The 57,671-nt window shown below is 52.8% G+C and carries 50 protein-coding genes, 1 tRNA gene, 3 pseudogenes and 1 riboswitch (2 of these 55 cut by a window edge); of the genes and pseudogenes, 28 read left to right on the forward strand and 26 right to left on the reverse strand.

Going from position 1 to position 57,671, the window contains the following annotated elements; genetic code table 11:
* Positions 1-1,561: the 5' portion of an NADPH-dependent 2,4-dienoyl-CoA reductase gene (locus ACLJR2_RS05840; RefSeq protein ID WP_000121517.1), read on the reverse strand. Its footprint begins 458 nt before the window's first position; only the first 1,561 of its 2,019 coding nucleotides appear in the window; the start codon lies at positions 1,559-1,561; the stop codon falls past the left edge of the window.
* A 170-nt stretch (positions 1,562-1,731) separates the two neighbouring features.
* A complete protein-coding gene (ygjG, locus tag ACLJR2_RS05845) occupies positions 1,732-3,111 on the reverse strand; it encodes a putrescine aminotransferase (protein WP_001520281.1) in 1,380 nt (459 codons plus the stop codon).
* 429 nt (positions 3,112-3,540) lie between these two features.
* Between ygjG and ACLJR2_RS05850 the strand changes: the two genes are divergently transcribed.
* Positions 3,541-5,061 carry a PAS domain-containing methyl-accepting chemotaxis protein gene (locus ACLJR2_RS05850; RefSeq protein ID WP_000094639.1) on the forward strand — a complete coding sequence of 507 codons (1,521 nt, stop codon included), beginning with the start codon at positions 3,541-3,543 and terminating at the stop codon, positions 5,059-5,061.
* 387 nt (positions 5,062-5,448) lie between these two features.
* Positions 5,449-7,014 carry a methyl-accepting chemotaxis protein gene (locus tag ACLJR2_RS05855; RefSeq protein ID WP_000478471.1) on the forward strand — a complete coding sequence of 522 codons (1,566 nt, stop codon included), beginning with the start codon at positions 5,449-5,451 and terminating at the stop codon, positions 7,012-7,014.
* Here the strand turns inward: ACLJR2_RS05855 and ACLJR2_RS05860 are convergent.
* Positions 7,011-7,658, reverse strand: a complete 648-nt coding sequence (locus ACLJR2_RS05860; protein WP_000983434.1) for a PadR family transcriptional regulator — start codon at positions 7,656-7,658, stop codon at positions 7,011-7,013. The two genes, ACLJR2_RS05855 and ACLJR2_RS05860, sit on opposite strands and share 4 nt — an antisense overlap.
* A 231-nt stretch (positions 7,659-7,889) precedes the next feature.
* Between ACLJR2_RS05860 and ACLJR2_RS05865 the strand changes: the two genes are divergently transcribed.
* Positions 7,890-8,657, forward strand: coding sequence for a siderophore-interacting protein (locus tag ACLJR2_RS05865; protein WP_000213761.1), 768 nt, complete (start codon positions 7,890-7,892; stop codon positions 8,655-8,657).
* 79 nt (positions 8,658-8,736) lie between these two features.
* Here ACLJR2_RS05865 and ACLJR2_RS05870 read toward each other — a convergent pair.
* A tRNA-Ile gene (locus tag ACLJR2_RS05870) sits at positions 8,737-8,812 on the reverse strand.
* Between the two features lie 125 nt (positions 8,813-8,937).
* Between ACLJR2_RS05870 and mug the strand changes: the two genes are divergently transcribed.
* Positions 8,938-9,444, forward strand: coding sequence for a G/U mismatch-specific DNA glycosylase (mug, locus tag ACLJR2_RS05875; protein WP_000237776.1), 507 nt, complete (start codon positions 8,938-8,940; stop codon positions 9,442-9,444).
* 123 nt (positions 9,445-9,567) lie between these two features.
* On the opposite strand, the gene rpoD is transcribed toward mug, so the two are convergent.
* The 3 genes from rpoD to rpsU form a co-directional block, all read right to left on the reverse strand.
* Positions 9,568-11,550, reverse strand: coding sequence for an RNA polymerase sigma factor RpoD (gene rpoD, locus ACLJR2_RS05880; RefSeq protein ID WP_001120159.1), 1,983 nt, complete (start codon positions 11,548-11,550; stop codon positions 9,568-9,570).
* 14 nt (positions 11,551-11,564) lie between these two features.
* Positions 11,565-13,310 (reverse strand): DNA primase, encoded by a 1,746-nt coding sequence (gene dnaG, locus ACLJR2_RS05885; protein ID WP_000918869.1) that lies wholly within the window; start codon positions 13,308-13,310, stop codon positions 11,565-11,567.
* Positions 13,311-13,545: 235 nt separating this feature from the next.
* A complete protein-coding gene (gene rpsU / locus ACLJR2_RS05890) occupies positions 13,546-13,761 on the reverse strand; it encodes a 30S ribosomal protein S21 (protein WP_001144069.1) in 216 nt (71 codons plus the stop codon).
* Between the two features lie 227 nt (positions 13,762-13,988).
* Between rpsU and tsaD the strand changes: the two genes are divergently transcribed.
* Positions 13,989-15,002: a tRNA (adenosine(37)-N6)-threonylcarbamoyltransferase complex transferase subunit TsaD gene (gene tsaD / locus ACLJR2_RS05895; RefSeq protein ID WP_001264389.1), complete on the forward strand. Its 1,014-nt coding sequence runs from the start codon at positions 13,989-13,991 to the stop codon at positions 15,000-15,002.
* A gap of 122 nt (positions 15,003-15,124) precedes the next feature.
* Here tsaD and ACLJR2_RS05900 read toward each other — a convergent pair.
* Both ACLJR2_RS05900 and plsY read right to left on the reverse strand, forming a co-directional pair.
* Positions 15,125-15,268: pseudogene (locus ACLJR2_RS05900) on the reverse strand (fumarate hydratase); the annotation flags it as partial.
* Complete coding sequence (plsY, locus tag ACLJR2_RS05905) at positions 15,252-15,863, reverse strand: glycerol-3-phosphate 1-O-acyltransferase PlsY (protein ID WP_001272784.1); 612 nt, start codon at positions 15,861-15,863, stop codon at positions 15,252-15,254. The pseudogene ACLJR2_RS05900 and the gene plsY, both read right to left, overlap by 17 nt.
* Before the next feature lie 106 nt (positions 15,864-15,969).
* Between plsY and folB the strand changes: the two genes are divergently transcribed.
* Positions 15,970-16,329 (forward strand): bifunctional dihydroneopterin aldolase/7,8-dihydroneopterin epimerase, encoded by a 360-nt coding sequence (folB, locus tag ACLJR2_RS05910; RefSeq protein WP_000355776.1) that lies wholly within the window; start codon positions 15,970-15,972, stop codon positions 16,327-16,329.
* Positions 16,330-16,426: 97 nt separating this feature from the next.
* Positions 16,427-17,248 carry an undecaprenyl-diphosphate phosphatase gene (bacA, locus tag ACLJR2_RS05915; RefSeq protein WP_001281933.1) on the forward strand — a complete coding sequence of 274 codons (822 nt, stop codon included), beginning with the start codon at positions 16,427-16,429 and terminating at the stop codon, positions 17,246-17,248.
* A gap of 104 nt (positions 17,249-17,352) precedes the next feature.
* Here the strand turns inward: bacA and ACLJR2_RS05920 are convergent, their stop codons facing one another.
* A complete protein-coding gene (locus tag ACLJR2_RS05920) occupies positions 17,353-18,594 on the reverse strand; it encodes a multifunctional CCA addition/repair protein (RefSeq protein WP_000708449.1) in 1,242 nt (413 codons plus the stop codon).
* Between the two features lie 62 nt (positions 18,595-18,656).
* Complete coding sequence (locus tag ACLJR2_RS05925) at positions 18,657-19,271, reverse strand: TIGR04211 family SH3 domain-containing protein (protein WP_001125344.1); 615 nt, start codon at positions 19,269-19,271, stop codon at positions 18,657-18,659.
* 241 nt (positions 19,272-19,512) lie between these two features.
* Between ACLJR2_RS05925 and ACLJR2_RS05930 the strand changes: the two genes are divergently transcribed.
* The 3 genes from ACLJR2_RS05930 (at position 19,513) to hldE (ending at position 25,256) form a co-directional block, all read left to right on the forward strand.
* Positions 19,513-20,814 (forward strand): inorganic triphosphatase, encoded by a 1,302-nt coding sequence (locus ACLJR2_RS05930; protein ID WP_000046220.1) that lies wholly within the window; start codon positions 19,513-19,515, stop codon positions 20,812-20,814.
* Between the two features lie 117 nt (positions 20,815-20,931).
* Positions 20,932-23,775, forward strand: a complete 2,844-nt coding sequence (glnE, locus tag ACLJR2_RS05935) for a bifunctional [glutamate--ammonia ligase]-adenylyl-L-tyrosine phosphorylase/[glutamate--ammonia-ligase] adenylyltransferase (protein WP_000188304.1) — start codon at positions 20,932-20,934, stop codon at positions 23,773-23,775.
* A 47-nt stretch (positions 23,776-23,822) separates the two neighbouring features.
* Positions 23,823-25,256, forward strand: coding sequence for a bifunctional D-glycero-beta-D-manno-heptose-7-phosphate kinase/D-glycero-beta-D-manno-heptose 1-phosphate adenylyltransferase HldE (gene hldE / locus ACLJR2_RS05940; RefSeq protein WP_000867682.1), 1,434 nt, complete (start codon positions 23,823-23,825; stop codon positions 25,254-25,256).
* A gap of 159 nt (positions 25,257-25,415) precedes the next feature.
* Here the strand turns inward: hldE and ACLJR2_RS05945 are convergent, their stop codons facing one another.
* The 3 genes from ACLJR2_RS05945 to ACLJR2_RS05955 all read right to left on the reverse strand — a co-directional run bounded on the left by ACLJR2_RS05945 (position 25,416) and on the right by ACLJR2_RS05955 (position 28,033).
* Complete coding sequence (locus tag ACLJR2_RS05945) at positions 25,416-25,475, reverse strand: type I toxin-antitoxin system Ibs family toxin (RefSeq protein ID WP_192936148.1); 60 nt, start codon at positions 25,473-25,475, stop codon at positions 25,416-25,418.
* A 239-nt stretch (positions 25,476-25,714) separates the two neighbouring features.
* Positions 25,715-27,394: a flotillin family protein gene (locus ACLJR2_RS05950; RefSeq protein ID WP_000342878.1), complete on the reverse strand. Its 1,680-nt coding sequence runs from the start codon at positions 27,392-27,394 to the stop codon at positions 25,715-25,717.
* Between the two features lie 18 nt (positions 27,395-27,412).
* Positions 27,413-28,033 (reverse strand): OB-fold-containig protein, encoded by a 621-nt coding sequence (locus ACLJR2_RS05955; RefSeq protein WP_000171739.1) that lies wholly within the window; start codon positions 28,031-28,033, stop codon positions 27,413-27,415.
* A gap of 257 nt (positions 28,034-28,290) precedes the next feature.
* Here ACLJR2_RS05955 and glgS point away from each other — a divergent pair, with 257 nt between their 5' ends.
* Positions 28,291-28,500 (forward strand): cell surface composition regulator GlgS, encoded by a 210-nt coding sequence (gene glgS, locus ACLJR2_RS05960; protein ID WP_000928927.1) that lies wholly within the window; start codon positions 28,291-28,293, stop codon positions 28,498-28,500.
* Between the two features lie 73 nt (positions 28,501-28,573).
* Here the strand turns inward: glgS and ubiK are convergent, their stop codons facing one another.
* Positions 28,574-28,870, reverse strand: coding sequence for a ubiquinone biosynthesis accessory factor UbiK (gene ubiK, locus ACLJR2_RS05965; protein WP_000566824.1), 297 nt, complete (start codon positions 28,868-28,870; stop codon positions 28,574-28,576).
* A 132-nt stretch (positions 28,871-29,002) separates the two neighbouring features.
* Positions 29,003-29,201: riboswitch (FMN riboswitch) on the forward strand.
* A 105-nt stretch (positions 29,202-29,306) separates the two neighbouring features.
* Here ubiK and ribB point away from each other — a divergent pair.
* Positions 29,307-29,960: a 3,4-dihydroxy-2-butanone-4-phosphate synthase gene (gene ribB / locus ACLJR2_RS05970; RefSeq protein ID WP_001076978.1), complete on the forward strand. Its 654-nt coding sequence runs from the start codon at positions 29,307-29,309 to the stop codon at positions 29,958-29,960.
* A 170-nt stretch (positions 29,961-30,130) separates the two neighbouring features.
* Here ribB and dsbI read toward each other — a convergent pair whose 3' ends face one another.
* The 3 genes and pseudogenes from dsbI to ACLJR2_RS05985 all read right to left on the reverse strand — a co-directional run bounded on the left by dsbI (position 30,131) and on the right by ACLJR2_RS05985 (position 33,297).
* Positions 30,131-30,808: a protein-disulfide oxidoreductase DsbI gene (dsbI, locus tag ACLJR2_RS05975; RefSeq protein ID WP_000345576.1), complete on the reverse strand. Its 678-nt coding sequence runs from the start codon at positions 30,806-30,808 to the stop codon at positions 30,131-30,133.
* Between the two features lie 14 nt (positions 30,809-30,822).
* Positions 30,823-31,494 carry a thiol:disulfide interchange protein DsbA/DsbL gene (locus tag ACLJR2_RS05980; RefSeq protein ID WP_000096232.1) on the reverse strand — a complete coding sequence of 224 codons (672 nt, stop codon included), beginning with the start codon at positions 31,492-31,494 and terminating at the stop codon, positions 30,823-30,825.
* Between the two features lie 19 nt (positions 31,495-31,513).
* Positions 31,514-33,297: pseudogene (locus tag ACLJR2_RS05985) on the reverse strand (aryl-sulfate sulfotransferase).
* Between the two features lie 399 nt (positions 33,298-33,696).
* Between ACLJR2_RS05985 and ACLJR2_RS05990 the strand changes: the two are divergent.
* Positions 33,697-33,873 carry a hypothetical protein gene (locus ACLJR2_RS05990; protein ID WP_000469259.1) on the forward strand — a complete coding sequence of 59 codons (177 nt, stop codon included), beginning with the start codon at positions 33,697-33,699 and terminating at the stop codon, positions 33,871-33,873.
* Between the two features lie 66 nt (positions 33,874-33,939).
* Here ACLJR2_RS05990 and zupT read toward each other — a convergent pair whose 3' ends face one another.
* Positions 33,940-34,713 carry a zinc transporter ZupT gene (zupT, locus tag ACLJR2_RS05995; RefSeq protein WP_000115874.1) on the reverse strand — a complete coding sequence of 258 codons (774 nt, stop codon included), beginning with the start codon at positions 34,711-34,713 and terminating at the stop codon, positions 33,940-33,942.
* 140 nt (positions 34,714-34,853) lie between these two features.
* Between zupT and ygiD the strand changes: the two are divergent.
* A pseudogene (gene ygiD / locus ACLJR2_RS06000) lies at positions 34,854-35,641 on the forward strand (4,5-DOPA dioxygenase extradiol).
* A 60-nt stretch (positions 35,642-35,701) separates the two neighbouring features.
* Here the strand turns inward: ygiD and ACLJR2_RS06005 are convergent.
* From ACLJR2_RS06005 to tolC, 3 genes are all read right to left on the reverse strand, one after another.
* Positions 35,702-36,865 carry a glutathionylspermidine synthase family protein gene (locus tag ACLJR2_RS06005; RefSeq protein WP_000442838.1) on the reverse strand — a complete coding sequence of 388 codons (1,164 nt, stop codon included), beginning with the start codon at positions 36,863-36,865 and terminating at the stop codon, positions 35,702-35,704.
* A 5-nt stretch (positions 36,866-36,870) separates the two neighbouring features.
* Positions 36,871-37,542 (reverse strand): DUF1190 family protein, encoded by a 672-nt coding sequence (locus ACLJR2_RS06010; RefSeq protein ID WP_000831528.1) that lies wholly within the window; start codon positions 37,540-37,542, stop codon positions 36,871-36,873.
* A gap of 212 nt (positions 37,543-37,754) precedes the next feature.
* Positions 37,755-39,230 carry an outer membrane channel protein TolC gene (gene tolC, locus ACLJR2_RS06015; RefSeq protein ID WP_015899378.1) on the reverse strand — a complete coding sequence of 492 codons (1,476 nt, stop codon included), beginning with the start codon at positions 39,228-39,230 and terminating at the stop codon, positions 37,755-37,757.
* A gap of 200 nt (positions 39,231-39,430) precedes the next feature.
* On the opposite strand from tolC, the gene nudF reads away from it, so the two are divergent.
* From nudF to parE, 5 genes are read left to right on the forward strand one after another with little or no spacing between them, the layout of a single operon-like run.
* Complete coding sequence (gene nudF / locus ACLJR2_RS06020) at positions 39,431-40,063, forward strand: ADP-ribose diphosphatase (RefSeq protein ID WP_001231950.1); 633 nt, start codon at positions 39,431-39,433, stop codon at positions 40,061-40,063.
* Positions 40,060-40,482 carry a DUF1249 family protein gene (locus ACLJR2_RS06025; RefSeq protein WP_000833408.1) on the forward strand — a complete coding sequence of 141 codons (423 nt, stop codon included), beginning with the start codon at positions 40,060-40,062 and terminating at the stop codon, positions 40,480-40,482. The genes nudF and ACLJR2_RS06025 overlap by 4 nt, the downstream gene beginning before the upstream one ends.
* Before the next feature lie 24 nt (positions 40,483-40,506).
* Entirely contained in the window at positions 40,507-41,334 is an 828-nt protein-coding gene (cpdA, locus tag ACLJR2_RS06030) for a 3',5'-cyclic-AMP phosphodiesterase (RefSeq protein WP_000444735.1), read from the forward strand.
* Complete coding sequence (gene yqiA / locus ACLJR2_RS06035; RefSeq protein WP_000105725.1) at positions 41,334-41,915, forward strand: esterase YqiA; 582 nt, start codon at positions 41,334-41,336, stop codon at positions 41,913-41,915. The genes cpdA and yqiA overlap by 1 nt, the downstream gene beginning before the upstream one ends.
* Before the next feature lie 27 nt (positions 41,916-41,942).
* The gene (gene parE, locus ACLJR2_RS06040; protein ID WP_000195318.1) at positions 41,943-43,835 is read left to right on the forward strand and encodes a DNA topoisomerase IV subunit B; all 1,893 of its coding nucleotides are present in this window, start codon (positions 41,943-41,945) and stop codon (positions 43,833-43,835) included.
* Between the two features lie 124 nt (positions 43,836-43,959).
* On the opposite strand, the gene ACLJR2_RS06045 is transcribed toward parE, so the two are convergent.
* From ACLJR2_RS06045 to qseB, 4 genes are all read right to left on the reverse strand, one after another.
* Positions 43,960-44,274, reverse strand: coding sequence for a putative quinol monooxygenase (locus ACLJR2_RS06045; protein WP_000958587.1), 315 nt, complete (start codon positions 44,272-44,274; stop codon positions 43,960-43,962).
* 31 nt (positions 44,275-44,305) lie between these two features.
* The gene (locus ACLJR2_RS06050; protein WP_000065416.1) at positions 44,306-44,887 is read right to left on the reverse strand and encodes an NAD(P)H-dependent oxidoreductase; all 582 of its coding nucleotides are present in this window, start codon (positions 44,885-44,887) and stop codon (positions 44,306-44,308) included.
* 106 nt (positions 44,888-44,993) lie between these two features.
* Positions 44,994-46,343 (reverse strand): quorum sensing histidine kinase QseC, encoded by a 1,350-nt coding sequence (gene qseC, locus ACLJR2_RS06055; protein WP_000779328.1) that lies wholly within the window; start codon positions 46,341-46,343, stop codon positions 44,994-44,996.
* Entirely contained in the window at positions 46,340-46,999 is a 660-nt protein-coding gene (qseB, locus tag ACLJR2_RS06060) for a quorum sensing response regulator transcription factor QseB (protein ID WP_001221574.1), read from the reverse strand. Before qseB ends, qseC begins: the two co-directional genes overlap by 4 nt.
* 151 nt (positions 47,000-47,150) lie before the next feature.
* Here qseB and ACLJR2_RS06065 point away from each other — a divergent pair, with 151 nt between their 5' ends.
* The 9 genes from ACLJR2_RS06065 to ACLJR2_RS06105 all read left to right on the forward strand — a co-directional run.
* Entirely contained in the window at positions 47,151-47,543 is a 393-nt protein-coding gene (locus tag ACLJR2_RS06065; RefSeq protein ID WP_000731552.1) for a YgiW/YdeI family stress tolerance OB fold protein, read from the forward strand.
* A gap of 71 nt (positions 47,544-47,614) precedes the next feature.
* Positions 47,615-48,481 carry a GyrI-like domain-containing protein gene (locus tag ACLJR2_RS06070; RefSeq protein ID WP_000998805.1) on the forward strand — a complete coding sequence of 289 codons (867 nt, stop codon included), beginning with the start codon at positions 47,615-47,617 and terminating at the stop codon, positions 48,479-48,481.
* A 110-nt stretch (positions 48,482-48,591) separates the two neighbouring features.
* A complete protein-coding gene (gene parC, locus ACLJR2_RS06075) occupies positions 48,592-50,850 on the forward strand; it encodes a DNA topoisomerase IV subunit A (protein WP_001281861.1) in 2,259 nt (752 codons plus the stop codon).
* A gap of 256 nt (positions 50,851-51,106) precedes the next feature.
* Positions 51,107-51,844, forward strand: a complete 738-nt coding sequence (gene plsC / locus ACLJR2_RS06080) for a 1-acylglycerol-3-phosphate O-acyltransferase (RefSeq protein ID WP_000965730.1) — start codon at positions 51,107-51,109, stop codon at positions 51,842-51,844.
* Between the two features lie 73 nt (positions 51,845-51,917).
* Entirely contained in the window at positions 51,918-53,330 is a 1,413-nt protein-coding gene (ftsP, locus tag ACLJR2_RS06085; protein WP_000010663.1) for a cell division protein FtsP, read from the forward strand.
* A 20-nt stretch (positions 53,331-53,350) separates the two neighbouring features.
* A complete protein-coding gene (locus tag ACLJR2_RS06090) occupies positions 53,351-54,271 on the forward strand; it encodes a hypothetical protein (RefSeq protein WP_001222782.1) in 921 nt (306 codons plus the stop codon).
* Between the two features lie 689 nt (positions 54,272-54,960).
* On the forward strand, positions 54,961-55,869 hold the full coding sequence (locus ACLJR2_RS06095) for a hypothetical protein (protein WP_306292697.1): 909 nt from the start codon (positions 54,961-54,963) through the stop codon (positions 55,867-55,869).
* Positions 55,870-55,880: 11 nt separating this feature from the next.
* Entirely contained in the window at positions 55,881-57,305 is a 1,425-nt protein-coding gene (locus ACLJR2_RS06100; RefSeq protein ID WP_000384558.1) for a hypothetical protein, read from the forward strand.
* A gap of 92 nt (positions 57,306-57,397) precedes the next feature.
* A protein-coding gene (locus ACLJR2_RS06105) for a DUF4459 domain-containing protein (RefSeq protein ID WP_001534178.1) crosses the window boundary here: on the forward strand, positions 57,398-57,671 show its 5' end (the start). The gene runs 1,148 nt beyond the window's last position; the window shows 274 of its 1,422 coding nt (coding positions 1-274); it begins with the start codon at positions 57,398-57,400; its stop codon lies beyond the right edge, outside the window.

The raw sequence follows: 57,671 nt of genomic DNA on the forward strand, positions 1-57,671 counted from the left end.
TGGATTCGCCGTGCTGGCTCAGATACATGGCCGTGTCAAAACCGATCCCGCCGCAGCCGATGATCGCCACTCGTTTACCAACCGGCGCCTTATCGCGCAATACCTCCAGGTAGGTCAATGCCTTTGGATGATCGATACCGTCTATCGGCGGGCGTCGCGGTACTATTCCGCAGGCGAGGATCGCTTCGTCAAACGGCTGAAGATCCTCTGCGTTCACCCGTTGGTTCAGTTTCAGCGTAACGCCAGTAACATCGATCATTCGACGGTAGTAGCGCAGCGTTTCGTAAAACTCCTCTTTACCCGGGATCTGCCTGGCGATAGTAAACTGACCGCCAATTTCACTCTGGGCGTCAAACAGCGTGACATGATGGCCGCGCGACGCGGCGTTAATCGCGAAAGCCAGCCCCGCCGGGCCTGCGCCGACAACGGCCAGATTCTTTTTGCGTATGGCCGGCGTTATCGGCATGTGGGTTTCGTGACAGGCGCGTGGGTTCACCAGACAGGAGGTCACTTTGCCGATGAAGATCCGATCCAGACAGGCCTGATTACAGCCGATACAGGTGTTGATCTCATCTGCGCGTCCGGATTGCGCTTTAGTCAGGAATTCGGCATCGGCAAGGAAGGGACGCGCCATCGACACCATATCGGCATCGCCGCGCGTCAGGATCGTCTCGGCGACCTGCGGATCGTTAATGCGATTGGTCGCGATCAGCGGAACCGACACATGACCTTTGAGTTTCCGCGTCACCCAGCTAAAGGCGCCACGCGGTACTGGCGTGGCGATGGTCGGGATTCGCGCCTCATGCCAGCCAATGCCGGTATTAATTAGGCTTGCGCCTGCGGCTTCAATGGCTTGCGCCAGTTGTACCGTTTCGTCGAACGTGCCGCCATTTTCCACCAGATCGAGCATCGACAGGCGATAGATAATAATAAAGTCGTTCCCTACCCGCTGGCGTACCGCGCGTACTACCTCAACCGCGAAGCGCATACGATTGGCATAGTCGCCGCCCCATTCGTCATCGCGATGGTTAGTTCGCCGGGTGAGAAATTCATTAATCAGATAGCCCTCTGATCCCATCACCTCTACGCCGTCGTAGCCTGCTTCCCGCGCCAGCTGCGCGCAATGCGCGAAGTCGTCGATTAACTGCAAGATTTCATCATGCGTCAGTTCATGTGGCATAAAGCGGTTGATTGGCGCCTGAATTGCCGACGGCGCGACCAGGTGCGGCTGATAGCTGTAACGTCCGGTGTGCAGAATTTGCAGCGCGATTTTACCGCCTTGCGCATGTACGGCATCGGTCACCACGCGGTGAGGCGTTAACTGGCTGGCATCGTTCAGCATCGCGCCGCCGGTCATCACGACCCCGGAGGGAACGGGCGCAATACCGCCGGTGACGATTAACGCTACGCCGTGTCGCGCGCGCTCGGCATAAAATGCCGCCAGGCGCTCGGCGCCATCAGGATGTTCTTCCAGACCCGTGTGCATCGATCCCATCAGCACGCGGTTTCTGAGAGTAGTAAAGCCCAGATCGAGCGGGGCGAACAGCGACGGGTAGCTCATAAGCGTATCCAGTATGTAAAATTATTGTTATGTGGTCGGATGAGTTACTACTGTAGCCGTCGCGAGGTAAAAGGGAAAAGGGGAATGTGGTGATTGTGATGGGATTCAAAAAAGAGGCTGCGACCCGGGGAAAACAGGCCGGATAAGCATAGCGCCATCCGGCATCGTTTTTAAACCTCTTCAACGCTCACCTGCATCGCCGCCAGCGCATTACGCGCTGATTTCAATACCTGTTCGCACAGTTCAATGGTTAGCGTGAGCGGTGGCTCAATACGAATTGTTTTCGCATTATTCAGCGTACCAGCGACCAGCACGCGTTGACGGAACATCTCACTGGCAAAACGGTAGCCCGTTTCGTTATCGACAAATTCAATGGCCATCAACATACCTTTGCCGCGCGCATCGTGTACCAGATTGGGATATTCACGCGCAAGTTGTCGAAAACCATCCAGGAGCGTATCGCCTTTTTGTTCCGCTTGGGCCGGGAGATTTTGCTCCAGCAGGACGTTAATGGTCGCCAGCGCGGCAGCACAAGCCAGCGGATTACCGCCAAAAGTGGTGGTATGCAGGAAGGGGTTGTCGAACAGAACCGAAAACACCTCTTCAGTCGCGATGGTGGCGCCAATCGGCATCACGCCGCCGCCCAGGGCTTTCGCCAGACACAGAATATCAGGCTGCACATTTTCGTGCTCACAGGCAAACATCTTGCCGGTACGCCCCATGCCGGTTTGTACTTCATCCAGAATCATCAGCGCGCCGAATTCGTCACAGAGCTTACGTACCTCTGTCAGGTATCCCTGCGGCGGCAGGATCACGCCGCCTTCACCCTGAATAGGCTCCAGAATCACGGCTGCTATCTCGTCGCCCGTTTTTTTGCCTTCGCTAAATGCCATGCTCATCGCGTCGATATTGCCAAACGGCACATGGCGGAAGCCCGGCAGTAAAGGCATAAAGGGTCTGCGGAAGGTGGATTTGGCCGTGGCGGAGAGCGCGCCCAATGATTTGCCATGAAATGCGCCGCTGGTGGCGATAAAGGTAAACTTGCCGCGCGGCGACTGATACGCTTTTGCCAGTTTTAGCGCCGCTTCGACGGATTCGGTGCCGCTGTTACAGAAAAAGCTGTACTTGAGTTTCCCCGGTGTCAGCGCCGCCAGCGTTTTTGCCAGCATCGCCCGCAAGGGGTCAAGTAACTCCTGGCTGTGGAGAGGTTGTTTTGCGAGTTGATTCTGGACGGCGGATACCACAACAGGATTACGGTGCCCCACGTTAAAGATGCCAAACCCCCCAAGACAGTCGATAAACTCCTGCCCCTGGGTGTCGACAAGCGTATTCAAACTGCCCGCTTGCCACTCTACGGCTCCGTAATCCCCGCCGGCGGTAACAGATTTCCGGTATTCCAGAAATCCTGGATTTACATGCTCTTTAAAGTAGTCAATGACCTCTCGGTTTAGTGCTTTCATTTCCTCATGGTTTAGCGTTCGCTTCTCGATGAGATTCAGTGCGTGCGCGCTACAGGCCAAAGCCGATGCGCTGGAAGGTAACCTGTTCAAAATGAGCTCCAGAGGGCCGTGTATCACATGATACTGAATTAAGTATTGCAGGGATTAGCGGGGGTCTAAGCCCATAGTGAAAATCGGGATAAACACCAGGAATAATCACATTTACACAACATTTAATGTCATGCGTTAACAATTGGATGCATTTTGAGCAGATCTTGTTTTACGGTTTACGGTGTGTTGCGTTAGCGGCGGCGTGAGAAAAAGGTGAGCCAGGGCAGATTTTAAAGAAAAAGGTTGTCCATGCTAAACAATTTCATAATGAAAATAAGGCGCAGGATGAGGTGAAAATCGTACAAATATTAAGGATTAATCGCAAATTGCGATCCAGAGCAATTTTAACAACTAAAGATAAATAGATTAGCGCCGAAATAACATCTGAGCGAAAAATTAACATCCAGATAACCTGCACAGGACGCTATCATGTCTTCTCATCCCTACGTCAGCCAGCTAAATACCCCGCTGGATGATGATACCACTCTGATGTCTACGACCGACCTGGAAAGCTATATCACTCACGCCAATGACACTTTTGTCCAGGTGAGCGGCTATCAGTTAAACGAGTTACTGGCGCAGCCACATAATCTGGTGCGTCATCCGGATATGCCGAAAGCTGCCTTCGCAGATATGTGGTACACCCTAAAACAGGGCGAACCGTGGAGCGGCATTGTGAAAAACCGGCGTAAAAACGGCGACCATTATTGGGTGAGGGCCAACGCGGTACCGATGATACGTGAAGGGCGTGTGACGGGATATATGTCGATCCGTACCCGCGCCACGGATGATGAGATTGCCGCCGTCGAGCCTTTATATCAGGCGCTAAATGAAGGGCGGTGTAGTAAACGTATTCATAAAGGCCTGGTGGTTCGTCAGGGCTTGCTGGGCAAACTGCCCGCTATGCCTGTTCGCTGGCGAGTGCGTAGCATTATGGGGCTAATGGCCGTAATGCTGGCGTTGGCGCTGTTCGGTACGGATGCCTCATGGCAGGCGTTGTTTTTGGGCGCGTTGGCGATGCTGGCAGGTACGGCGCTATTGGAATGGCAAATTGTGCGTCCCATTGAAAATGTGGCGACGCAGGCGCTGAAAGTGGCGACCGGCGAACGCAACAGCGTACAACATCTTAATCGTAGCGATGAGTTGGGGCTGACGCTGAGGGCCGTGGGGCAGCTTGGCTTGATGTGCCGCTGGCTGATCAATGACGTATCAAGTCAGGTTTCCAGCGTCAGAAACGGCAGTGAAAGGCTGGCGAAGGGTAACAATGATCTGAACGAACACACCCGTCAGACCGTGGAGAATGTTCAGGAAACGGTAACGACCATGAACCAGATGGCGGAGTCCGTGAAGCTCAATTCCGAGACGGCTTCCGCTGCGGATAAGCTTTCCATGGCGGCCAGTAGCGCGGCGACTCAGGGAGGTGAGGCGATGGATACGGTGATTAAAACGATGGATGATATCGCTCACAGTACGCAACGTATCGGGACGATCACCACGCTAATTAACGATATCGCTTTTCAGACGAATATCCTGGCGCTGAATGCGGCGGTAGAAGCGGCGAGAGCGGGTGAGCAGGGGAAAGGGTTTGCCGTGGTTGCTGGCGAGGTACGTCATCTTGCCAGCCGTAGCGCTAATGCGGCGAACGATATTCGTAAATTAATTGACGCCAGCGCAACAAAGGTGCAGTCAGGCTCCGAGCAGGTTCACGCCGCAGGCCGTACCATGGATGACATTGTAGCCCAGGTGCAAAATGTCACCCTGCTTATCGCACGGATCAGCCAGTCGACGCAGGAACAGACAGATGGGCTTTCCAGCCTGACTCGCGCCGTGGACGAGTTGAACCGCATAACCCAGAAGAATGCGGCGCTGGTGGAAGAGAGCGCACAAGTCTCCGCGATGGTAAAACACCGTGCCAGCCGGCTGGAGGATGCGGTCACGGTACTGCATTAAATTTATTTGTAGGTCGCAACGGTAATAACGTCCGCCCGGTAGCAACAAGCTTACCGGGCGGATGCGCTCTGATAGAAGGCGGTGCCTGCCATCATAGAGAGTATCAGTGGCCTGTGATGTTAAAAATAATGTGATATTTATTCCTTCTCCCTTGTCTACCTATTAATAGGTATAAACTCAGTTAATAAATAAGAAATGGTTAACCTTTTAGCGTATTTCTTTCATTATTAGTGCCAATTTATGTCACTTTTGGTTCATCTTTCTGTGAACAATAAATATTACTTACTAATAATGCTCCGAAATAAAAAGCGATCAATATCATAAAGTTAGTAACATTATTGCCGATAAATCTTCCTGTATGAGGATATGCAATCCCAGGGAGAAAATATGTTTTTGCATAACATTAAAATACGTTCAAAATTATTTATGGCCTTTGGCTTATTCATTGTTCTCATGGTGGTGAGTTCCGCTCTGTCTTTGTTTAGCCTTGATCGGGCTAATACGGGTATGCAGAACATTATTACCAATGATTATCCCACCACGGTAAAAGCCAATCTGTTAATCGATAATTTTAATGATTTCATCATCGCGCAGCAGCTCATGTTACTGGATGAAGAGGGGCGCTGGAGCCAGAGTTCGCAGAAAGAGCTGGATGAAATAAGCCAGCGTATTACGGCGTTACTGGATGAGCTTTCCAGCAATCGTCACGATGCGGCTTCGCAGAAAATCATTACCGAGATCCGTGAAGCGCGCCAGCAATACCTGGAGTCCAGATTCCGTATTTTGCAAGATATTCAAAGCCATAATCGTCAGGCGGCCATTCAGGAGATGATGACCAGAACGGTGCAAGTGCAAAAGGTCTATAAGGACAAAGTTCAGGAACTTATCGCCGTTCAGGATGCGCAGATGCACAACGCGGGCGTGCAGGTCGAAGGAGATTTTAAAACTAACCGGACGCTGTTAATTACCCTGGCGCTGATAAGCATCGCTGCCGGATGCGTAATGGGATGGTATATCGTACGTTCCATTACCCGACCGCTTGATGACGCAGTACGCTTTGCCGAGGCGATTGCCGATGGCGATCTGACTCGCCATATCACCACCGACTATAAAGATGAAACAGGCGTACTACTGCAAGCATTAATGGCGATGAAAACGCGTCTGCTGGATATCGTACAGGAAGTGCAAAACGGTTCGGAGAGTATCTCCACGGCGGCGGCGCAAATTGTCGCCGGTAACCAGGATTTGGCCGCGCGTACGGAAGAACAGGCCAGCTCGGTTGAAGAAACGGCGGCGTCGATGGAACAGATTACCGCCACGGTTAAAAACACAGCTGACCATACCAGTGAAGCGACCAAACTCTCTGCCGGCGCCGCCAGCGTGGTGAAAAACAATGGGGAGATGATGAATCAAGTGACGCAGAAAATGCGCGTCATTAACGATACGGCAAATCGTATGTCGGATATCATCAATATCATTGATTCCATTGCCTTTCAGACCAATATTCTGGCGCTGAACGCGGCGGTTGAAGCGGCGCGTGCGGGCGAACATGGACGTGGTTTTGCCGTTGTCGCCGGAGAGGTTCGCCAGTTGGCGCAAAAGAGCGCCTCGTCAGCCAGTGAAATCCGTAATTTGATTGAAGATTCAACCAGTCAGACTCAGGAAGGGATGCACCTGGTGGAGAAAGCCAGCGCCCTGATTAATGGCATGGTGGATAACGTCGAAGAGATGGATGTGATATTACGCGAGATTGGGCAGGCCAGCCGTGAGCAAACTGACGGTATTTCGCAGATTAACAGCGCGATTGGCCTGATTGACGCCGCCACGCAACAAAACTCCTGCCTTGTGGAAGAGTCTGTTGCCGCCGCAGCGTCGCTGAACGAACAGGCGTTACATTTAAAAGAGCTGGTTAACGTGTTCCGCGTCCGCGAAGAGGACACGCAGCCCGCTTAATCCAGTTCGGCGATTTCCAGCGCCGCGCGATCAATCACGCCGATAATGCGTTTGATTTGCGCGTCGTTGATATCGCTGTGGTTTATCCGCAGATCCAGCACGGCCTTGAAGTTATCCAGCGCCCGCTTCATCTGCGGATTTTTACGTAACTCCATGCCCACACAACGGGCTTTTAGCCGCGCCTGAATATGCGTCAGGTGTTCGCGATTTTCATCAAGCCATTGCGCGCCGTTCGCGGTAATCGCGATTTTTTTCCGCCCGCCTTCTTCGTCGCTAATCGTGATAAATTGCTGATCCTGTAAAAAATCCAGCGTAGGGTAGATCACGCCAGCGCTTGGCGTATAGCCGCCCCCCGTCAGGTTTTCTATCGCTTTAATCAGTTCATAGCCGTGGCTGGCGTCCCGGGTCAGGATATCAAGAATGACCAGCCGAAGTTCCCCGTGGCCAAAAAATCGCTGACGTCGACCACCGCCCTGTCCATGACGACCACAGCCGTGTCCATGACGGTGTTCGCCGCCGCAACTGGCGTTCTCATGCTGATGCGCGCTATGGCAGCCTTCATGCTGATGTTCTCGATCTTTACAGCAGCCGTCGTGCTTATGATCCCTGTTTTTGCAACACCCTTCATGTTGATTTTGCATCATTGCCTCCTGCTTATTTAGATATATCTAATTTATATCTAAATGATGCTTTTTAGCAAGGGTAAAAGCGATTGTTTATATAAGCTATTAATTTATAATGTTTTATTTTAAGGTTATAGTTAGCGACGTGTTGCCAGGACACTATCAAAAAACAGTTGCATTTTTACTGATTAACAATCATTATCATTTAAAGCTTTGATTTAGATATATCGTATTACTTCACGAAGGCAAAAAATGACGACATCATCCGTACGCTACCCACAGCGTGTTCGTAATGAACTGCGTTTTCGCGAGCTGACCGTTCTGCGGGTAGAACGTATTAGCGCAGGATTTCAGCGGATCGTACTTGGCGGCGAGGCGCTGGACGGTTTCACCTCCCTGGGCTTTGACGATCACACGAAAGTTTTTTTCCCTGAGCCAGGCTGTCGCTTTACGCCTCCGACAGTCACTGAGGAAGGCATTATCTGGGGGGAGGGCGTTCGTCCGGTCTCCAGGGATTACACGCCGCTGTATGACGAGGCGCGTCGCGAGCTGGCGCTGGATTTCTTTATCCACGATGGCGGCGTAGCCAGCCGTTGGGCAATGGAAGCCCGTGAAGGCGATATACTGACGATCGGCGGGCCGCGCGGTTCGCTGGTGGTGCCGGAAGATTATGCCTGTCAGGTTTATGTCTGCGATGAGTCCGGTATGCCTGCGCTACGTCGTCGTCTGGAATCGCTTAGCCGTCTGCCTGTGCGCCCTGCGGTAACCGCGCTGGTGAGCATTCAGGATGCGGCATACCGCGATTATCTCGCCCATTTGACGGATATTACTGTGGAATATGTTGTTGGCGGCGATGAACAGGCAATGCAAACGCGCCTGTCGCAGCTGACAATACCAGAATCAGACTATTTCATCTGGATTACTGGCGAAGGCAAAACGGTAAAACGTTTAAGTCAGTGCTTTGAAAAGGGGTTTGATCCACACCTGGTACGTGCGGCAGCCTATTGGCATCGTAAATAGCGGTATGGGGCGAGCCCTGTCAGAAACAAAAAAGCCACTCTTTAGAGTGGCTTAATTATATGATTTTAAAGCTAAAATTTGGTGGCCCCTGCTGGACTTGAACCAGCGACCAAGCGATTATGAGTCGCCTGCTCTAACCACTGAGCTAAGGGGCCGTGGCGGTGGATTATAATGTAACTTTACGCTGTAATCCAGCCGTAACCGTGCGGGTGCTGTTTTTATAAACAATGTGTTTTCAACCCGTTATACTTAAAGAACGTTGTATTGCTCAGGAGTAATAATGGTTAAGGACATACTGGCGCCAGGGCTACGGGTGGTTTTTTGCGGCATCAATCCGGGACTCTCCTCGGCGAATACCGGCTTTCCGTTTGCACATCCCGCGAATCGTTTTTGGAAAGTTATTCATTTGGCCGGTTTCACCGATCGACAGTTGAAACCGGAAGAGGCGGAAAAATTACTGGATTTTCGCTGCGGGGTAACGAAACTCGTCGACCGACCGACGGTACAAGCGACTGAGGTGAAGTTGCATGAATTACGTAGCGGCGGACGCAACCTGATTGAAAAAATAGAGGACTACCAGCCCGCGGCGCTGGCGGTGCTTGGTAAACAGGCTTTTGAACAGGGATTCAGCCAGCGCGGTATCGCCTGGGGTAAACAAAAGATCGCCATTGGCGCGACGATGGTGTGGGTGTTGCCGAATCCCAGCGGCTTAAACCGAATTAAAACGGAAAAACTGGTCGAGGCCTATCGCGAACTGGATCAAGCGCTCATTATGCGTGGGCTATAGCAATGGGGAATGAGGGCGCGAATACTCGCGCTGTGTAGAAATTCTGCAGGCCAAATAGGGCGCTTGCGCATGGCCTGATAAAAAAACGCCGCCTTGCGGCGGCGTTTATACCTGTGCGGCGAATTAATCGTCGAGGAAGCTGCGCAGCACTTCAGAACGGCTCGGGTGGCGCAGTTTACGCAGCGCCTTCGCTTCGATCTGACGGATACGTTCGCGGGTAACATCGAACTGTTTACCCACTTCTTCCAGCGTGTGGTCGGTGTTCATATCGATACCGAAACGCATACGCAGCACTTTCGCTTCACGAGCGGTCAGGCCAGCCAAAACGTCGTGCGTTGCGGCACGCAGGCTCTCGGTAGTGGCAGAGTCCAGCGGCAGCTCGAGGGTGGTATCCTCGATGAAATCACCCAGATGCGAATCTTCATCGTCGCCGATCGGCGTTTCCATGGAGATTGGCTCTTTGGCAATCTTCAGCACCTTACGAATTTTATCTTCCGGCATCAGCATCCGTTCAGCCAGCTCTTCCGGCGTTGGCTCGCGGCCCATCTCTTGCAGCATCTGGCGAGAAATACGGTTGAGCTTGTTGATGGTCTCAATCATATGCACCGGAATACGGATGGTGCGCGCCTGATCCGCGATAGAGCGGGTGATCGCCTGACGAATCCACCAGGTAGCGTAGGTGGAGAACTTGTAGCCGCGACGGTATTCGAACTTATCTACCGCTTTCATCAGACCGATGTTGCCTTCCTGAATCAGATCAAGGAATTGCAAGCCACGGTTGGTGTATTTCTTAGCGATAGAAATAACCAGACGCAAGTTCGCTTCAACCATCTCTTTCTTCGCACGGCGGGCTTTCGCTTCCCCGATAGACATGCGACGGTTGATGTCTTTCACCTGTTCGATGGTCAGACCGGTTTCTTCTTCAATCTGCCGCAGTTTTTGCAGGCAGCGTTGCACTTCTTCCGCGACATCGTGCAGTTTTTCCGACCACGGTTTGTTCATCGCGATAGCGGCGTTGAACCAGGTTTCGCTGGTTTCGTTACCGGTAAACAGCGTGATAAAGTTCTTCTTCGGCATTTTGCACTGCTCGACGCAGAGCTTCATGATCAGACGTTCCTGGGTACGCACGCGATCCATCATCACGCGCATACTGTTGACCAGATAGTCGAATTGCTTCGGTACCAGACGGAACTGTTTGAACACTTCAGACAGCTTCAGAATCTCTTCCTGCGCGGCAGCATGGCTGCGGCCTTTCGCTTTGATGGTGTCGCGCGTAACGACGTATTGCGCGCGCAGCTCAGCGAATTTTTCGCGTGCCAGTTCAGGGTCAATGCTGTTGTCGTCATCGGCGGCGTCATCGTCGCCGTCTTCTTCATCTTCGTCTTCGTCATCATCCAGGTCTTCCTGGGAGAGTTCAGAACCGACGTGAGTTGCGGTCGGCGCCATCTCTTCTTCCGCGTTCGGATCGACAAAGCCGGTGATAAGATCGGACAAACGAGCCTCTTCAGCCTCAACGCGATCGTACTGTTCCAGCAGATAGGTAATGGCTTCCGGGTATTCGGCAACGGAGCATTGAACCTGGTTGATCCCGTCTTCGATACGTTTAGCGATGTCGATTTCGCCTTCCCGGGTCAACAGTTCAACAGTGCCCATTTCACGCATATACATGCGTACCGGGTCAGTCGTACGACCGATTTCAGACTCAACACTGGACAGAACTTGTGCAGCAGCTTCTTCCGCATCTTCATCGGTGCTGGTGGTATTTTCAGCCAGCAGCAGATCATCGGCATCAGGCGCTTCTTCCATTACCTGAATACCCATGTCGTTGATCATTTGGATGATATCTTCAATTTGATCTGAATCGACGATATCTTCCGGCAGATGGTCATTGACCTCAGCATAGGTCAGATAGCCTTGCTCCTTACCACGGGTGACAAGAAGTTTCAGCTGTGACTGCGGGTTTTGCTCCATAAGACGGTATCCACACTTATTCGTTTGATTGGTGTCGACGGTATAGCTGTCGACATTTAAAGCGAGGGCATACTTATATTTTGGCCGCTGCCTCTCACTGCGGCTGTCGGGGGCTTCCCGATCGATATGCGGCATTTAAGCCGTTAAATTCATTTTCTGGCCAGCTCCTGGTTTAACGTCCAGAGCTCTCGGCGTTCTTCGCTGCTTAAACCGTGAGTGCGATCGCGAGCGATCAGCTCTTCTTGTCGCAGTTGCAGCAGCGAATCAAACATATGGTTGAGTGAGTCGGTAAAGGTTTTTTCGGCAATCGCCTTATCTGCTATATCGTCCCACATCGATAATTTTTCAAGGGTCGCAGCATCATTTGTGCCACGGTAGAGTTCCAGAAGTTGTCCGGTAGTAAGACCTGGCTGAGCCAAACAAGTTTTGACCAATTCTTTAAATAAGCCAAGTCCAGGCAGCTTATTCTGATCCAGCGCGTCTAAGGGCGGCACTAACGGCGCGAGATCCGGATTTTGCACCAGTAATCCTATCAGTATACGCATGGTCGTGCGTTTTAGCTGTGGAGCCGGGCGGGAAACGCCGCTTTCCGCCTGTTTTGGCACTAAACGATCAAGCTGACTATCATCGAAAATGCCTAACTTCAGCCCCAACGTCTGGCGCAGCTGAATACGGTGCGCGTCGCCAGGCACCTGATTAATGAGCGGCAGCGCCAGTGCGGCTAACTGCGTGCTGCCATCCGGCGAGCTTAAATCCACCTGCGGCAGGAGGCTATTAAACAGAAACGTAGAGAGCGGCTGCGCCTGCTCCATCCGCGCTTCGAAAGCCGCCTTGCCTTCTTTACGCACCAGCGTATCCGGGTCTTCGCCGTCAGGTAAAAACATAAAGCGTACCTGCCGACCATCGGTCATATAAGGCATTGCTGTTTCCAGCGCTCTCCAGGCGGCATCACGGCCAGCCCGGTCGCCGTCGTAACAGCAAATCACGTTGTTCGTCGCCCGGAATAACATATGCATATGGTCTGCCGTGGTTGAGGTACCCAGCGAAGCGACCACATAGTTAATGTCGTATTGCGCTAGTGCGACGACATCCATATAACCTTCGACCACAAGCAAGCGTTGCGGTTCAGCACTATATTGCTGAGCCTCATAAAGACCATATAGCTGGCGGCCTTTATGGAAAATGTCCGTTTCCGGAGAGTTAAGGTATTTCGGCGTGTCGTTCCCCAGAACTCGGCCGCCAAAACCAATCACCCTGCCGCGTTTGTCCCGAATAGGGAACATGACCCGATTACGGAAACGATCGTAAGTGCTGCCCTGCTCGTTATTGACCAGCATTCCGGCATCCAGCAACAATGCCTTGTTATCGCTGTTATTACCGAAGCGCTTTAACGCGTTATCCCAACCTGGCGGCGCGAAGCCAATGGCGAAACGCTGAATAATTTCAGCGCTCAGACCGCGCTTTTGCAGATAGTCACGCGCAGGTTTTGCCGCAGGATGGGTAAGCGACTGCTGATAAAAGTCATTCAGACCATTCATCAACTGATAGAGGTTTTGCCGTTGATGGCGCTCTATCTGGCTAAGCCCGGTGCCTGCTTCATAGGGAATTTCCAGGTTATGCATGGCCGCTAATTCTTCGACGGTTTCGACAAATTCGAGCTTGTCGTAATTCATCAAAAAGTCGATCGCATTGCCATGCGCGCCGCATCCAAAGCAGTGATAAAACTGTTTTTCACCGTTTACGGTGAAAGAAGGGGTTTTCTCATTATGGAATGGACAACACGCGTGATAGTTCTTGCCCTGTTTCTTGAGTTTTACGCGCACGTCGATCAGATCGACGATATCGGTTCTCGCCAGCAGGTCATTAATGAATACGCGTGGGATTCGTCCAGCCATATGCCCCTTTTATACACGTCATTCTTCAGGCTGCCGTAGTGTTGGCTACGTTCGCTCACCCCTGTCGCTGACTTGCGTAAGCGCCGGGGACTTGCTCTCTTGCCGCCTGGACGCAGCATGAATGATTTTGTGTATATGCTAATGCATAAACGAAAACAAGCCGCGCATTCCTTTCGGAAGCACGGCCTTACAACTACAACTCGATCTGAATTGAGAGCAGCCCGCTCTCAAAAGATTAGTACAGACGAGTACGGCGTGCGTTTTCGCGAGCCAGTTTCTTCGCGTGACGTTTCACTGCAGAAGCTTTAGCGCGCTTACGTTCGGTCGTCGGTTTTTCATAGAACTCACGACGACGAACTTCCGCCAGAACACCTGCTTTTTCGCAGGAACGCTTGAAGCGACGCAGAGCTACGTCGAACGGCTCGTTTTCACGTACTTTAATTACCGGCATGTGCCTCTCACCTTTGATTAATTCGGTTTGCCGCTGGCATCAACGCCAGCTTATTTCAAAATGGTGCGGAATTTTACTGCAATTGCTGCTGCTTTGTAAAGCACCGCGGCCTTTTTTGAAAGGGACTTTTATAAGGGGAGGGAGTATACACGAAGTCGGGACTGAGGGTATACATCCACCCGCATTCGACCTACACTGCGCGGTATTAGAGCGAGGTAAAACAAGTCATGCGTGTACTGGGTATTGAAACATCCTGCGATGAAACCGGCATCGCTATTTACGACGACAAAAAGGGTCTGTTAGCCAACCAATTGTATAGTCAGGTGAAATTACATGCTGACTACGGCGGCGTAGTGCCTGAACTGGCTTCCCGCGATCATGTGCGTAAAACCGTGCCGCTGATTCAGGCGGCATTAAAAGAAGCCGGTTTGACGGCGAGCGATATCGACGCGGTGGCCTATACCGCAGGCCCGGGCCTGGTCGGCGCGCTGCTGGTCGGCGCAACCGTCGGGCGTTCGCTGGCATTTGCCTGGAATGTGCCGGCCATTCCTGTACACCATATGGAAGGGCATCTGCTGGCGCCGATGCTGGAAGATAATCCCCCGGATTTCCCGTTTGTGGCGCTGCTGGTCTCCGGCGGACATACGCAGCTCATTAGCGTGACCGGAATTGGTCAGTACGAACTGCTGGGCGAGTCGATTGACGATGCCGCCGGCGAAGCGTTTGATAAAACTGCCAAATTGTTGGGGCTGGATTATCCTGGTGGCCCGATGCTGTCGAAAATGGCGTCGCAGGGGACGGCGGGACGTTTTGTCTTTCCGCGCCCGATGACCGATCGTCCGGGGCTGGATTTTAGTTTTTCCGGTCTGAAAACCTTTGCCGCTAACACCATTCGTAGTAATGGCGACGACGAACAAACTCGCGCTGATATCGCGCGCGCTTTTGAAGATGCGGTCGTGGATACGCTGATGATCAAGTGCAAGCGCGCGCTGGAAAGCACCGGTTTTAAGCGTCTGGTCATGGCGGGCGGCGTCAGCGCTAACCGCACGCTGCGCGCGAAGCTTGCCGAAATGATGCAAAAACGCCGCGGCGAAGTGTTCTATGCGCGCCCGGAATTTTGTACCGACAACGGGGCGATGATCGCCTATGCCGGAATGGTGCGGTTTAAGGCGGGCGTTACGGCGGATCTTGGCGTAACGGTACGTCCGCGCTGGCCGCTGGCCGAGCTGCCGGCGGCGTAAAAGCGGAAAAAGGGGGCGACATCATGCCGCCCCAACGGATTTACAGCAAAACGATGGGCATCCACAACAGCCTGGAGACGATCAGCAGCACCAGGAAGATCAGGCCGAAAATCGCGCCTAACCACGCCAATGGTGGAAGGGTGACGCGCGGCGGATTCGATATGTACGCCTATCACCGAGCTATTGCCGGTCAATCCTTGTGGGCCGAGCCCCAGACGGTTGAGGCCCTCTTCCAGACGCAGCTCCAGCTCAATCTTTCTGGCGTTTCTTTTTCAGCTTCGTCCAGATTTTCGTCTCCTGGCGACGCCACAGACGCTGGATGTTGTCATGATGGCGCAGCAAAATGAGACATGACAGCATCGACACCGGGAAGGTGAACTGCGGTTTAAACCACCAGACGTAAAACGGCGCAATCAAGGCGCTGACAATCGCCCCTAACGATGAATAACCGCTTAACAGGACCGTCAGCAGCCAGGTGCCAGCCATAACGCCGGTTAAATCCCAGCCGATGGGCGCAATGGCGCCAAATGCGGTTGCTACGCCTTTCCCACCTTTAAAGCCAAAAAAGACCGGCCAGATATGCCCCAGACAGGCGGCGATAGCGATAAGCCCCAGCCAGAAAGGGGTAACGCCTAACGCATACGCGCCCCAGACGGGCAACATGCCTTTAAGGATGTCAAAAATAAGTACCGCGACAGCCGCTCCCTTGCCACCGATTCGTAATACGTTCGTCGCGCCCGGGTTGCCGGAGCCGCTTTCACGCGGATCGGGCAGCCCGGCGATGCGGCAAACCAGAATGGCACTGGAAATTGAGCCGCAGAGGTACGCGAAGAGGATCATTCCAGGCGCGATTGCACTCATAAGCTGTTCCGTATTGAAAGTGTCGTTTTATTTACTATTTCTGTGGATAATACGCACATTTCGCCGGAAGTGGTATCCGGGTTAGCCAAAAAGCAGGCAGGTCGTGATGGATATTGTATTTATAGAGCAACTTTCGGTAATCACCACTATCGGTGTTTACGACTGGGAACAGACTATCGAGCAAAAACTGGTGTTCGATATCGAAATGGCATGGGATAACCGCAAGTCGGCGAAAAGCGATGATGTCGCAGATTGTCTAAGTTACGCGGATATCGCCGACACGGTGATAAATCATGTTGAAGGCGGGCGTTTTGCTCTGGTCGAACGCGTGGCGGAAGAGGTGGCGGATCTGCTGCTTAGCCGATTCAATTCTCCGTGGGTTCGCATCAAACTGAGCAAGCCTGGCGCCGTCGCGCGCGCGGCGAACGTAGGGGTAATTATTGAGCGTGGCAATAATCTGAAATAAAAATAAATAATTTTATATTTTTTAAACCAAACGGTTATATATGGGGTCTTAACGCGAGATCCATTTTTGCAGTGTTTTTCATTTTAGGGGTTTATTGATGAGCGATATGCACTCGCTGCTGATAGCGGCAATTTTGGGTGTGGTCGAAGGATTGACGGAGTTTTTGCCGGTATCCAGCACGGGCCATATGATTATTGTGGGTCATCTGCTGGGGTTTGAAGGCGATACGGCCAAGACATTCGAAGTGGTGATTCAACTTGGATCTATTCTGGCGGTCGTGGTGATGTTCTGGCGGCGGTTGTTTGGTCTCATCGGTATTCACTTTGGCCGCCCGCTACAGCGTGAAGGTGAAAGTAAAGGTCGATTAACGTTGATTCACATCCTGCTGGGCATGATTCCGGCGGTGGTGCTGGGGTTAGTCTTTCATGACACGATCAAGTCGCTATTTAACCCAATTAACGTGATGTACGCGCTGGTGGTAGGCGGTCTGTTGCTGATTGCCGCCGAGTGCCTGAAGCCGAAAGAACCGCGCGCGCCGGGGCTGGATGATATGACGTATCGTCAGGCTTTTATGATTGGCTGTTTCCAGTGTCTGGCGCTGTGGCCGGGCTTCTCGCGTTCCGGAGCGACCATTTCCGGTGGGATGCTGATGGGCGTCAGCCGTTACGCCGCCTCTGAGTTCTCGTTCTTACTGGCTGTGCCGATGATGATGGGCGCAACGGTTCTGGATCTCTACAAAAGTTGGTCATTCCTGACCGCAGCGGATATTCCGATGTTCGCAGTGGGCTTTGTGACGGCGTTTGTGGTGGCGCTGATCGCCATCAAGACCTTCCTGCAACTGATTAAGCGTATCTCGTTTATTCCGTTTGCGATTTACCGCTTTGTGGTGGCGGCTGCCGTTTACGTTGTCTTCTTCTGATGATTGACCGTGCCGGATGGCGGAGTACCGCCTTGTCCGGCCTAACTGTTTTGTCGGTCTGATAAGCGCAGCGCCATCAGGCAATTTATCGTGCCGGATGGCGTTTAGCTGGCGGGGTTCGGGCAGCGCTTCTCTTTCCAGCTGGCGACCGCTGCAATTCGTCGCTTGGTCAGCTCCTCGCGAATCTCAATGCCCTTAAATCCGGCCTCCACCACCTCTTTCGTCGGTACCGCTTGGGCCACCTGCCAGGCTTCGCGCAGCCAGCGCCCCTGCGGGTAATCCGACGCTTCAAATCCGGTACGTCCACGGACATCGGCCTCGCTGGTCAGCGCAATCTGCTCGACGCGCTGCGGTTTACGCCATGCATCAATGGCGTCAAACAGCTTAACGATCGTTTTCGGCTGGAGTATCGGAAAGGTGTGGATCAGATCGTGGTATTCGGCGACCAGTTTAGCTAAATCACGCAGGTCATTGGGGACGCGCAAACGCTGGCATAACTGTTCGACCAGTTTCACGCCCGCCGGGCCGTGGCCATGATGGCGCGGCCAGAGGTTTTTCGGCGTTAAGCCTTTGCCCAGATCATGACAAAGCGTGGCGAAACGGACATCAAGCTGCGGACTGAGCATGGCGGCCATCGACAGCGTCATCAACGTATGAACTCCGGTATCAATTTCCGGATGCCACTTTGCCGGCGCGGGTACGCCAAACAGGGCGTCGATTTCCGGAAACAGGACGCGCAGGGCGCCGCAGTCGCGCAATACCTGGAAGTAAACCTGCGGATTGCGGGTGGTAAGCGCATTTTCCGTCTCTTTCCATACCCGTTCCGGCGTCAGATGTTCCAGCTCGCCTGCCGCGGTCATTTCGCGCATTAGCGCCAGTGTTTCATCGGCGATACGGAAACTAAGATGAGCGTAACGGGCGGCAAAACGCGCCACGCGCAATACGCGCAAGGGATCTTCGCCAAACGCGGGAGAGACATGGCGCAGTAGACGTGCCTCCAGATCCCGGCGCCCGTGGTAAGGGTCGATAATCTGGCCGTCATCGTCGCGCGCCAGAGCATTAATGGTCAGATCGCGACGCTGGAGATCGGCTTCCAGGGTAACGTCCGGCGCGGCATAACAGGTGAAGCCCGTGTAGCCGGAACCGGATTTACGCTCAGTACGCGCCAGCGCGTATTCTTCGTGAGTTTGCGGATGGAGAAACACAGGAAAATCACGGCCTACCTGCTGGTAGCCCGCATCAAGCATCTCCTGCGGCGTGGCGCCGACAACGACCCAATCTTTATCTTTAACCGGTAGCCCTAACAACGCATCCCGAACCGCACCACCGACCAGATAAATCTTCACGCCACTTTCCTTTTAAAAACGATCATCCTCTAATGATAAGACAGTGCCGCAGAGAAGGCGATTTAGTTCATCCAGCGGTCTTTGCGTTTACGGCTTGGGATCATATGCGGCAGCACCAGCCCTAACAGCAAGCCAATACCCAATACGCCGCCGCCATACATAAACCACTGCATAATAATGGTGCGCTGTTTGTCATCCAGTTGCAGATTCGCGGCGCTCACTTTTTTCTGCGCGACAATCAGTTCGTTTTTCAGCTTCTGGTTCTCTTCTTTTAGCCCGTTGATGACGCTGTCGCTTTGCGCCACTTTCTGCTGCATATCGGCGGTGCGCTGATTCCACGTGGTATCAATATTGTTGAGTTTATCGGTCAACGTTTTGACCTGATTTTCCAGATCCGGCACGCGGGTACGCAGGCTTGGCGTAGTATTCAGTTCTTTTAACGGTATCCAGGCAGTACGACCAGAACTGTCTTTAATTTGACCATAGTTGGCATCGCTCTGTAAGAGCGTGACTTCCTCGCCGGCGTTGACGGTACCCACAAGGCGATAATTATCTCCCGGACCGCTGCGGACCCAGGTATTCAGTTCATCAGAAACGTAACGCGTCTCTTCAGCATGAGAGACGGCGGTGGCGCTAAGCGCAAGTAAAGTTAGTCCAATCAGGCGTAATTTTGGCATCAGGCTGTCGTTATTGTCAGAGAAAGTGGAACGATAGTAACGGCATCAGTGTCGCTACGCAAAGTAGTCGACATCAATCGGAATCATCTGTGTCGCCTTTGCCGCTACGTCAAACTTTTACGCCCGTCAAATTGCTCGTTGCATGGCAATTTGGCGCAAAATACTATCTACTGACAAAAATAATGCGGGTAAGTTCGCCAAGAATCTTCCCAGATGTGACATAACCCATAAGTACAAGGCCATGGCTCAGGAAATCGAATTAAAGTTTATCGTCAATCACGACGCCGTAGATGCGCTGCGAAATCATCTTCATACGCTCGGCGGCGAGCATCATGCGCCCAGCCAGTTGCTGAATATCTACTTCGAAACGCCTGATAACTGGCTACGCCGCCATGATATGGGGCTGCGTATTCGTGGTGAAAATGGGCGCTATGAAATGACCATGAAAATTGCCGGCCGGGTAACGGGCGGGCTGCACCAGCGACCCGAATACAATGTCGCGCTAAGCGAACCCGTGCTGGATCTGACGCAACTTCCGGCGGAGGTCTGGCCTGATGGCAACCTGCCCGCTGGCCTGGCATCAAACGTACAGCCGCTGTTCAGTACCGATTTTTACCGGGAAAAATGGTGTCTGGACGTTGACGGCAGCAGGATTGAAATTGCGCTCGATCTCGGCGACGTAAAAGCGGGCGAGTTTGCCGAACCGATTTGTGAGCTGGAGCTTGAGTTGCTTCGCGGCGATACGCGCGCCGTGTTAAAACTGGCGAAGCAACTGCTGTCGCAAACCGGTTTGCGTCAGGGCAGTCTGAGTAAGGCGGCGCGAGGTTATCACCTGGCGCAGGGGAATGCGCCGCGAGAGAATACACCAACGGCAATTCTGCGGACTGCCGCGAAAGCCACGGTAGAGCAAGGGCTGGAGGCCTCGCTGGATCTGGCGTTGTCACAGTGGCAGTACCATGAAGAGCTCTGGCTGCGCGGCGGCGAGTCGGCGAAAGAACACGTGCTGGATGCTATGGGATTAGTGCGCCATGCCTTAATGCTTTTTGGTGGCATTGTTCCGCGTAAAGCGAGCACTCACTTACGTGATCTACTTACCCAGGCGGAAGCGACGATGACATCCGCGGTGTCCGCCGTCACAGCCGTTTATAGTACGCAAACGGCGATGGCGAAACTGGCATTGACGGAATGGCTGGTGACGAAAGCCTGGCAGCCATTTCTGGACGCGAAGGCGCAGGCCAAAATGGCCGATTCTTTTAAGCGTTTCGCCGACATTCATCTTTCTCGTCATGCTGCTGAATTAAAAAAAGTTTTTGGACAACCGCTGGGTGATAAGTATCGCGACCAGTTGCCGCGTTTGACTCGCGATATCGACAGCGTTTTACTGCTGGCCGGGTATTATGATGCGATGATCGCGCAGGCATGGCTGGAGAACTGGCAGGGATTGCGTCACGCCATTATTATCGGGCAACGTATTGAAATTGAACATTTCCGTAATGAGGCCATTAACCAGCAGCCGTTCTGGTTGCACAGCGGAAAACGATAATCAGAACCGTAGAAAGCGCCTGATGACGCTGCGCTTATCAGGCTTACGGTATGCGGACTTGTAGGCCGGGTCAGGCGAAATGCCGCCATCCGGCATTATTTAAAGGATATCCCCTAAATGACGCCGCTCTCTTCACCCTTATCGCAGTACTGGCAGACCGTTGTTGAGCGCCTACCAGAAGGATTTACTGAGACATCGCTTAGCGTGCAGGCGAAGTCAGTACTTACATTTAGCGATTTTGCGCTGGATAGCGTGATAGCGCATCCGGAGTGGCTTGCCGAACTGGAATCCGCATCGCCGCAGGCTGATGAATGGCGACATTATGCTGGCTGGTTACAGGAGGCGTTGGCAGGTGTCTGTGACGACGCCTCGCTGATGCGTGAACTGAGGTTTTTTCGTCGTCGCATCATGGTACGCATCGCCTGGGCGCAGACGCTGTCGCTGGTGGACGATGAGACTATTTTACAACAGTTGAGCCATCTGGCGGAGACGCTCATTGTGGGGGCGCGCGACTGGCTGTATGCCGCCTGTTGCCGCGAATGGGGAACCCCCTGTAACCCGCAGGGCGTTCCGCAGCCGCTGTTGATTTTAGGCATGGGCAAGCTGGGCGGCGGCGAACTGAATTTTTCGTCTGATATCGATCTGATTTTCGCCTGGCCGGAACATGGCGAGACCCGGGGCGGGCGTCGTGAACTCGATAACGCCCAGTTTTTTACGCGTCTCGGGCAGCGGCTGATCAAAGCGCTGGATCAGCCCACAATGGATGGTTTTGTCTATCGGGTGGACATGCGCCTGCGACCGTTTGGCGACAGCGGCCCGCTGGTACTGAGTTTTGCCGCGCTGGAGGATTACTATCAGGAGCAAGGACGCGACTGGGAACGCTACGCCATGGTGAAAGCGCGGCTAATGGGCGATAACGACGACGCCTGGTCTCGTGAATTACGCGCCATGCTGCGGCCTTTCGTTTTCCGCCGCTATATCGATTTCAGCGTCATCCAGTCGCTACGTAATATGAAAGGGATGATCGCCCGCGAAGTGCGACGCCGCGGTTTGAAAGACAACATTAAACTTGGCGCGGGCGGTATTCGTGAAATTGAGTTTATCGTGCAGGTATTCCAGCTCATCCGCGGCGGACGCGAGCCGTCGCTACAGTCGCGTTCGTTACTGCCAACGCTGGATGCTATCGCTGCGCTGCATTTGCTGCCTGAGAATGACGTGGCGCAACTGCGCGTGGCCTATCTTTTTCTACGTCGTCTGGAGAATCTGCTGCAAAGCATCAATGACGAACAGACGCAAACGTTGCCTGCCGACGATCTGAATCGGGCGCGGCTGGCCTGGGGAATGAAGGCGGAGAACTGGCCGCAGCTTGTTGGCGAACTGACGGATCATATGGCTAATGTACGCCGCGTATTCAACGAATTAATTGGCGATGATGAAGCCGATATCCCGCAGGAGGAAGAACGTTCAGAGCCGTGGCGTGAAGTATGGCAGGATGCGCTACAGGAGGATGATTCGACGCCAGTGCTGGCGCATTTAGCCGATGAGGATCGGCGACAAGTTCTGACCCTCATCGCTGACTTCCGTAAGGAACTGGATAAACGCCCTATCGGTCCGCGCGGGCGGCAAGTGCTGGACCAACTGATGCCGCACCTGCTTGCTGATGTCTGCTCTCGCGAAGACGCCGCTGTTACGCTATCGCGGATAACGCCGTTGCTGGCGGGGATTGTCACTCGCACCACCTATCTGGAGCTGCTGAGCGAATTTCCCGGCGCGCTGAAACACCTGATTATGCTCTGCGCCGCTTCGCCAATGATAGCGAGCCAACTGGCGCGTTATCCGTTGTTGCTTGATGAACTGCTCGACCCCGGCACGCTTTATCAGCCGACGGCTACCGACGCTTACCGCGACGAATTACGCCAGTATTTGCTGCGCGTGCCGGAAGAGGACGAAGAACAACAACTGGAGGCATTACGCCAGTTTAAACAGGCACAGCTTTTGCGGATTGCGGCGGCGGATATTGCCGGTACGCTGCCGGTGATGAAAGTAAGCGATCACCTCACATGGCTGGCGGAGGCGATGATTGATGCTGTGGTGCAGCAGGCGTGGACGCAAATGGTTGCGCGTTATGGTCAGCCAGCGCATCTGGACGAGCGCCAGGGGCGGGGGTTTGCGGTTGTCGGTTATGGCAAGTTGGGCGGATGGGAGCTGGGCTACAGTTCCGATTTGGATCTCATCTTCCTGCATGACTGTCCGATGGACGTCATGACCAACGGCGAACGCGAAATCGACGGGCGGCAGTTTTATCTGCGCCTGGCGCAGCGCATTATGCATCTGTTCAGTACGCGCACCTCCTCCGGCATTTTGTATGAGGTGGATGCGCGTCTACGCCCCTCTGGCGCGGCGGGAATGCTGGTGACTTCAGCGGACGCGTTTGCCGATTATCAGCAGCATGAAGCCTGGACCTGGGAACATCAGGCGTTGGTACGCGCTCGCGTGGTATATGGCGACCCGCAGCTTACCTCACAGTTTGATGAGGTGCGCCGCACTATCATGACGACGGCGCGTGACGGCAAGACATTGCAGACTGAAGTGCGTGAAATGCGCGAGAAAATGCGGGCGCATCTCGGCAATAAGCATCGCGATCGTTTTGATATTAAAGCTGATGAAGGCGGTATTACGGATATTGAGTTTATCGCGCAATATCTGGTACTGCGCTACGCTCATGAAAAACCTAAATTAACGCGCTGGTCTGATAACGTGCGCATCCTGGAGCTTCTGGCGCAAAACGGCATTATGGATGAACACGAAGCGCAGGCGCTGACGGTAGCCTACACCACACTGCGTGATGAACTGCACCACCTGGCGTTGCAGGAGCTTCCCGGTCATGTGGCGCAGACATGTTTTAGCAAAGAGCGCGCGCTGGTGCAGGCAAGCTGGCGGAAGTGGCTGGTAGCCGTTTGAATTATGCTATTATCGCGCGCAAATTTTGAATCTCTCAGGAGACAGGAATGAAAGTAAATCTGCCAGCGTTTGAACGTGCAGGCGTCATGGTTGTGGGTGATGTAATGCTGGATCGCTATTGGTATGGCCCCACTTGCCGTATTTCACCGGAAGCGCCGGTGCCCGTGGTTAAGGTAAATACCGTTGAGGAACGTCCGGGCGGCGCGGCGAACGTGGCGATGAACATTGCGTCTCTGGGAGCGAACGCCCGTCTGGTCGGCCTGACGGGTATTGATGACGCCGCGCGCGCGCTGAGCAAAACGCTGGCGGAGGTCAATGTGAAGTGCGACTTCGTTTCTGTGCCGACGCATCCGACGATTACCAAACTGCGCGTACTATCACGTAATCAGCAGCTCATTCGTCTTGATTTTGAAGAAGGCTTTGAGGGCGTGGACCCGCAGCCGTTGCATGAGCGTATCAACCAGGCGCTGGGATCGATCGGCGCGCTGGTATTGTCCGATTATGCCAAAGGCGCTCTGACCAGCGTGCAGACTATGATTTCCCTGGCGCGCCAGGCGGGCGTGCCGGTGCTCATCGATCCGAAAGGAACGGATTTTGAACGTTACCGCGGCGCCACGCTGCTGACGCCAAACCTTTCTGAATTTGAGGCGGTCGCGGGGAAATGTAAAAGCGAAGACGAACTGGTTGAACGTGGCATGAAACTCATTGCCGATTACGACCTTTCCGCGCTGTTGGTCACGCGTTCCGAACAGGGAATGACGCTGCTGCAACCGAATAAAGCGCCGCTACATATGCCGACGCAGGCGCAGGAAGTTTATGATGTTACCGGTGCGGGCGATACGGTGATCGGCGTGCTGGCGGCGACGCTGGCGGCGGGAAATACTCTGGAAGAGGCGTGTTATTTCGCCAATGCGGCGGCGGGCGTAGTGGTAGGTAAACTCGGGACGTCAACGGTTTCCCCTATTGAGCTGGAAAACGCAGTGCGCGGACGCGCGGATACCGGCTTCGGCGTCATGACCGAAGAGGAGTTGAGACAGGCCGTCGCCAGCGCGCGTAAGCGTGGCGAGAAAGTGGTCATGACCAACGGCGTTTTCGATATTCTGCACGCGGGCCATGTCTCTTATCTGGCGAACGCGCGCAAACTGGGCGACCGCCTGATTGTTGCGGTCAATAGTGACGCCTCGACTAAACGCCTGAAAGGCGAAAGCCGTCCGGTTAATCCGCTCGAACAGCGTATGATCGTGCTGGGCGCGCTGGAGTCAGTCGACTGGGTTGTCTCTTTTGAAGAGGATACGCCGCAACGACTGATTGCCGGTATTCTGCCGGATCTGCTGGTAAAAGGCGGCGACTATAAGCCGGAAGAGATCGCGGGCAGCGAAGAGGTCTGGGCCAACGGCGGCGAAGTCATGGTGCTGAACTTCGAAGATGGTTGTTCCACGACCAATATCATCAAAAAGATCCAGACCGAGAGCGAGAAGTAAAACCGCGTCATCAGGCGTTACAGACGCTGCGGGCGCTGATTTTGAAGGCGCGTCGGACATTTTGTTTCGACGCGTATCTCGCGGTTGACGCTGCTTTTTTTTCGACCTAAAGTAAAGGAATAAGGGTGAGAGGGGATCTCTCCCCCCTCTGATTGGCTGTTAGTAAGCTGGGAAACTTATCAGTAACAGAACAATCAGTATGATGACCTGGTGCATCATAACCCTTTCCTTATTAAAGCCCCTTCCTCGGGAGGGGCTTTCCCGTTTCAGCCCCTTGCTGACATCGCGATTGTTGGTGAGTGGCCTGTCTGGCGCAAGGGCTTTCTCCCGCCGATTTTGCGTTACTGGATCGCCCACGCAAAATGGCCTGCTGGTCATAACGCTTTGTACAGACAAGGTGGAAAAAAGATAAAAAAATCCCCGGTCTTATGACCAGGGACAGGAGATATGGCGGGGGGTTATTGCTCTTTTATCGTTGCTTCGCGATTAATCTCATCCGTTGCCGATGAAACCAACGGCGTGGTCAGCGCCTTTAGCGAGCCGCCAGCGATGCCAATCTCGTTTAACAGCGAATCGATCAGCGGTGCCTGGGTACGATAGGTGAGCGCGGCAGATAACGCTTGTTCCGCCAGGTTTCCCCCGTTAGCGCCGCCAGCGGCGACGTCGCCCGCCGTCGCGCCGCGATTGAGGCCATCGACCTGAATAATCTTAATGCCGTCGATGGATTTCATCGGTTCAACAGACTTCTCAATAACAGCAGGCAACGATTGTAAGAGCGCTAGTTTAAATTTGAGGCTGGTTTGTTCGTCAGAAAGCACGTTGATAGCGTCATTCAGCGCCCGTTGCGCTTCGGCTTCCGCCAGACCTTTTTTACGCGTTGCTTCCGCCAGTTCGATGATGGCGGCGGCTTGCAATTCTGCCGCTTCTTTCTCTGCTTTTGCCCGAACGGTCAGTTCGACCGCTTTGGTTTCCGCATCCTGCGCCGCGGCGATCAGAGCGACCTGCTTGGCGCGATCCGCTTCGGCGGTCTGGCGGGTGGTTTCTACGTTTTGCTGGGCGCGAACCGCATCGGCCAGCGCGTCGTTGGCGCGCGCTTCTGCTTGTGATTGCTGCTCGGATTTGGCGGCAATGGCGATAGATTTCGTCTGGTTGGCGATTTCTGTCACCTGTTGCTGTTCGATCTCTTTAATACGTACTTCACGCTCGGCCTCAACTTTCCTGGACCGTACTGCTTGCTCACGTTCGATCTCCGTCTCCTGGATCTGCCGCTCAGCAAGAATGCGCGTCTGTTCTGCTTCACGATGGCGCTCGGCCTCAAAAGCGGCAATTTTAGCGTTTTGTTCGGCGGTGCGGGTTTTAACTTGTTGCTCCTGCTCCAGAGTCATAAAGGCTTCTTGTTGCTCGATTTCCAGCTTGCGCTCAAGCGCGTCGCGGTTCTTTTCGCGCACCGCCACTTCCACATCCTGTTCCACTTCATTACGTTCACGACGGCGGCGTTCGGTTTCCTGCGTCAGTTTCGTCAGACCTTCGGCATCAAAGGCATTGTTTGGATTGAAATGCTCTTTGGACGTTTGGTTAAAGTTGGTTAATGAGACGCTTTCCAGCTCCAGGCCGTTTTTCGACAAATCTTCCGCAACGGTGTTTTGTACGCCCTGAACGAAGTTTTCACGCGTATCCTGTAGCTCATGCATCGTCATCTGGGCTGCGGTAGCGCGTAAGGCGTCAACGAATTTATCCTCAACCAGCATACGCAGATCTTCCGGTGACAGCGTTCGCTGGCCAAGCGTTTGTGCGGCGGTGGCAATACCTTCAACAGAGGGTTTTACACGCACGAAGAAAGCGACGACCACGTCAACGCGCATACGATCTTTGGTGATCAGGCTGTCGACGGTAGCACGGCTGACTTCAAGTTTTAGGGTATTCATATTGATCGGAATAATTTCGTGAAAGATTGGCATCACAATAGCGCCGCCGCTCATCACCACTTTTTGCCCGCCAAGCCCGGTACGGACAAACGCCTGTTCCGCAGATGCGCGGCGATAGAGGCGAGCAAAAATGATCCCGATAATTAGTAAGACGATAACCGCAACGATGGCGGTAAACATCCATGATGGCAATATGCCAAAAACATCATCCATTATGTAAGTTCCTCTCAATTAGACATAGAAGGTACGCTCAGCCAAATAACGCGTTGCGGAAAGTCGGCAGACAATCAGCACCTTGTCTCCTTTTTTAAATTCTTTTCCCTTTTCGGGTTCCAGCAGTAAATAGTGAATCTGGCCGAACTTATCGGTAAATTTTCCTTCGCAAGGTGTACCGGCGACGGCGGCGTGGCCGGTAATAATCGCCATGCCGCCGATAAATTCCTCTTCCCGGAGGGCGGAGCTTTCATCTCTGGGTAGCCAGGGCGCGAGGATTTTTCCGCTGTAATGCACGGCAAAGACCGACAGGACAATGCTCAACGGGACCAGCAGCAGATTGCTGAGCGGCGCTTGCCAGAGCATGATCCCGCCATGCTGGATGAGAATGCCGAAGAGGCCGAAATAACCGGCCAATAGACAGAGGACGACCAGGGCGGGAACGCGTCCAATATTCAGATAATGAAGCGCCTGGCCCGCAGGGCCGGATGACAGGGCGTCATAATGATCGAGATGGGCGTCGAGCGCGCCTGAAAGAAAGTGGCCAAAAATCAGCGAAATCATCTCCAGCACGCCGATAAAGAAAACGAACGCGATGGCAAACAGATAGGGGCTGTTATACTCCGCAAATAAGGTCATATTTTCTATCCTTGTCGCCGCCTTCAGAAGGGTGTTCGCGTGATAATTTTCATGCTTGTTATTTCATTGCGTTACAATATCATGTGACCCATATCTCCTTAAGTCCGAAAAGCGATTTATCCGTCGTTATCTTTGGTGAATATTGTGATTTTGCGCATTAAATTTGCGCACGTTATGTATAAAACCGCCGTACATATAGGGAAATACTGAAATTAGAAAAAGCATATAGCCTTAACAGAATTCAATAACTGGAGGGTATGCTGATGAACAACAATAACGTCTATTCATTAAATAATTTCGATTTTCTGGCGCGCAGTTTTGCCAGAATGCAGGCGGAGGGGCGTCCTGTTGATATCCAGGCGGTAACCGGCAATATGGACGAGGAGCACCGCGACTGGTTTTGCAAGCGTTACGCGCTTTACTGCCAGCAGGCGACTCAGGCGAAAAGGTTAGAATTAGAACACTAATGCAGGCTCCCTTTACAGGTGCAGGGCATTATTCAGATCTTATATGAGCGGGCCGTCAGGCCCGTTCACGTTTTTACTCTTGTGGATCGACTGGCGGGATGGCGGGCGCAGGTTTTACTTCTTCAGGCTTGTCGCGAGCTTCCAGTTCGCTGAGGCGTTGCTCCAGCAGCGCCAGTTTTTCCCGGGTGCGCAGCAAGACCTGAGTCTGGACATCAAACTCTTCGCGGCTCACCAGATCGAGACGCGTCAGCTGAGATTGCAGCGTTTGACGGATTTTTTTCTCGATATCTTCCCCGAACTCGCGAATACCTTTCGGCATTGACTCATGAACCTGGCGTGCGATTTGCTCAATTTTTTTCGGGTCAATCATTGTGGTTTCCCTGAACTGGTAAGTGTTAGCTCTTATTGTAGTGCGATATGTGGACGCCATAAACCAGAATTGTGTGACGTCATACGGAGTAAAGGCGTTGATGAAGGTAATCAATAGCGTTATAGTTAACCCGCTTATTCTCAGGGCGGGGCGAAATTCCCCACCGGCGGTAAATCAGCGATGTTTAACGCATTTCTCATCACGGCGCGCCGTGAAGGAACGCGGAGAGCAGGTTGAAAGCCCGCGAGCGCTTTTTGCCATAGCGAAAAGGTCAGCAGATCCGGTGTAATTCCGGGGCCGACGGTTAAAGTCCGGATGGGAGAGGGTAACGATCCAGTCGGGCATGGACCCGCTCACGTTATTTTTTTGCCGCTTGTCGGCACTCCTAAGACTGCCCTGATTCTGGTAACCATAATGTTAATGAGGTTTTTTTACCATGAATCAGACGCTACTTTCCTCTTTTGGTACGCCTTTTGAACGTGTTGAACTTGCACTGGATGCGCTGCGTGAAGGACGCGGTGTGATGGTGCTTGATGATGAAGATCGTGAAAACGAAGGCGATATGATTTTCCCCGCAGAGACGATGACCGTAGAACAGATGGCGTTAACCATTCGTCACGGTAGCGGTATTGTTTGCCTGTGTATTACTGAAGACCGTCGTAAGCAGCTCGACTTACCAATGATGGTGGAAAACAACACCAGCGCCTACGGCACCGGTTTTACCGTGACCATTGAAGCCGCAGAAGGCGTGACCACCGGCGTTTCCGCCGCTGACCGTGTCACTACGGTGCGCGCGGCAATTAAGGATGGCGCAAAACCGTCCGATCTTAACCGTCCGGGGCACGTTTTCCCACTGCGCGCTCAGGCGGGCGGCGTGCTGACGCGCGGCGGTCATACGGAGGCGACCATCGATCTGATGACGCTGGCCGGTTTTAAACCTGCAGGTGTACTGTGCGAGTTGACTAACGACGATGGGACGATGGCGCGCGCGCCGGAGTGTATCGCGTTTGCAGGCCAGCATAATATGGCGGTAGTCACGATTGAAGATCTGGTGGCTTACCGCCAGGCGCATGAGCGCAAAGCCAGCTGATCGAACGGATCATGGTTGAAAAAAGCCGATGAGATGTCATCGGCTTTTTTGTATTCCTTCGGTGCCATATTGTTCAGTTTCAAAGAACGACGAATAAGCTGAATGGTAAAATTATTGTGAGAAAAGCAGAGGCCTGAATGCAGACCTCTGCTTTGGTTTATCTATTCAGGTTATTTGCCTCTGGCCAGTTTCAATGCCCAGGCGCCGCTCATCACCAGCAGCAGAATCAGGCACAACCCAAAGGCCAACATACATGCCTGCGCCATGTTCATAAAGTGCCAGGGCGGAAGCAGATACCAGCCTTCGGACTGCTGGTAGAGATCGACAAACCACTGCTGTACGCTACTGAGCGTTACGCCATCAGGGACGATAGGCGCGTCATAACCGCAGTCTCCGGTAGGTTTAAACCACTCCGGTGCCCATTCCGCCAACGGTAAGTTGAAAGGAAAGGTCGGGTCAGTCGAACATCCTTGCACGCCAAAAAGTGAATCGGGGTCCGCATTATGTACCGCATGATGGATACCATTAAGCTTAATAGAAAACTTAATGCCCATAATGCTGCCATAAAACGCCGCGATGCAGCCAATCAGCTTCAGCACGATATTTTTGGGATTTATCGCCGCAATCACCCCGCCAATTACCATCACAAACATCGCGTAACGAATGTAAACACACTGTTCGCACGGCGCCATGTAGAGATAGATTTGGAAGAACGAGTGCGCCAGGATAATTAACCCTCCCATCGCGATGGCCATTAACAGCCACAGAAAGCGCTGTTCCTGCCATCTCACCAGCGTATCTACTGGTCTTGCGCGTAGGTCTCGCCATAATCCCTTAATAAAATCCATAATCGTTTCCCTGCTTATTTTTTAGTGGCCAGTTCCCGAACGAGTTCAGCCATAGAATCGATGGATTTGATGTTTTTGGTATAGATAAGGTACTTGCCGTTGACGACGTAAGCCGGAACACCCTGAATTTTGGCAACGTCATAGGCGGCTTTCCATTTTTCCAGCGTCTCCTGAACGGCAGGATCTTTCAGCGCCGCTTCAAAATCAGCCTGGCTCATGCCTGCGGCGTCCAGCCCGGTTTTAATAAATGCCGCCGGATCTTTCCCATCTGACCAGCGCTCTTTCTTATCATGGTAAGCCGTATACCAGGCGAACTTCGCTTTTTTGAATTGTGATTTAGCATCAAATAACGAAATCCCGGCAGCTTTATCTTTGGCGATCAGGACTGCAAATACTTCGCTGGCCTGTTTGCCATATTCGCCTTTTGTTTCCAGGTGGAACGGGGTGAACGTAACGAGATCGGCTACTTTGTCAGAAACCGGACCTGTTACGGCTTTGTCATATTTGTAGCAGAAAGGGCAGGCGTAGCTAAATACCTTAATCAGCGTTTTATCTGCATTAGGAATCGGTTTCTCCAGAACCATATAATCTGTGCCCTCGGTAAAAGCCGATGCCGCAAAAGGAGTGACCAATGCCGCGGTTAATACTACGCTTTTAAATAAAGAGGTAATCCATTTAGATGACATATTAATTCCTTCCCGTGATTTATTTAAACATTTGCGTTGGATGAACCAGTAACGCACGATAGTGAGTCTGGTTGGGCTTATCCGACAGCACATCAATTTCAACTTTCACTTCTTTCGTTTTATAGTCAATCTCATTCAGTTTGCCGACTGTTGGTTTACCAACGTCGAACAGGTTAATAGAACCGCCAAAGCCGAACATGGTATCGCGGTCTTTTTGATATTCAACAACCGAGGTAATAGGACTATAGAAATCATATCCACGTTCTTTACCGTATTCCCAAACTTGTTGTACGGTGCCTTTCTTCTCATCGATCTTATATTCGACAAAACGGGAATATTTCATGGTCGGTAGAGCCGGTTGCTCCAGGCCGCGACCATCGCCGTTATCAAAGACCGTTAACGTGCCTTTGCTGGAAAGCCATGCCGTATGTTGGGTATAGGTGAAATCGAAATCGGTGTCCTTACACTTGCCGTTTTCGTCACAGGTCAACGGCTTACCATGATCGTCTACCGGTTTCAGCAATTTACTGGCTAGCTGCTTATTCCAGCCTTTAGACGGTGCCAGTATCCATTTCACCTGCTTATCGCGACCAATTTTTACAATACCCTGATGGCGGGAAGAAAGGATGATGGAGTCGTCTTTCGCGTCATAAGCGATAGAGTTGACGTGCGCCCAGTTACGACCGGCACCAACGCCAAGCGCATCGCCATACGGCGTATCCGGTTCGAGTTTCGCCTGCTGTCCGGCATGGGCCAGATCGACGTTCACGCATCCAGCGCGCCGAGCAGCGCATCACGCATAGGGTCGAGGATTTTGGTTAAATCCCAAACGTCTACTACGCGGCCAGACTTATCGACCTCAATGATTTGGTCACGAATAGTATGAACATGTATGCCGTCTTCTTTGCGGTAATCGCGTTTGCCGACGCGCAGCAGTACGGTGCCGTTCACGGTTTCGATGGATTCATGAGACGCATCCAGGAACCCGCGCGGCAGTTTATGATCGGCAAGAATTTGCCCCATCATGTCAAACTCGTACCAGTGTTGGCCCTGCACCGCGGTAAAGGTGCCGCGAGGCGTTTCACGAATACCCATCAGATAGCCGCGTTTGTTGATATTCATATCGTGGCCGTCATAGAAGGTATCTTGATCCAGCCACCAGCGGTATTCACCCTGGGTGTCGACCACAAACGTATAAGGGGCGATATCGAAAGGCAAAGCACCGCCCGCCGGACCGGCATCAAGAATGCCCGCATTTTTATCTTTTTCGCCGTGCCAGTGAAATTCAGCGCCCTGCGGCGTAAAGGTATGGGTATTTACCAGATAAAGGCGATCTTCAAATCCTGGCGCGACTTTAATAACTTTCGTTTGCTGGAGATCTGAAATAGAACGGTTATCCATATAATGGTTGACGATGGCGGACGTCTGCACCACATAGTCATCCTTCATGGCTTTGCCGTTTTCTTTATATTCTACCGTGACGTTGTTGGCAAATTTCTGATAAAGGCCAAAAATAGGAATACCGTCATAGGTTTCTAAAGACTCTTTCCCAACGGTATAAGTAACAGGAACGCCTTTTTCCCCTTTGCCATGTACAGTAACTTTAACGTCTGAAATAACATGGCTATCTAATTCCACCAGTGCGGTGAGAGGGGCATTACCGTAAGGATCGACAACGACTGCGCCTAATTTCCCTGCGGGCTGCGCCGGTTGAAAACCTGCGGCAAACGTACTGGCTGCGGTGAGTCCGCATGTCAGTGCGACGGCACCGGCAAGTATTGTTTTCCGGTATTGGTCAAACATGGATATATCTCCTTATATACAACTTCTAAATATAATACTTCTGAATATACTATGTTTTTATGAATGATAAATGAGGTAAATGATTGGTCTTTAAATATAAGTTATAATGCTATTACTTATTTTAAAGTATATTCTGTATCAATATTTTTTAATTGCCTGAGTGAGTCGATAGTAGGAGTGTGATATTTTAAGAACAATATAAATTAGTACGAAGTGTGATCTTATCGACATTGTTTTCTGCTTAATACCTCTTTCATTATTGTGTTTCACCACTGATTTATATGATCAAAATCATTTATTTGTTCCACAAATATGCCAGTATATGAATACGTCAAAATAAGGGTATGTAAAATTTTAACGTTAAATGTTTAGTGATGTTAAATTTTAAGGGTAAAAAGGATGTTTATTGCCTGGTATTGGATAATATTAATCGTTCTGGTGGTAGTAGGGTATATTTGCCATATGAAGCGTTATTGCAGAGCGTTTCGGCAGGACAGAGATGCATTACTTGAAGCGCGAACGAAACGTTTTCGCCAGACGAGCGAAGGCGACAGCGTGATGAATGAGCAGAAATAGCGCATATCCTTGACGGGCAGCCGGATGTTGCCTGGCTAAAGGCCTGCATCCGGCGCGACGTTTCTCTTAACCGATACCTATAGTCTGCAAAATGACGAGACTGAGCCCCATGATGGACATACCGCAAAGCACGCCATAGCTGGGGTTATTGTTAGGATCGATCTCTTTTGCCAGCGGCATCAGTTCATCGACGGAGAGCGCCACCATAATACCGGCGACTGCCGCCATGATAGCCGCCATAACGATTGGCGAAACCAGACTGCCCAAAATCAGCCACGCCAGCACGCCGCCAAGAATTTCCGCCATGCCGGAGATACCGGCCCAAAAAATCGCGGTACGTTTTGAGCCCGTCGCGGCATAAACCGGACCGGCAACCGCCAGACCTTCAGGAATATTGTGCAACGCCACCGCCAGTGCGATGCCGAAACCCAGTTCAAGATTGCTGCTGGCAGTGACAAAGGTGGCGATCCCTTCCGGAAAGTTGTGCAGGCTAATGCCGAGCGTCAATAAAATCGCAGTGCGTTTTATCGAGCCGGGAAGCGGCTGCTGCCTTTTTTGCACCAGATCCTGCGGATGAGCGTGAGGAAGCAGGCGGTCCAGCCCGAAGTAGCCCAACAGGCCGATAATAAACATCCCGTAGCCCAGTACGGGCGACATTCCCTCGGTATCAAGCGCGGCGGGCAGCATCTCCATCAGCGAGATGAGCAGCATGATCCCTGCGGCGAAGCCCAGCGAAAAAGCCAGCACGCGGTTAGACGGTTTTTGGCCGAGAACGCCAAGAAACGCGCCAATAAAGGTGGCGGCGCCCGCCAGTAAGGTCAGAATAAGTGGTACTGACATCCATTACTCCTTATCAATTTGCCGTCCGAACCTGACCTTCAAAATAACTGATGATCTTCATCATAGTTATCTGAGTTCTTCCTCTGTGAAGAAAGCGTATGGTGATGTTAACAAAATGTCTTTCCTGTAAGGATAACATCATGTCTTTAACGTGTATGCCAGCATTGTTTTTGGGGCATGGCAGCCCGATGAACGTGCTGGACGATAACGATTATACCCGCGCCTGGCGGCGATTGGGGGAAGCCCTACCGCGACCACAGGCGATAGTGGTGGTGTCGGCGCACTGGTATACCCGCGGGACTGGCGTCACAGCGATGGAAAGGCCGCAAACTCTCCATGATTTTGGCGGTTTTCCGCAGGCGCTGTATGACACGCATTATCCGGCCCCTGGATCGCCTGCGCTGGCGCAGCGTCTGGTTGAACTGTTGGCTCCCGTTCCCGTCGCGCTCGATAAAGAGGCGTGGGGATTTGATCACGGCTCCTGGGGCGTATTGATCAAGATGTACCCGAATGCGGATATCCCGATGGTGCAGCTTAGTGTTGATAGTACCAAACCGGCGGCATGGCATTTTGAGGTGGGCCGTAAGCTGGCGACGCTGCGTGACGAAGGCGTGATGCTGGTGGCCAGCGGGAATGTGGTTCATAACCTGCGGACTGTGCGTTGGCACGGTGACAATATACCGTATCCCTGGGCGGCGTCATTTAATGACTTTGTGAAAGCCAATCTGACGTGGCAGGGGCCGGTAGAACAGCACCCGCTGGTGAATTATCTGCAACATGAAGGGGGGCCTTATCGAACCCGACGCCGGAGCACTTTTTACCTTTGCTGTATGTACTTGGCGCCTGGGACGGCAAGGAGCCTATCACCATCCCGGTCGACGGTATTGAGATGGGCAGTATAAGTATGTTGTCGGTGCAGGTGGGGTAGCCGGATAAGGCGCTGAATGATTGCCCGATGGCGCTACGCGCATCGGGCTTACAGGAGAATCTATCCTTCGACAAAAATATGCGGATAGAAGCGGGAGAGATCCTGGGTGATCAGCGCCCGATCTTCACGGATACCAATTCCGGCGGGTTGATCGTTAATCAGCCAGCTACCAATCAGGGTGTAACTGTCGCCGAATTTTGGCAGTGGATAGAACTGTTGCACGATCATACCCTCTTCGCCATACGGGCCTTCCACGGATTCGATCGTTTTACCGTTCTCAATAATCGATACGTTCGCCCCTTCGCGGGAGAAGATCGGTTTCACGACATATTTATCCATTGGCGGATGTTCGTCTTCGGCGAAATACGCAGGCAACAGATTCGGATGGTCAGGGAACATCTCCCACAACAGCGGCAACAACGCTTTATTGGAGATAATGCTTTTCCATGCCGGTTCCAGCCAGCGCACGCCGGCATCTTCCAGCTTGGTGGAAAACATCTCGCGCAGCATAAATTCCCACGGATAGAGCTTGAACAGGTTCGCAATGACCTGATCCTGCAGATCCGTAAATTGGCCTTTTTCCCCCAGACCAATATCGTCGATATAGAGAAATTCGGTGGCGATTTCCGCTTCGGCCGCGCAATCCTGTAAATACTGAATGGTGCCGCGATCCTCAACCGTATCGCGACAGCAGGTGAGATGCAGCAACTGAAAACCGTACTGCTCGCGAAGTTCAGCAAAGCGTTCAATCAGCTTTTCCTGCAGGCTATTAAACTGATCGCTGCCTTCCGGCAGATTGCTCGCGTTGATCTGATCTTCCAGCCAAATCCACTGAAAAAACGCCGCTTCATACAGCGACGTTGGCGTGTCGGCATTATTTTCGAGCAGCTTAGGCTCGCCGATACCGTCCCAGGCCAGATCGAGGCGGGAATAGAGCGACGGTTGTTGCGTTTGCCAGGACTGGCGAACAAAACCCCAGGTATGTTTTGGAATACGAAACTTCGTCATCAGCTCATCGCTGGCGATGACGCGTTCTACTACCTTGAGGCACATCTGGTGCAGCTCGGCGGTAACGTCTTCCAGTTTTTCCACCTGGGCGAGCGTTAACTTGTAATAAGCGTCTTCACACCAGTACGGTTCACCATACATAGTGTGAAAATTAAACCCGTATTCAGTCGCTTTATCGCGCCAGTCCGGGCGCTCGGTAATACTGACTCTTTCCATGCGTATCAGCCGCCCATCGAACGTGTTGAAGTACCGGCAGCGCTACGCTGCATGGTGCTCTGTTTGGCGACGGATTCGCCAAAACCGCCGCGGGTAACGGTTGTTGTGGTGGCAGGTTTCGGCGCCATCGCGGTTTTCGGTACGGTCATTGTCCGGCCCGGTTGCGCCGCGCCGTAGTTTTTACCTGCCGCATCGGTATATTTGCCGTATGCAGGGCTGGCCGGGTTTTTCGAGCTAAACAGCGGCTGTTGCGCAAAGCCTGCGCCGCCGCCCATCAGACGCCCCATCATGTAACCTGCCATAAGCGGCATCCAGAAACTGCCGCTGGATTGTTGGGCCTGCGCCTGATTTTCCGGTGCCATGCCAGCCTGTGCAGGTGCTTGCTGGCACTGGCCTTCGCCAAACTCAGCGACGCAATCTTCGCGTGTAGCGTACTTAGGCGCAGTACGTTCGGCCTCTTTCAGCGCATTGTTATACGCGGTTGTACACTCCGCGCTTTTGCCCGGATTCGCCGCTGAACAGTCATCAGCGTTTTGATACAGCGATACGGTTTCATCGCTTTTTTCACAGCCAGCCAGCATAAAAACAGCCGTAACCGCCAGGGCGACCGGCGTTAAATGCCGCGCGCTCCAGCTTTTGCGAAATGATGCGTGATGGATGGATTTTGTCCGTTTCATATTTGTCTTCCAGGACCCAGTGGTAAATACAACATGCGTTCAGAATAGAGGATGACTGGTCGAAATTGAAGCGAGAAAAGGCGAGAATGCGGCGGAATAGCAGGATCTTTACGTTGTCTTACGTTCAGGCGCGGCTTTATGACAGGTAGCGCCGCGCTTACCAGACCTACAAGGGCACAGGTCTGATAAACGCAGCGCCAGCGAATAACTTATCAATGCCGGAATGGATTGCCGTTATTGCTGTTGGCGCGAGCGGCGGTCGGCTGTACTGCCGGCGCGGCGCTATGGGCATTATAACCGTCTGCGGCAGCATCCTGATCTGGCGTTTCCGGCGCTACGCTTTCCGGCGACGTCGGGATAGGTTTACCCAACGTACTGTTAAGCGCGAGCAGATCCTGCTCGTTCAGCGTACCGAGCGCATATTTGATATTTAACTGATTAATCAAATAGGTATAACGCGCGTTGGCCAGTTGCTGCTTGGCATCATACAGAGTGGTGGTGGCATCCAGTACGTCAACAATGGTACGTGTACCGACCGAGTAACCGGCTTCCATTGCATCCAAAGAACTTTGCGCGGAAACGACTGCCTGTTTATACGCGTTGATGCTGCTGATGGAGGCGTTAATATTGTTAAAGGAAGAACGTACGGTCTGCACCACGCTACGGTGCGCGCTTTCCAGCTGTTCGCTTGCGCCGACGAAGTTATACTGCGCCTGTTTTACCTGCGAGTTAACCATCCCGCCTTGATACAGCGGCAGGGAGAAGTTCAGGCCGATTTTATTCTGCCCCATGTTGCTATCGTCGTACTGAGCGGAGTTGGTTTTAGAACCGCTATAAGAGGTATCAGAAATGCCGGTTGAGGCCGTTAAATTCAGCGTCGGCAGATGACCATCCTGCGCCTGACGGATTTGCTCGCGCGCCAGATCCTGACTTAAACGCGCCTGCAACAGCGACAGGTTACGGTTTTCCGCTTCCTTCAGCAGCGCATTAACAGCTTTAGGTTTGTCGGTTTTAAAATGCTCGACGTTAAGCGACGCCAGCTCCGGGTAATAATTGCCGGTCACCTGGCGCAGCTCTTCTACCGCGTTATCCAGGTTGTTGCGGGCGGTCACTTCATTCGCCAGTACGGTATCATATTGCGCACGGGCGTTTTGCACGTCGGTAATGGCGACCAGACCCACGTTAAAACGTTGCGTCGTTTGATCTAACTGACGGTAGATAGCCTCTTTTTGCGCCTGGGTATAGGAAAGCACATCAATAGCGTTCAATACCTTAAAATACGCGTTCGCGGTATTGAGGATCAGCGTCTGCTGATCGGTCTGATAGGTGACATCCTGAATGCCTGCTGCTTTTTCTTGCAGGGTGAGCCCACGCCATTTCGACATATCAAATAGCGTCTGCGTTAATTGCAGAGAAGCGCTGGTTTCATTGGAGTTGATACCGTTCGCATCGCGATAACCGTTGCTGTAGGTGTAGTCGGCACCTAAACCCAGTTGCGGCAGTAAAGGACTACGCGCTTCGTTAATTTTTTCGAATGCAGCATCGCGATCGGCAGCGGATTTACGCAATTCCGGGTTGCTCAGGCGTGCTTGCTGATAAACTTGCATCAGGTTCTCTGCCTGGCTTAGTGTGCTGAACCCCGACAGGCTCAGGCCGATAAGGATGGGGAGCAATTTCTTCATTTGCATTCCTTGTTGTGAAGCAGTATTTAGCGCTGATCAATTTGTAAAAATAATTGCTGATTCTAGCAGAATCCGCCACTGCAAAAAGTTGGCGTTACGTGCCATACGAGCCTTAATTGGCACCAATTTACCACAAGGGTGATAAAACAGCAGTCAACCACCCTTGAAATTCATCATTTAATCATTATTGCTAGCAGGGCAGCACAATGCGTAAATCAGACAACTTGCCAGTTACTTTCACCAAAAGCGATGTAGAAATTATTGCACGGGAAACGCGCTATCGCGGTTTTTTTTCATTGGATGTGTATCGATTCCGCCATCGTTTATTCAACGGAGAAATGAGTGGCGAGGTAAAGCGCGAAATTTTTGAGCGCGGGCACGCCGCCGTCTTGCTACCCTTTGACCCTGAACGTGACGAGGTGGTGCTGGTCGAACAGATTCGTATTGCCGCGTATGACACAAGCGTTACGCCGTGGCTGCTGGAGATGGTCGCCGGCATGATAGAAGAAGGCGAAACCATTGAGGCGGTCGCCCGGCGGGAGGCGATGGAAGAAGCGGGGCTGACCGTAGGCCGCACCCGACCGGTCATCAGTTACCTGGCGAGCCCAGGAGGAACCAGCGAGCGCTCATCTATTCTGGTGGGTGAAGTGGACGCCACGACCGCGGCAGGTATTCATGGTCTGGCGGATGAAAACGAAGATATTCGGGTTCATGTGGTAAGCCGGGAACAGGCATACCAGTGGGTAGAAGAGGGGAAAATCGACAACGCAGCCGCAGTCATCGCTTTGCAATGGCTTCAGTTGCATCATCAAGAGTTAAAAAACGAGTGGAAAAAATGAAGCGTTATACACCTGACTTCCCAGAAATGATGCGTTTGTGCGAAACCAATTTTTCGCGATTGCGCCGCCTGCTGCCGCGCAATGACGCCCCCGGTGAAACGGTGAGCTATCAGGTGGGCAACGTACAATATCGGTTAACGATTGTGGAATCGACCCGATACACTACGCTTGTAACGATCGAGCAAACGGCGCCAGCCATCACCTACTGGAGCCTGCCGTCGCTGACGGTGCGCCTCTACCATGATGCGATGGTGGCTGAAGTGTGTTCAAGCCAGCAGATCTTTCGCTTCAAAGCGCGGTATGATTATCCAAATAAAAAGTTGCATCAACGCGACGAAAAGCATCAAATTAATCAGTTTCTGGCCGACTGGCTACGATTCTGTTTAGCACATGGAGCGATGGCGATTCCGGTTTATTAGCGTCGTGAAACCTAAGGACACCATTTGGAAAGCCTGTTAACCCTACCTCTGGCTGGTGAGGCCCGAGTCAGGATTTTACAAATTACAGATACTCACCTGTTTGCCGAAAAGCATGAAACGCTGTTAGGCGTCAATACCTGGGAAAGTTACCAGGCCGTGCTGGAGGCTATTCGGGCGCAACAGTATGAATATGATCTGATCGTGGCCACCGGCGATCTGGCGCAGGATCAATCCGCTGCGGCTTATCAGCATTTTGCTGAGGGTATCGCAAGCTTTCGCGCGCCTTGCGTTTGGCTACCGGGCAATCATGATTTTCAGCCGGCAATGTACAGCGCGCTGCAAGAGGCGGGGATTTCCCCGGCTAAACGCGTGTTAATCGGTGAACAATGGCAGATTTTGTTGCTGGATAGCCAGGTGTTTGGCGTCCCGCATGGCGAACTGAGCGAGTTCCAACTGGAATGGCTTGAGCGTAAGCTCGCCGATGCGCCAGAGAGACAGACATTGCTCCTGTTGCACCACCATCCGTTGCCGGCAGGGTGCAGTTGGTTGGATCAGCACAGCTTGCGTAATGCCGGTGAGCTGGATAGCGTGCTGGCGAATTTCCCGCGTGTAAAATATCTGTTATGCGGACATATTCACCAGGAGCTGGATCTTGACTGGAACGGTCGCCGTCTGCTGGCGTCGCCGTCAACCTGCGTACAGTTCAAACCGCACTGCGCGAACTTTACGCTGGATACTATCGCGCCGGGCTGGCGTACGCTGGAGCTCCGGGCGAACGGCGTCCTGGAGACGGAAGTGCATCGCCTGCAGGATACCCGGTTCCGACCCGATACCGCTTCGGAAGGATACTGATGTCTACGCTTCTCTATTTGCACGGATTCAACAGTTCCCCTCGCTCGGCAAAAGCGTGCCAGCTAAAAAACTGGCTGGCGGAGCGTCATCCGCATGTTGAGATGATCGTCCCTCAACTACCGCCGTATCCTGCCGATGCGGCGGAGTTGCTGGAATCTCTCGTGCTTGAGCATGGCGGTGCGCCATTAGGGCTGGTAGGATCGTCGCTGGGTGGTTATTACGCCACCTGGCTGTCGCAATGTTTTATGCTGCCGGCTGTGGTGGTGAATCCCGCCGTGCGGCCCTTTGAATTACTGACCGACTATCTCGGTCAGAACGAGAACCCCTACACCGGGCAGCAATATGTGCTAGAGTCTCGCCATATTTATGATCTTAAAGTCATGCAGATTGACCCGCTGGAAGCGCCGGACCTGATCTGGCTACTGCAACAGACGGGCGATGAAGTGCTGGATTACCGCCAGGCGGTGGCATATTACGCCTCCTGCCGTCAGACAGTGACCGAGGGTGGTAATCACGCATTCACGGGCTTCGAAGATTATTTCAACCAGATTGTCGATTTTCTTGGACTGCACAGTTGCTGACAATCAATTCGAATTGCTAATTAAACCATGACGCAAACTTATAACGCTGATGCCATTGAGGTACTCACTGGGCTTGAGCCGGTACGCCGCCGCCCGGGGATGTACACCGATACGACCCGCCCCAACCATTTGGGTCAGGAAGTGATTGATAATAGTGTGGATGAAGCACTGGCAGGTCACGCCAAACGCGTGGATGTCATTTTACATGCCGATCAATCGCTGGAAGTGATTGACGACGGACGCGGGATGCCGGTGGATATCCATCCGGAAGAGGGGGTTCCGGCGGTAGAACTGATCCTCTGTCGACTTCATGCCGGCGGTAAATTCTCCAATAAGAACTATCAGTTCTCTGGTGGTCTGCATGGGGTGGGGATTTCGGTAGTGAATGCCCTGTCAAAGCGCGTGGAAGTGACCGTGCGCCGCGACGGTCAGGTCTATAACATCGCGTTTGAAAACGGCGAAAAAGTGCAGGATTTGCAGGTTGTCGGCACCTGCGGTAAACGTAATACTGGCACCAGCGTGCATTTCTGGCCGGACGAAAGTTTCTTCGACAGCCCGCGTTTTTCTGTCTCTCGCTTAATGCACGTTCTGAAAGCAAAAGCGGTGCTGTGTCCCGGCGTGGAAATCACTTTTAAAGATGAAGTGAATAACAGCGAGCAGCGCTGGTGCTACCAGGATGGCCTGAACGACTATCTGGGCGAAGCGGTAAACGGCCTGCCGACGCTGCCGGAAAAGCCGTTTATCGGTAATTTTAACGGTGAAACGGAAGCGGTTGACTGGGCGCTATTGTGGCTGCCGGAAGGCGGCGAATTACTGACGGAAAGCTACGTCAACCTGATCCCGACCATGCAGGGGGGGACGCACGTCAACGGTCTGCGCCAGGGTCTGCTCGACGCGATGCGCGAATTTTGCGAATACCGCAATATTCTGCCGCGCGGCGTCAAACTGTCGGCGGAAGATATCTGGGATCGCTGCGCTTATGTGCTCTCCGTGAAAATGCAGGACCCGCAATTTGCCGGGCAGACTAAAGAGCGTCTGTCGTCGCGTCAATGTGCGGCATTTGTTTCCGGCGTGGTGAAAGATGCTTTCAGCCTGTGGCTGAACCAGAACGTGCAGGCGGCGGAACAACTGGCAGAGATGGCGATTGCCAGCGCGCAGCGGCGACTGCGCGCCGCAAAAAAAGTGGTGCGCAAAAAGCTCACCAGCGGTCCGGCGTTGCCGGGGAAACTGGCGGACTGTACCGCGCAGGATCTTAATCGGACCGAGCTGTTCCTTGTGGAAGGGGATTCGGCGGGCGGTTCCGCCAAGCAGGCGCGCGATCGCGAATATCAGGCGATCATGCCGCTCAAAGGTAAGATCCTTAACACCTGGGAGGTCTCTTCCGATGAAGTGCTGGCCTCGCAAGAGGTGCATGATATTTCCGTGGCGATCGGTATCGATCCGGACAGCGACGATCTGAGTCAGCTGCGCTACGGCAAGATCTGTATCCTGGCGGATGCGGACTCCGATGGTTTGCATATCGCTACGCTGCTTTGCGCGCTGTTTGTCAGACATTTCCGCGCGCTGGTGAAGAATGGTCATGTCTACGTCGCGCTGCCGCCGCTATACCGTATCGATTTGGGTAAAGAGGTCTATTACGCGCTGACGGAAGAAGAGAAGGCAGGCGTACTGGAACAACTGAAGCGTAAGAAAGGCAAGCCGAACGTACAGCGTTTCAAAGGCCTGGGTGAAATGAACCCGATGCAGTTACGCGAAACCACGCTTGATCCAAATACTCGCCGCCTGGTGCAGCTCACCATTAGCGATGAAGACGATCAGCGTACTAACGCGATGATGGATATGCTGCTGGCGAAGAAACGTTCTGAAGATCGACGCAACTGGCTACAGGAAAAAGGCGATCTCGCGGATCTCGACGTGTAACGGTTGTTGCACGCTTTATCCGGTCTGCGCGCCGCAGGCCGGATAAGCGAATTCGACATGACGCCGCAGCCTGATGGCGACACTTGCGCATCGCATCAGGGAGACGTCAGACGAGGGTAATAACTTAAACGCCGGATTCCAGAATACGAATATTCATTTCCAGCACATCGTCTTTTACCGCGTCGCTATAGGCTTTCATATGCGGGGTTTGCAGATGCGCCTCAAGGTGCGCAACGCTTTCCCACTGCTCAATCATCACGATCGAGTCAGGCGCCAGAGTCTGAAAACTCACGCCCGCGGCATGATCCACCATCGGTGCGTAACCGTGGCACCCCTCTTCTTTAAGAACGGTTGGAATAATTTTCGCAAACTGGTCGAGGACGGCCTGACGGTGATGTTGGCCCGGACGCGTGCGAATTTCGGCAATGACGGTAAGCATGGTTAACTCCTTCTAATTCCAGGATGACCAGTTAAGCAAAAATTTCGCTCAGATGCTTGCGATATTCTGCGGTATAGCGCGGAACATCCGGCATTTTAATCACGTCGTTGGCAATAAACGTTGGCAGCGCGTCCATGCCCAGGAACTGGTTGGCTTTATGGAATGGCAGATAGACGCCATCTACGCCTACGCCGTGGAAAAACTGATCTTTTTCGGTAAATGCTTCCATCGGCGCGTTCCACGTCAGTGACAGCATATATTTTTTCCCCTGCACCAGACCGCCGGAACCGTACTTTTTAGCGGCATCGGAACGCGTGCGGCCATCGCTGGCATAGAGCGTGCCGTGACCTTCGGTAAAGACATCATCCATATATTTTTTTACTGTCCATGGCGCGCCCATCCACCAGCCTGGCATCTGCCAAATCACCACGTCAGCCCAGACGAAATTCTGCACCTCTTCTTTAATGTCATAGTCGCTGTCGGCGCGGACGATCTTAACCTGATGACCCAGATCGCGCAGAAGCCCATCGGCAACTTCGGTCAGGGTGTCATTTAACTGGCCGTTGGAGTGCGCGAATTTTTTCGCCCCGTTGATAATCAGGATGTTACTCATTTTGTGTCCTCAAGAAATGCGTTTGCTGCTGATTCTACGCTCACGGGCGGTGCGGTGAAATTAGCAAAATGTGCAAAGTCTTTTGCGTTTTTGGCAAAAATCTCTGTTACCAACTTACTACGGCCTCAAATCCACCTTCCGCGGCGTTGCCAAACGACACCGTCATGCCGTGCAGCGTAGCGATGCGACGGACGATTGATAATCCCAGACCGCTGCCGGTCACACTTTGGCCTGGCGGGCGGTAAAAACGCTCGCCGATATGCGTCAGAATCTCTGGCGCTACGCCGGGGCCATTATCTCTGACGGTGAAGCTGCGGGCATGTAAGGTAACGTCGACGACGCTGCCCTGCGGACTGTAGCGAATCGCATTATCCAGCAGGTTACGCACTAACAGGCTTAAGAGTAGCGGCTGGCCGGTACGTATGACGTCATGGGCGTTAAGCTGTAAACGCACGTCGATATTCGCCTGCTGCGCCGGATGATAAATATCCATTACCGCGGACTGCAGCAGCTCTTCCAGCGAAATCTCCGCCACATCCTGCAAATTATTGAGCGAGTCGAGACGCGATAATGTCAGTAGCTGATCGACCAGCCGCGTGGCGCGATCGATCCCCGCATGGAGCTGGGTCAGCGCTTTATCACGCGATAGCGGATCGTCGCCCGAGAGCTGCGCCACCTCGGTTTGTACTTTCAGCGCGGCCAGCGGGCTGCGCAATTCATGGGCGGCGTCGGAGGTAAATCGCCGTTCGCGCACCATCATGGAGTGGATGCGGCTAAAAAGTTGATTAAGCGCTTCGACCAGTGGGCGAACCTCGCTCGGTACGCCTTTGGCGTCGAGCGGCGTTTCCGATTCCGGCGACCGGAAGCGCAGCGCCTGCGCCAGTTTTTTCAACGGTCTGAGCTCGCGGTGAAGCAGGAGTAATAAAATCAGTAGCATGAAGGGAAGGGCGATCAGCCACGGCGTTAATTGCGCCGCCACGATCGCCAGCGCCATATCTTCGCGGTAATCCCACTCCTGACCGACGACGATACGATACTTGCCGTCCGCCGAGTTCAACCACAAAAAACGCCAGAGGTCGTTGTCATCCTTCAGATAGCCATTGTCGAAACCTTCCCGGCGATAGCGATACGGAATATCCTGGCCGTTGTCGCCATCATGCAGCAACATTTTGCCGTCAGCGGAAAAGATGGCGAACGCCAGCGCATCGTCATCGATATGCCCATGTTTTAATTTCTTTGGCGTATGCGCCATGCGCTGCGGGGCGTTGATCTCGTTAAGATCGAGGGTGCTAAGCCGTCTGGCGAACAACATCAACTGTGTGTCAAACAGCTCGTCGACATTATCCGTCGTCTTTCTCCAGGCCACAAAACTGGAAATTGCCCAGGTGATGGAGACCAGAATCAGGAAAATAAGCGTCAGCCTGACGCGCAGGCTGAGACGTTGCGTCAATTTCATGCGTCACCCAGGGTGTAGCCGATGCCGTGTACGGTGCGAATAAATTCGCTGCCGAGCTTGCGGCGTAAATGATGAACATGGACTTCCACTGCATTGCTGGACACGTCGTCATCCCAGTTATACAGCTTCTCTTCAATAAGCTTGCGTGGCAGCACGCGACCTTTGTTGCGCAGTAAGAGTTCCAGCAACGCGAACTCTTTTGGTTTTAGGGCCAGCGGTTCGCCGGCAAGCGTCGCGACGAGATTGCCTGGATTGAGCGTCACCTGGCCGTGGCGCAATTCGCTACTGGCCTGACCGCTGGCGCGGCGTACCAGCGCCTCCAGACGGGCGGCGACCTCAATGAGCGCGAAAGGTTTACATAAATAGTCATCGGCGCCCAGACGTAGCCCCTCGACGCGCTCTGCTAACGCGTCGCGCGCCGTCAGGATCAGTACCGGTTCCTGTTTACCCTTTTCGCGCCATTCGCGCAAAATATCCCGTCCGTCCATGCCTGGCAGCGTCAAATCTAAAATAACCGCATCATAAGGCGCGCTGTAAAGCGCCTCTTTGCCCGGGCGTCCCTCGGTAAACCAGTCGACGCTGAAACCCATTTTACTCAGACCCGCTTTTATGCCATCGCCAATAAGTGTGTCATCTTCTACCAGTAAAATTCGCATCTGTTCTTCCTTGCGGTAACTCGCGTTACCGTCAGTTAACCTTGTCGCCGCAGGCGATGTACAGAAAAAAAGATTCTTTTTTTGCCTTAAGAAGTTGTTAAGGATTACCTTATTAAATGGATCTGAAACGACATGAAAGGGAAAAGTAATCATGAAAAAATTAGCTGCAATCGTTGCCGTTATGGCACTGTGTTCTACCCCGGTTCTGGCGGCTCAGCAGGGCGGTTTCTCCGGCCCGTCGGCGACGCAAACGCAAGGCGGCGGATTTGTCGGCCCGAACGGCAGCAGCACGACGGTAGAGAGCGCTAAATCGCTGCGTGACGATGCGTGGGTAACGCTGCGCGGGAATATCGTCGAGCGCATTTCCGACGACCTGTATGTGTTTAAAGATGCGACCGGTACTATCAATGTGGATATTGACCACAAGCGCTGGAACGGCCTGACCGTAACCCCGCAGGATACCGTTGAAATTCAGGGCGAAGTGGATAAAGACTGGAACTCTGTCGAAATCGACGTAAAACAGATTCGTAAAGTGAATCCGTAATCCCACATTGCGCAAGATCGGTCAGGATTCACAGCCGCCCGGTGGGCAGAATAGGCCACAAGGAGGCAGTGATGAATGACCTGATCAGCGCGGCTTATTCCGAACGTCTGCGGCGCGTTTGCGACCACATTGAGCGTCATCTGGATGAGCCTCTGTCGCTTGAGGCGTTAAGCCGGATGGCGCACAGCTCGCCGTTTCATTTTCACCGGCAGTTTACCGTCTGGAGCGGGCTTCCGCTCTATCGCTATATCCAGTGGCTGCGTTTGCGCCGGGCGTCATGGCGGCTGGCGTTTAATCCGCAAGATAAAGTTATCGATATCGCGCTGGATGCCGGATTTCAGAATCCGGAGTCGTTCACACGTGCTTTCAAAACCGCGTTTGGTCAAAGCCCGCGCCGGTTTCGGCAATCGCCGGACTGGCTGGCCTGGCACCAACGCGTTCCTAAACTTGCGTTACAGGAGCAGCATGTCATGGACGTAAAAATCGTTGAATTTCCACCTACCCGCGTCGCGATGCTGACGCATCTGGGGCATCCGGATAAGGTCAACGCCAGCGCGGCGAAATTTATTGCATGGCGGCGCGAAACGGGGCAGTCGCCGATTGCCAGCAGTCAAACTTTTGGTATTGCCTGGCACGACCCGCAGACGACGCCGCCGGATCAATTCCGCTTTGATATCTGCGGCAGCGTCCACCAGCCGATAGCCGAAAATGACGTTGGCGTGGTGAATAGCGAGATTCCTGGCGGGCGCTGCGCGGTGGTACGCCATCAGGGATCGCTCGACAGCCTCCCGGAGAGCGTGTGGTATTTATTCCGCGAATGGCTACCGACCAGCGGCGAGACGCTGCGCGATTTTCCGGTCTTCTTCCAGTACCTGAATTTCGTCCATGAGGTGGCGGAACATGAGCTGCTGACGGATATCTATCTGCCGCTTCGTTAACTTCCTCGCAACCTGTCTCACGGTTTGTGACTCAGACCGTGAGATAGGGTATTATCTGCGGCAATATTGCCGTCCGAACGGTCAGCATGCAGATTGAGGATCCCCTGTTAATGAGCGATATGGCAGAGCGCCTTGCGCTACATGAATTTACGGAAAACGCCTACTTAAACTACTCCATGTACGTGATCATGGATCGTGCGTTGCCGTTTATTGGCGACGGCCTGAAGCCGGTACAGCGCCGCATCGTCTATGCGATGTCAGAGCTGGGGCTGAACGCCAGCGCTAAATTTAAAAAATCCGCCCGTACCGTCGGTGACGTACTGGGTAAGTATCATCCGCACGGCGACAGCGCCTGCTATGAAGCCATGGTGCTGATGGCGCAGCCGTTCTCTTACCGTTACCCGCTGGTCGATGGCCAGGGAAACTGGGGCGCGCCGGATGATCCGAAGTCATTCGCGGCAATGCGTTATACCGAATCTCGCCTGTCCAAATATGCCGAGCTGCTGTTAAGCGAACTCGGTCAGGGGACGGCGGACTGGGTGCCAAACTTCGACGGCACGATGCAGGAACCGAAAATGTTACCGGCGCGTCTGCCGAACATCCTGCTGAATGGCACCACCGGTATAGCGGTGGGCATGGCAACAGATATCCCGCCGCACAACCTGCGCGAAGTGGCGAAAGCGGCGATTACGCTGATTGAACAGCCGAAAACGACGCTGGATCAGTTGCTGGATATCGTCCAGGGGCCGGATTACCCGACCGAAGCGGAGATCATTACCCCACGTGCGGAAATTCGTAAAATTTACGAAAACGGGCGTGGCTCCGTGCGTATGCGCGCGGTATGGACCAAAGAAGACGGCGCCGTGGTGATCACCGCGCTGCCGCATCAGGTGTCTGGCGCGAAAGTGCTGGAGCAGATTGCTGCGCAGATGCGTAATAAAAAACTGCCGATGGTGGACGATCTGCGCGATGAATCGGATCACGAAAACCCGACGCGTTTAGTGATTGTGCCACGCTCCAACCGTGTGGATATGGAACAGGTGATGAACCATCTGTTCGCCACCACCGATCTGGAAAAAAGCTACCGTATTAACCTGAACATGATCGGTCTGGATGGTCGTCCGGCGGTGAAAAACCTGCTGGAGATCCTCACCGAGTGGCTGGCGTTCCGCCGCGACACGGTACGCCGTCGTCTGAACTATCGTCTGGAGAAAGTGCTTAAGCGCCTGCATATCCTCGAAGGTTTGCTGGTGGCGTTTCTCAACATCGACGAAGTGATTGAGATTATCCGTAACGAGGATGAGCCGAAACCCGCGCTGATGTCGCGTTTCGGCATCAGCGAAACCCAGGCGGAAGCGATTCTCGAACTGAAACTGCGCCATCTCGCCAAACTGGAAGAGATGAAAATTCGCGGCGAGCAGGACGAGCTGGAAAAAGAGAGGGACCAGTTGCAGGGCATTCTCGCGTCTGAACGCAAAATGAATACCTTGCTGAAAAAAGAGCTACAGGCAGATTCCGATGCCTATGGCGACGATCGCCGTTCTCCGCTGCGTGAGCGCGAAGAAGCTAAAGCGATGAGCGAACACGACATGCTGCCGTCCGAACCGGTGACTATCGTGCTGTCGCAGATGGGCTGGGTGCGCAGCGCCAAAGGTCATGATATTGATGCGCCGGGGCTTAACTATAAAGCGGGCGACAGCTTTAAAGCCGCGGTGAAAGGTAAGAGTAATCAACCGGTGGTGTTTATTGATACCACCGGGCGCAGCTATGCTATTGATCCCATTACGCTTCCCTCGGCGCGTGGGCAGGGCGAGCCGCTGACCGGCAAACTCACGCTGCCGCCGGGGGCGACCGTAGAGCATATGCTGATGGAAGGCGATGACCAGAAACTGCTGATGGCGTCGGATGCGGGCTATGGCTTCGTTTGTACGTTTAACGATCTGGTTGCCCGTAACCGTGCCGGTAAGGCGTTGATTACACTGCCGGAAAATGCGCACGTCATGCCGCCGCTAGTGATTGAAGACGAGCACGATATGCTGCTGGCGATTACCCAGGCCGGACGGATGTTGATGTTCCCGGTAGACTCTCTGCCGCAGCTGTCGAAAGGCAAAGGGAATAAGATCATTAATATCCCCTCTGCGGAAGCGGCGAAAGGCGATGATGGACTGGCGCACCTGTACGTGCTGCCGCCACAAAGCACTCTGACTATCCATGTCGGGAAGCGCAAAATCAAACTGCGCCCTGAAGAGTTACAAAAGGTGGTCGGCGAACGCGGGCGCCGTGGCACATTAATGCGCGGCCTGCAGCGTATCGATCGCATTGAGATTGATTCACCGCATCGCGTAAGTCATGGCGACAGCGAAGAGTAAGAGAGGGGCACCCGTAGGCCGGACAAGGCATCTAAGCCGCCATCCGGCGCTCTGCCGTTGCCGGATGACGACGCAGTAGCGTCTTATCCGGCCTACGGTTTCAGATCGGATTAACATTAAAATTTCCCGTAAAACCGTTGTTTATTCGTGCATTGCGATTAACAATACGTTTTTCCAGAGAGCCACACTTACCAAAATCCTAACCTGAATTTCAGGTGACGTAGAATGCCGGGCTCTTAGGCCTTCAGAGGTTGTTATGCTATATATTTTTCGTCTTATTGTTACCGTTATTTACTCCATTCTGGTCTGTGTTTTCGGTTCTATTTACTGCCTTTTCAGCCCACGTAACCCAAAACACGTGGCGACGTTTGGACATATGTTCGGCCGTCTGGCCCCGCTGTTTGGCCTGAAAGTGGAGTGCCGCAAACCCGCCGACGCGGAAAACTATGGCAATGCTATCTATATTGCTAACCACCAGAATAATTATGATATGGTCACGGCGGCGAATATTGTGCAGCCGCCAACGGTGACGGTGGGGAAAAAAAGCCTGCTTTGGATCCCGTTTTTTGGGCAACTGTACTGGCTGACCGGTAATCTGTTGATTGACCGTAATAACCGCGCCAAAGCGCATAGTACCATTGCGGCAGTGGTTAACCATTTTAAAAAGCGCCGTATTTCTATCTGGATGTTCCCTGAAGGTACGCGTAGCCGGGGACGCGGTCTGCTGCCGTTTAAAACCGGCGCGTTTCATGCGGCTATCGCGGCTGGTGTGCCGATCATTCCTGTCTGCGTTTCCAACACCTCTAACAAAGTCAATCTAAACCGCCTGAACAACGGACTGGTTATTGTGGAAATGCTGCCGCCAGTCGACGTCAGCGAATATGGTAAAGATCAGGTTCGCGAGCTGGCGGCCCACTGCCGTGCGTTAATGGAGCAAAAAATCGCGGAACTTGATAAAGAGGTTGCGGAACGTGAAGCGACCGGTAAGGTTTAAGCAGCCTTACTCTGTTATTGTAGAAATCATTTTTTCAGGCACAACTCTTTAGCCTGTTTTACATGGAGCTTATATGTCATTCAGTCGGCGTCAGTTTCTTCAGGCATCGGGAATCGCACTATGTGCAGGCGCGATTCCCCTCAGGGCGAATGCTGCCGGTCAGCAACAGCCGTTGCCTGTTCCGCCGTTGCTGGAGTCCCGTCGCGGGCAGCCGTTGTTTATGACGCTACAGCGAGCGCACTGGTCCTTTACGCAAGGCACGCGCGCGCCGGTCTGGGGAGTGAACGGTCGTTATCTGGGGCCGACAATCCGCGTCTGGAAAGGCGATGACGTTAAACTCATCTATAGCAACCGCCTGGTGGAAAATGTCTCCATGACGGTTGCTGGTTTACTGGTGCCGGGGCCGCTGATGGGTGGCCCGGCGCGTATGATGTCGCCGAACGCGGACTGGGCGCCGGTGTTGCCGATTCGTCAGAGCGCCGCCACGCTGTGGTATCACGCTAATACGCCTAACCGTACCGCGCAGCAGGTGTATAACGGCCTGGCCGGAATGTGGCTGGTCGAAGACGACATCAGTAAAACGCTGCCCATTCCGAACCATTACGGCGTGGATGATTTTCCCGTCATTATCCAGGATAAACGGCTGGATAACTTTGGGACGCCGGAGTACAGCGAACCGGGAAGCGGTGGTTTTGTCGGCGATACGCTGCTGGTGAACGGCGCGCAAAGCCCCTATGTCGAAGTGTCCCGCGGCTGGGTGCGGTTACGGTTGTTGAACGCCTCGAACTCGCGGCGCTATCAGCTTCAGATGAGCGATGGCCGGGCGCTGCATGTGATTTCAGGCGATCAGGGCTTTTTACCTGCGCCGGTTTCCGTCAAACAGTTGTCACTGGCGCCCGGCGAGCGACGTGAAATCCTGGTTGATATGACCAACGGCGACGAAGTCTCGATCACCTGCGGGGAAGCGGCCAGCATAGTCGATCGGATTCGCGGTTTCTTTGAGCCTTCCAGTATTCTGGTTTCGACCCTGGTGCTGACGTTACGGCCAACCGGATTGCTGCCGCTGGTGACCGATAATCTGCCGATGCGTCTGTTGCCGACGGAGATCATGAGCGGCGCGCCTGTCCGCAGTCGGGACATCAGTCTTGGCGACGATCCGGGGATTAACGGCCAACTGTGGGATGTGAATCGCATTGATATTACCGCCCAACAAGGCACCTGGGAGCGCTGGACGGTACGCGCCGATATGCCGCAGTCGTTCCATATTGAGGGCGTCTCTTTCCTGATTCGTAACGTCAACGGCTCTATGCCGTTCCCGGAAGATAGAGGCTGGAAAGATACCGTCTGGGTGGATGGGCAAGTCGAATTGCTGGTCTACTACGGTCAGCCGTCCTGGCCGCACTTCCCGTTCTATTTCAACAGCCAGACGCTGGAAATGGCTGACCGCGGCTCGATTGGGCAAATGCTGGTGAATCCAGCGTCGTAAAGGCGGACCAGGGATATTCGATGAGAATCAGTGAAGAGGGATGGCGGCTGCTGACGTTCTGGGTGTTTACTGCAGGCGGTTATCTTATTCTGCTCTTCATTGTTATTTGCCTGGCTTTTTTGTTCCAAACGCCTCGTCGCGTGTTGCTGTGGATTGCTTTGCCACAGATTACGCTGGTTCTTTTGCTATGGTTTTCTGCGGGTGATGAAACGCTTTTCTTCCCGATTGGCGCAGGGTGGATACTGGGGCTTAGTTTATTGCTGGCGCTACTGTTTAGCCACCGATTACGCCAACCACACCACCTCTGGGCCGGGTGCCATGTGGTCGTATTGCTGCTGTTATTAGCGCACATGGGGGATATTCTCGAGAGGCATCATCGGCGCGATGCCTATCAGGCACAGCAGGCGGCGGAAGAAACGCTGTTACGAAAAATCGATACGACCGATGACCGCGCTTTTTTAAATCATTTGATGTCGCAAGCAATGCAGCCGCAAAACGCAGGGGATTGGTGGACGAATAGGCGGATTGAGCATCTCGCAAAACGCATTTCCCCTTTTGATATTGCGGACGGAACTGAAAAAATTTGGTTGGTTTTGGCTATCGACCGGCTTAATCGTCCTGCTGTTGGGGCGTTTGCCTCCTGGTTTATTGGCGATTCTGTACAGGCAAAGCAATATCGGTATCAGCTTTTACAAAACAATCCATTATTGGACCTACTGAATCGTGTTTTTAATGATAGTACGGCTGATGAACAAACTTTTTTGCAACAACAACTTTTGGCGCGAGATATTTGTACCAGTTTGATTAGCGTCGTACCGGAATTATTGACGGACGAACTGTATGCGCAAGCCGTTGCCTTTGATAATAGCAACAAACCGGAACCTTTCTCATGGCAGTTTGAGTTTGATGTGTTTTATCATCAGGAAAATAGTGGGCAATAATGAATTTGGGAAACGGATGGAGTTTGTTGTTGATGATAATATCCACCGTGCTGGGCAATATATACAATCATCGTATTGGCTATAGTTATTAGTGCGTTTATCCCGCTGTGTTATCAGAAAATAGAAACGAGTGATTTGAACTCGGTAGTGAGCATGGAAAGTAAGGATGCTTTATGGTTGAATCATTTGCGTGGATGATGTGGGATTCAGTAATATTGATGAGCGCGTGGGGTATTTATGGCGTTGTATTATTGATGTTAATTGTCGGCGCATTTGATTCTTTGCGCTATCGGCGGGTTTTCTTGCGTGTTGTTCTTCCGCAGGTGAGCGTTGTCTGTGTACTGTGGGGAGGATTATTCAGGATTGATTCAAAAGATATTTATATCGTATATTTATTGATATTAGGATTGTTGCCCTCGATAATAATTGCTGTTTTTTCTAGTCGAGAGTCTCCATTTTTTATTCTGGGAACTATCGTGTCCCATACTATTTTTTTGTTCGTTTTCGTTTATGTGATGGACGGCCCGCGATTATGGCACCACATTGGTGAAGACTGGGATAACTATAAAATTACCCGACTGTTTGAGCGCGCGAAGGGGGATGTTCAGGTTTTGCAGGATGCATCTTGTTATCAATTGGCAAGTGTTTTGACGCTGGCTGCAGAACACCGCGATACACCGGAAAATTTATTGCGTTATCTGGCTAAAATACGAGGTATTTCGCCATTTTTGACAGCGGCAGAATCTTGCCCTGAAGCGGCGATCCCGAACGCCGAATTTCTTTATACGCCATTTGTTACCGCTCTTCGCCAACATAACGTACCGATAGTACGCTTTTTTAGCCAGCAACTGGTGGGCGAGACATCTTCCGCCAGAGAGAATCGCAACATTGTCGCTCGTAAAGAAAATCCACTGCTGACGCTTTATAAATCTAACTATATATCACAGTATCGCGAGCAGTACAGACTAGAAATCAGCCAGCTATTGCTGAATATTATGCCAGAACTGTTGAATGATGCTGTCTATATTTATCCCATTATCCAACGTAACACCGAGTTGGTTGCTTATTTTTGGCAGAAACATCCGCCCACTATTCCTCTGCGCAGGCTCGAAGCGATGGTGTTGTTAGCCAAAACGGAACCGCTAATAAGCGAGGTAACCCATAATCCAGAAATATTGATCACACCGCCGATTGAGAGGTGGGATCGTGAAAACCTGCTCACTTTCATACTGAGCAATGGCGATCTGGTAATGATTCAGTCGCTTATTGATGCAAACGTAGTGGACTGGAAACGAGCAATGGAAGACGGAAATAATGAGCCTCTGCATCAGGCCATATTGCGACTGCGTGGTGGAGCGTTAGAGAACGCATTGCTGATACAGATCATTAAGGCGATGCAAGCGCAGAAAGCGTTATCCAACGAGCAAATCGCCCACTATCTTCCCTGGACACCGACGTTTCCTGCCGCTTTTTTACAGGCTGGGCTTTCCTGTGAGCAATTACGTGAGGTGTTGAATGCTTCAGTAGTGGGGAGTGAACAAGTACTACACGATACGCGACAAAGGCTGAATGCGCTGTGCCAGTTGCGAAGTGACTAAAGGAATAGTAAATGGATTATATTAATCGATGGCTTGGCTCTGAACTGCTGATGTTTTGTATTCTGCCGTGGGGGTATGCCGCTGTGGTGGTATTACTGCTGATCCTGACGTTTTTCAAAAAACGCAGCCGACAGATTTTGCTGTGGGTATTACTACCACAGTGGGCATTCGTGGTATTGCTGTTACTCACGTTGCAGTACACCCAGCTGTTGAGCCAAACAGGCACGGTATGGATGTTGATGCTCCTGTTGCCGATTCTGAGTTGGTCGGGCTTGCTGCCCGCGCTGCTGCTGGGAACCTGGCTGCGCAAGCCGTGGTCCGCATGGCTACTGTGCCATATTGTGTTCATTGGGGTGCTGTGCCCGGTGATGCCGGAGCTGTGGCGCGCTATTAGCCATCAATGGCAACAGCAAAATATTGCGCAGTTGCTCAGGCAAGTTCAGGCTGGCGACCTGCGTCAGTTAGAGAGCATCCATGATAACAGTACGTTGGAACAGACACTGGTTCAGGCGGTAAAAGCGCCAGGCATATCAGAAAAAAGCTTGCGCGCTCTGACTGCACGTGTGGCATCGCCTTTTAGGTTCTCGCAGGAAGATGGCTATTTCGTCAATGCGCCATTTTTTGCTGCTTTTGAGAGTGGCAATATCGCCGCGGTGCGTATTTTTAGCGAGCAGCTCACGGGCGACTCCCCGCAGGCGCAGGCAAATCGCACCATCGTACGGCAGCAAAATCCGTTGGAATATCTCCCCACGCCCCGTTTTAAGCCTGAGGGATTTCGCCAGACTTTTTTTGAGATGGCCGACGTTCTGCTACGGGTCATGCCCGATCTCCTCACTGATGAAGCCTATTCGGGGGCGATACAGCTTCAGGATAAAGAGACGCTGGCCTTTTTCTGGCAGCGGCGTGAAGCGCAAAATCCGCTGTATCGCGCATATTATTTCTTGTTGCAGGGGCAAACTAAAGCGCTGCTTGCCCAGATAAAACTGACGCCGCAGGTGCTGGGGCAATCGGTTTATCCGAATAAAAATCTGCTGGCGTCGCTGTTTAGTGATGCGGATGGCGAGACGCTGCGTGCGTTGGTGAAAGGGCAGATGCTGAACTGGCAGCACATCCCTCAGGATAAGTTGACGGACGGCTGGAATTTCCTGATTTCACGCACATTGCATACAGCCTCGAAAGAGGACGCGCTGCCGCCGGATATTCTGGCGGGGATACTGCAAAGTATGCAACAGCAACATACGGCGTTGCCGGAAGCCCTTATTGTAGCCAGCCTTGATTACCAGGATGAAAGGCATAGCCTGATGACTGCCTACCGGATGGCCTGGTTGGGCTGTAACAAGCTTAACGCAATGATCGATAAGGTGTATCCACCAGAAGATACGCGGCGTACCAATGTGCGTATAAAATTAGCACAGCAGTGCGCCGATTTAGACTGATATGATATGCCGTGCTCTGATAATTAAGAGCCTAATGGGATAGGCTCTAACGTTACATTGATTGTTAAGAGATATACAGGGAGTGGTAAATAATGAAAAAATGTTTTCTATTTATATTTATGTGCCTGTTTATCTTCTCAGCTAATGCGGAACTAAAATTCCGCTCTGAGTTCGAAAATAAAAAAATCTATTTTCAGGGCAAGGTCACAGACTACACGCTTAATGACTTTACCTTTTTCGGTGACAGTCGCGAACCCTTTTATGGCAGCGAAAACGATGATTATACCGCCACTGCAGATGAGTGGCTTGGGTTTTACGCTGAGTTGCCCGACGTTCGAAAATGGCAGCGCGTGGTTCCTGACGATT

Origin of the sequence: Salmonella sp. SAL03688 (assembly GCF_046551895.1) — a bacterium.
Taxonomy (GTDB): domain Bacteria; phylum Pseudomonadota; class Gammaproteobacteria; order Enterobacterales; family Enterobacteriaceae; genus Salmonella; species Salmonella enterica.

Excerpts from the sequence above, each read along its gene's own strand:
- ACLJR2_RS05930 (WP_000046220.1), top strand. The coding sequence starts at position 19,513 with ATGGCTCAGGAAATCGAATTAAAGTTTATCGTCAATCACGACGCCGTA.
- ACLJR2_RS05980 (WP_000096232.1), bottom strand. The coding sequence starts at position 31,494 with ATGTCATCTAAATGGATTACCTCTTTATTTAAAAGCGTAGTATTAACC.
- folB (WP_000355776.1), top strand. The coding sequence starts at position 15,970 with ATGGATATTGTATTTATAGAGCAACTTTCGGTAATCACCACTATCGGT.
- ACLJR2_RS06070 (WP_000998805.1), top strand. The coding sequence starts at position 47,615 with ATGAATGACCTGATCAGCGCGGCTTATTCCGAACGTCTGCGGCGCGTT.
- ftsP (WP_000010663.1), top strand. The coding sequence starts at position 51,918 with ATGTCATTCAGTCGGCGTCAGTTTCTTCAGGCATCGGGAATCGCACTA.
- ACLJR2_RS05990 (WP_000469259.1), top strand. The coding sequence starts at position 33,697 with ATGTTTATTGCCTGGTATTGGATAATATTAATCGTTCTGGTGGTAGTA.
- yqiA (WP_000105725.1), top strand. The coding sequence starts at position 41,334 with ATGTCTACGCTTCTCTATTTGCACGGATTCAACAGTTCCCCTCGCTCG.
- ACLJR2_RS06065 (WP_000731552.1), top strand. The coding sequence starts at position 47,151 with ATGAAAAAATTAGCTGCAATCGTTGCCGTTATGGCACTGTGTTCTACC.
- ACLJR2_RS05850 (WP_000094639.1), top strand. The coding sequence starts at position 3,541 with ATGTCTTCTCATCCCTACGTCAGCCAGCTAAATACCCCGCTGGATGAT.
- qseC (WP_000779328.1), bottom strand. The coding sequence starts at position 46,343 with ATGAAATTGACGCAACGTCTCAGCCTGCGCGTCAGGCTGACGCTTATT.
- ACLJR2_RS06005 (WP_000442838.1), bottom strand. The coding sequence starts at position 36,865 with ATGGAAAGAGTCAGTATTACCGAGCGCCCGGACTGGCGCGATAAAGCG.
- glgS (WP_000928927.1), top strand. The coding sequence starts at position 28,291 with ATGCTGATGAACAACAATAACGTCTATTCATTAAATAATTTCGATTTT.
- nudF (WP_001231950.1), top strand. The coding sequence starts at position 39,431 with ATGCGTAAATCAGACAACTTGCCAGTTACTTTCACCAAAAGCGATGTA.
- ACLJR2_RS06090 (WP_001222782.1), top strand. The coding sequence starts at position 53,351 with ATGAGAATCAGTGAAGAGGGATGGCGGCTGCTGACGTTCTGGGTGTTT.
- ACLJR2_RS05855 (WP_000478471.1), top strand. The coding sequence starts at position 5,449 with ATGTTTTTGCATAACATTAAAATACGTTCAAAATTATTTATGGCCTTT.
- tolC (WP_015899378.1), bottom strand. The coding sequence starts at position 39,230 with ATGCAAATGAAGAAATTGCTCCCCATCCTTATCGGCCTGAGCCTGTCG.
- ACLJR2_RS05955 (WP_000171739.1), bottom strand. The coding sequence starts at position 28,033 with ATGACCTTATTTGCGGAGTATAACAGCCCCTATCTGTTTGCCATCGCG.
- ACLJR2_RS05860 (WP_000983434.1), bottom strand. The coding sequence starts at position 7,658 with ATGATGCAAAATCAACATGAAGGGTGTTGCAAAAACAGGGATCATAAG.
- ubiK (WP_000566824.1), bottom strand. The coding sequence starts at position 28,870 with ATGATTGACCCGAAAAAAATTGAGCAAATCGCACGCCAGGTTCATGAG.
- ACLJR2_RS05950 (WP_000342878.1), bottom strand. The coding sequence starts at position 27,394 with ATGGATGATGTTTTTGGCATATTGCCATCATGGATGTTTACCGCCATC.
- ribB (WP_001076978.1), top strand. The coding sequence starts at position 29,307 with ATGAATCAGACGCTACTTTCCTCTTTTGGTACGCCTTTTGAACGTGTT.
- ACLJR2_RS05865 (WP_000213761.1), top strand. The coding sequence starts at position 7,890 with ATGACGACATCATCCGTACGCTACCCACAGCGTGTTCGTAATGAACTG.
- parE (WP_000195318.1), top strand. The coding sequence starts at position 41,943 with ATGACGCAAACTTATAACGCTGATGCCATTGAGGTACTCACTGGGCTT.
- ACLJR2_RS06025 (WP_000833408.1), top strand. The coding sequence starts at position 40,060 with ATGAAGCGTTATACACCTGACTTCCCAGAAATGATGCGTTTGTGCGAA.
- rpsU (WP_001144069.1), bottom strand. The coding sequence starts at position 13,761 with ATGCCGGTAATTAAAGTACGTGAAAACGAGCCGTTCGACGTAGCTCTG.
- plsY (WP_001272784.1), bottom strand. The coding sequence starts at position 15,863 with ATGAGTGCAATCGCGCCTGGAATGATCCTCTTCGCGTACCTCTGCGGC.
- tsaD (WP_001264389.1), top strand. The coding sequence starts at position 13,989 with ATGCGTGTACTGGGTATTGAAACATCCTGCGATGAAACCGGCATCGCT.
- rpoD (WP_001120159.1), bottom strand. The coding sequence starts at position 11,550 with ATGCCGCATATCGATCGGGAAGCCCCCGACAGCCGCAGTGAGAGGCAG.
- ACLJR2_RS06050 (WP_000065416.1), bottom strand. The coding sequence starts at position 44,887 with ATGAGTAACATCCTGATTATCAACGGGGCGAAAAAATTCGCGCACTCC.
- glnE (WP_000188304.1), top strand. The coding sequence starts at position 20,932 with ATGACGCCGCTCTCTTCACCCTTATCGCAGTACTGGCAGACCGTTGTT.
- dnaG (WP_000918869.1), bottom strand. The coding sequence starts at position 13,310 with ATGGCTGGACGAATCCCACGCGTATTCATTAATGACCTGCTGGCGAGA.
- ACLJR2_RS05925 (WP_001125344.1), bottom strand. The coding sequence starts at position 19,271 with ATGCCAAAATTACGCCTGATTGGACTAACTTTACTTGCGCTTAGCGCC.
- zupT (WP_000115874.1), bottom strand. The coding sequence starts at position 34,713 with ATGTCAGTACCACTTATTCTGACCTTACTGGCGGGCGCCGCCACCTTT.
- ACLJR2_RS06045 (WP_000958587.1), bottom strand. The coding sequence starts at position 44,274 with ATGCTTACCGTCATTGCCGAAATTCGCACGCGTCCGGGCCAACATCAC.
- bacA (WP_001281933.1), top strand. The coding sequence starts at position 16,427 with ATGAGCGATATGCACTCGCTGCTGATAGCGGCAATTTTGGGTGTGGTC.
- ACLJR2_RS06010 (WP_000831528.1), bottom strand. The coding sequence starts at position 37,542 with ATGAAACGGACAAAATCCATCCATCACGCATCATTTCGCAAAAGCTGG.
- parC (WP_001281861.1), top strand. The coding sequence starts at position 48,592 with ATGAGCGATATGGCAGAGCGCCTTGCGCTACATGAATTTACGGAAAAC.
- hldE (WP_000867682.1), top strand. The coding sequence starts at position 23,823 with ATGAAAGTAAATCTGCCAGCGTTTGAACGTGCAGGCGTCATGGTTGTG.
- plsC (WP_000965730.1), top strand. The coding sequence starts at position 51,107 with ATGCTATATATTTTTCGTCTTATTGTTACCGTTATTTACTCCATTCTG.
- mug (WP_000237776.1), top strand. The coding sequence starts at position 8,938 with ATGGTTAAGGACATACTGGCGCCAGGGCTACGGGTGGTTTTTTGCGGC.
- qseB (WP_001221574.1), bottom strand. The coding sequence starts at position 46,999 with ATGCGAATTTTACTGGTAGAAGATGACACACTTATTGGCGATGGCATA.
- dsbI (WP_000345576.1), bottom strand. The coding sequence starts at position 30,808 with ATGGATTTTATTAAGGGATTATGGCGAGACCTACGCGCAAGACCAGTA.
- ACLJR2_RS06100 (WP_000384558.1), top strand. The coding sequence starts at position 55,881 with ATGGATTATATTAATCGATGGCTTGGCTCTGAACTGCTGATGTTTTGT.